General features: G+C 53.0%; 49 protein-coding genes and 2 pseudogenes (1 of these 51 running past the window's edge). 29 read left to right on the top strand and 22 right to left on the bottom strand.

All coding sequences use genetic code 11. The features are described 5' to 3' along the window. Positions 1-199: 199 nt before the first annotated feature. On the top strand, positions 200-1,276 hold the full coding sequence (locus tag BS639_RS07050; RefSeq protein ID WP_158086925.1) for an acyltransferase family protein: 1,077 nt from the start codon (positions 200-202) through the stop codon (positions 1,274-1,276). A 69-nt stretch (positions 1,277-1,345) separates the two neighbouring features. Here BS639_RS07050 and glpE read toward each other — a convergent pair whose 3' ends face one another. Next, the gene (gene glpE / locus BS639_RS07055) at positions 1,346-1,666 is read right to left on the bottom strand and encodes a thiosulfate sulfurtransferase GlpE (protein ID WP_055776019.1); all 321 of its coding nucleotides are present in this window, start codon (positions 1,664-1,666) and stop codon (positions 1,346-1,348) included. A gap of 351 nt (positions 1,667-2,017) precedes the next feature. On the opposite strand from glpE, the gene malP reads away from it, so the two are divergent. After that, the gene (gene malP / locus BS639_RS07060) at positions 2,018-4,426 is read left to right on the top strand and encodes a maltodextrin phosphorylase (RefSeq protein ID WP_084982672.1); all 2,409 of its coding nucleotides are present in this window, start codon (positions 2,018-2,020) and stop codon (positions 4,424-4,426) included. A 9-nt stretch (positions 4,427-4,435) separates the two neighbouring features. After that, the gene (malQ, locus tag BS639_RS07065; protein ID WP_084982673.1) at positions 4,436-6,535 is read left to right on the top strand and encodes a 4-alpha-glucanotransferase; all 2,100 of its coding nucleotides are present in this window, start codon (positions 4,436-4,438) and stop codon (positions 6,533-6,535) included. A gap of 37 nt (positions 6,536-6,572) precedes the next feature. Here malQ and nfuA read toward each other — a convergent pair whose 3' ends face one another. Both nfuA and gntX read right to left on the bottom strand, forming a co-directional pair. Beyond that, positions 6,573-7,148: a Fe-S biogenesis protein NfuA gene (gene nfuA, locus BS639_RS07070; RefSeq protein ID WP_055776027.1), complete on the bottom strand. Its 576-nt coding sequence runs from the start codon at positions 7,146-7,148 to the stop codon at positions 6,573-6,575. A gap of 59 nt (positions 7,149-7,207) precedes the next feature. Then, positions 7,208-7,891, bottom strand: coding sequence for a DNA utilization protein GntX (gene gntX / locus BS639_RS07075; RefSeq protein ID WP_084982675.1), 684 nt, complete (start codon positions 7,889-7,891; stop codon positions 7,208-7,210). Positions 7,892-7,949: 58 nt separating this feature from the next. On the opposite strand from gntX, the gene bioH reads away from it, so the two are divergent. From bioH to mdcH, 10 genes are all read left to right on the top strand, one after another. Then, on the top strand, positions 7,950-8,762 hold the full coding sequence (gene bioH, locus BS639_RS07080) for a pimeloyl-ACP methyl ester esterase BioH (RefSeq protein WP_084982676.1): 813 nt from the start codon (positions 7,950-7,952) through the stop codon (positions 8,760-8,762). Positions 8,763-9,007: 245 nt separating this feature from the next. After that, positions 9,008-9,277: a YdgH/BhsA/McbA-like domain containing protein gene (locus BS639_RS07085; RefSeq protein ID WP_055776037.1), complete on the top strand. Its 270-nt coding sequence runs from the start codon at positions 9,008-9,010 to the stop codon at positions 9,275-9,277. Between the two features lie 323 nt (positions 9,278-9,600). Further along, positions 9,601-11,262: a malonate decarboxylase subunit alpha gene (gene mdcA / locus BS639_RS07090; protein ID WP_055776039.1), complete on the top strand. Its 1,662-nt coding sequence runs from the start codon at positions 9,601-9,603 to the stop codon at positions 11,260-11,262. 2 nt (positions 11,263-11,264) lie between these two features. Beyond that, positions 11,265-12,143, top strand: a complete 879-nt coding sequence (locus tag BS639_RS07095; RefSeq protein WP_055776043.1) for a triphosphoribosyl-dephospho-CoA synthase — start codon at positions 11,265-11,267, stop codon at positions 12,141-12,143. Positions 12,144-12,158: 15 nt separating this feature from the next. After that, positions 12,159-12,461: a malonate decarboxylase acyl carrier protein gene (gene mdcC, locus BS639_RS07100; RefSeq protein WP_055776046.1), complete on the top strand. Its 303-nt coding sequence runs from the start codon at positions 12,159-12,161 to the stop codon at positions 12,459-12,461. After that, the gene (locus tag BS639_RS07105) at positions 12,451-13,299 is read left to right on the top strand and encodes a biotin-independent malonate decarboxylase subunit beta (protein ID WP_055776050.1); all 849 of its coding nucleotides are present in this window, start codon (positions 12,451-12,453) and stop codon (positions 13,297-13,299) included. Before mdcC ends, BS639_RS07105 begins: the two co-directional genes overlap by 11 nt. Then, the gene (gene mdcE, locus BS639_RS07110; RefSeq protein ID WP_055776054.1) at positions 13,299-14,111 is read left to right on the top strand and encodes a biotin-independent malonate decarboxylase subunit gamma; all 813 of its coding nucleotides are present in this window, start codon (positions 13,299-13,301) and stop codon (positions 14,109-14,111) included. The genes BS639_RS07105 and mdcE overlap by 1 nt, the downstream gene beginning before the upstream one ends. A gap of 151 nt (positions 14,112-14,262) precedes the next feature. Next, complete coding sequence (locus tag BS639_RS07115) at positions 14,263-15,225, top strand: AEC family transporter (RefSeq protein WP_084982677.1); 963 nt, start codon at positions 14,263-14,265, stop codon at positions 15,223-15,225. 30 nt (positions 15,226-15,255) lie between these two features. Further along, positions 15,256-15,897 carry a malonate decarboxylase holo-ACP synthase gene (locus BS639_RS07120; RefSeq protein WP_084982678.1) on the top strand — a complete coding sequence of 214 codons (642 nt, stop codon included), beginning with the start codon at positions 15,256-15,258 and terminating at the stop codon, positions 15,895-15,897. Next, positions 15,894-16,823 carry a malonate decarboxylase subunit epsilon gene (gene mdcH, locus BS639_RS07125; protein ID WP_084982679.1) on the top strand — a complete coding sequence of 310 codons (930 nt, stop codon included), beginning with the start codon at positions 15,894-15,896 and terminating at the stop codon, positions 16,821-16,823. Before BS639_RS07120 ends, mdcH begins: the two co-directional genes overlap by 4 nt. Before the next feature lie 25 nt (positions 16,824-16,848). Here the strand turns inward: mdcH and BS639_RS07130 are convergent, their stop codons facing one another. The 5 genes and pseudogenes from BS639_RS07130 to greB all read right to left on the bottom strand — a co-directional run bounded on the left by BS639_RS07130 (position 16,849) and on the right by greB (position 23,688). Continuing rightward, positions 16,849-17,775, bottom strand: a complete 927-nt coding sequence (locus tag BS639_RS07130; protein ID WP_084982680.1) for a LysR family transcriptional regulator — start codon at positions 17,773-17,775, stop codon at positions 16,849-16,851. Positions 17,776-17,979: 204 nt separating this feature from the next. Further along, positions 17,980-20,228: pseudogene (feoB, locus tag BS639_RS07135) on the bottom strand (Fe(2+) transporter permease subunit FeoB); the annotation flags it as partial. Continuing rightward, positions 20,225-20,452, bottom strand: coding sequence for a ferrous iron transporter A (gene feoA / locus BS639_RS07140; RefSeq protein WP_055776072.1), 228 nt, complete (start codon positions 20,450-20,452; stop codon positions 20,225-20,227). The pseudogene feoB and the gene feoA, both read right to left, overlap by 4 nt. A 294-nt stretch (positions 20,453-20,746) precedes the next feature. Beyond that, a complete protein-coding gene (locus BS639_RS07145) occupies positions 20,747-23,086 on the bottom strand; it encodes a Tex family protein (RefSeq protein WP_084982682.1) in 2,340 nt (779 codons plus the stop codon). Between the two features lie 122 nt (positions 23,087-23,208). After that, on the bottom strand, positions 23,209-23,688 hold the full coding sequence (gene greB, locus BS639_RS07150; protein ID WP_084982683.1) for a transcription elongation factor GreB: 480 nt from the start codon (positions 23,686-23,688) through the stop codon (positions 23,209-23,211). 328 nt (positions 23,689-24,016) lie between these two features. Between greB and ompR the strand changes: the two genes are divergently transcribed. After that, positions 24,017-24,736 (top strand): osmolarity response regulator transcription factor OmpR, encoded by a 720-nt coding sequence (gene ompR, locus BS639_RS07155; RefSeq protein ID WP_055776081.1) that lies wholly within the window; start codon positions 24,017-24,019, stop codon positions 24,734-24,736. Further along, positions 24,733-26,085, top strand: a complete 1,353-nt coding sequence (gene envZ / locus BS639_RS07160) for a two-component system sensor histidine kinase EnvZ (RefSeq protein WP_055776084.1) — start codon at positions 24,733-24,735, stop codon at positions 26,083-26,085. Before ompR ends, envZ begins: the two co-directional genes overlap by 4 nt. A 132-nt stretch (positions 26,086-26,217) precedes the next feature. On the opposite strand, the gene BS639_RS07165 is transcribed toward envZ, so the two are convergent. The 7 genes from BS639_RS07165 to BS639_RS07195 form a co-directional block, all read right to left on the bottom strand. Beyond that, the gene (locus BS639_RS07165) at positions 26,218-26,697 is read right to left on the bottom strand and encodes a PIN domain-containing protein (RefSeq protein WP_055776087.1); all 480 of its coding nucleotides are present in this window, start codon (positions 26,695-26,697) and stop codon (positions 26,218-26,220) included. Continuing rightward, positions 26,694-26,939 (bottom strand): FitA-like ribbon-helix-helix domain-containing protein, encoded by a 246-nt coding sequence (locus BS639_RS07170; protein ID WP_084982684.1) that lies wholly within the window; start codon positions 26,937-26,939, stop codon positions 26,694-26,696. The genes BS639_RS07165 and BS639_RS07170 overlap by 4 nt, the downstream gene beginning before the upstream one ends. After that, entirely contained in the window at positions 26,939-28,558 is a 1,620-nt protein-coding gene (gene pckA, locus BS639_RS07175; protein ID WP_084982685.1) for a phosphoenolpyruvate carboxykinase (ATP), read from the bottom strand. Before pckA ends, BS639_RS07170 begins: the two co-directional genes overlap by 1 nt. Positions 28,559-28,750: 192 nt before the next feature. Further along, positions 28,751-29,620, bottom strand: a complete 870-nt coding sequence (gene hslO / locus BS639_RS07180) for an Hsp33 family molecular chaperone HslO (protein WP_055776096.1) — start codon at positions 29,618-29,620, stop codon at positions 28,751-28,753. 53 nt (positions 29,621-29,673) lie between these two features. Further along, positions 29,674-30,087, bottom strand: a complete 414-nt coding sequence (hslR, locus tag BS639_RS07185; protein WP_084982686.1) for a ribosome-associated heat shock protein Hsp15 — start codon at positions 30,085-30,087, stop codon at positions 29,674-29,676. A gap of 46 nt (positions 30,088-30,133) precedes the next feature. Further along, a complete protein-coding gene (gene yrfG, locus BS639_RS07190) occupies positions 30,134-30,799 on the bottom strand; it encodes a GMP/IMP nucleotidase (RefSeq protein ID WP_055776100.1) in 666 nt (221 codons plus the stop codon). A gap of 50 nt (positions 30,800-30,849) precedes the next feature. Continuing rightward, positions 30,850-32,997: an intracellular growth attenuator family protein gene (locus BS639_RS07195; RefSeq protein ID WP_084982687.1), complete on the bottom strand. Its 2,148-nt coding sequence runs from the start codon at positions 32,995-32,997 to the stop codon at positions 30,850-30,852. A 403-nt stretch (positions 32,998-33,400) separates the two neighbouring features. Here BS639_RS07195 and nudE point away from each other — a divergent pair, with 403 nt between their 5' ends. After that, entirely contained in the window at positions 33,401-33,958 is a 558-nt protein-coding gene (gene nudE, locus BS639_RS07200) for an ADP compounds hydrolase NudE (protein ID WP_055776106.1), read from the top strand. 118 nt (positions 33,959-34,076) lie between these two features. Here the strand turns inward: nudE and mrcA are convergent, their stop codons facing one another. After that, positions 34,077-36,632 carry a peptidoglycan glycosyltransferase/peptidoglycan DD-transpeptidase MrcA gene (gene mrcA / locus BS639_RS07205; RefSeq protein WP_055776109.1) on the bottom strand — a complete coding sequence of 852 codons (2,556 nt, stop codon included), beginning with the start codon at positions 36,630-36,632 and terminating at the stop codon, positions 34,077-34,079. Between the two features lie 156 nt (positions 36,633-36,788). Between mrcA and pilM the strand changes: the two genes are divergently transcribed. The 11 genes from pilM to trpS all read left to right on the top strand — a co-directional run bounded on the left by pilM (position 36,789) and on the right by trpS (position 46,873). After that, positions 36,789-37,637, top strand: a complete 849-nt coding sequence (pilM, locus tag BS639_RS07210) for a pilus assembly protein PilM (RefSeq protein ID WP_084982688.1) — start codon at positions 36,789-36,791, stop codon at positions 37,635-37,637. Next, positions 37,634-38,179, top strand: coding sequence for a PilN domain-containing protein (locus tag BS639_RS07215; RefSeq protein WP_055776115.1), 546 nt, complete (start codon positions 37,634-37,636; stop codon positions 38,177-38,179). Before pilM ends, BS639_RS07215 begins: the two co-directional genes overlap by 4 nt. A 13-nt stretch (positions 38,180-38,192) precedes the next feature. Further along, positions 38,193-39,077, top strand: coding sequence for a hypothetical protein (locus BS639_RS07220; protein WP_139804057.1), 885 nt, complete (start codon positions 38,193-38,195; stop codon positions 39,075-39,077). Positions 39,078-39,107: 30 nt separating this feature from the next. Beyond that, positions 39,108-40,433, top strand: a complete 1,326-nt coding sequence (gene hofQ / locus BS639_RS07225; protein WP_233427629.1) for a DNA uptake porin HofQ — start codon at positions 39,108-39,110, stop codon at positions 40,431-40,433. Positions 40,434-40,796: 363 nt separating this feature from the next. Further along, the gene (gene aroK / locus BS639_RS07230; protein WP_055776120.1) at positions 40,797-41,318 is read left to right on the top strand and encodes a shikimate kinase AroK; all 522 of its coding nucleotides are present in this window, start codon (positions 40,797-40,799) and stop codon (positions 41,316-41,318) included. A gap of 56 nt (positions 41,319-41,374) precedes the next feature. Continuing rightward, positions 41,375-42,463: a 3-dehydroquinate synthase gene (aroB, locus tag BS639_RS07235; RefSeq protein ID WP_084982689.1), complete on the top strand. Its 1,089-nt coding sequence runs from the start codon at positions 41,375-41,377 to the stop codon at positions 42,461-42,463. Between the two features lie 26 nt (positions 42,464-42,489). Then, the gene (locus tag BS639_RS07240) at positions 42,490-43,566 is read left to right on the top strand and encodes an SPOR domain-containing protein (protein ID WP_084982690.1); all 1,077 of its coding nucleotides are present in this window, start codon (positions 42,490-42,492) and stop codon (positions 43,564-43,566) included. Positions 43,567-43,645: 79 nt separating this feature from the next. Further along, positions 43,646-44,458 (top strand): adenine-specific DNA-methyltransferase, encoded by an 813-nt coding sequence (gene dam / locus BS639_RS07245; protein ID WP_055776128.1) that lies wholly within the window; start codon positions 43,646-43,648, stop codon positions 44,456-44,458. A 26-nt stretch (positions 44,459-44,484) separates the two neighbouring features. Then, positions 44,485-45,174 carry a ribulose-phosphate 3-epimerase gene (gene rpe / locus BS639_RS07250; protein ID WP_084982691.1) on the top strand — a complete coding sequence of 230 codons (690 nt, stop codon included), beginning with the start codon at positions 44,485-44,487 and terminating at the stop codon, positions 45,172-45,174. Next, entirely contained in the window at positions 45,167-45,865 is a 699-nt protein-coding gene (locus BS639_RS07255; RefSeq protein WP_055776132.1) for a phosphoglycolate phosphatase, read from the top strand. Before rpe ends, BS639_RS07255 begins: the two co-directional genes overlap by 8 nt. 3 nt (positions 45,866-45,868) lie before the next feature. Then, entirely contained in the window at positions 45,869-46,873 is a 1,005-nt protein-coding gene (gene trpS / locus BS639_RS07260; protein WP_055776135.1) for a tryptophan--tRNA ligase, read from the top strand. Positions 46,874-47,026: 153 nt separating this feature from the next. On the opposite strand, the gene BS639_RS07265 is transcribed toward trpS, so the two are convergent. Next, positions 47,027-48,403, bottom strand: a complete 1,377-nt coding sequence (locus BS639_RS07265) for an MFS transporter (protein ID WP_084982692.1) — start codon at positions 48,401-48,403, stop codon at positions 47,027-47,029. 129 nt (positions 48,404-48,532) lie between these two features. Between BS639_RS07265 and BS639_RS07270 the strand changes: the two genes are divergently transcribed. Further along, positions 48,533-49,249: an ArsR/SmtB family transcription factor gene (locus BS639_RS07270; protein WP_084982693.1), complete on the top strand. Its 717-nt coding sequence runs from the start codon at positions 48,533-48,535 to the stop codon at positions 49,247-49,249. Positions 49,250-49,263: 14 nt separating this feature from the next. On the opposite strand, the gene BS639_RS07275 is transcribed toward BS639_RS07270, so the two are convergent. From BS639_RS07275 to nirB, 5 genes and pseudogenes are all read right to left on the bottom strand, one after another. Then, positions 49,264-50,982, bottom strand: a complete 1,719-nt coding sequence (locus tag BS639_RS07275) for a ShlB/FhaC/HecB family hemolysin secretion/activation protein (protein ID WP_055776141.1) — start codon at positions 50,980-50,982, stop codon at positions 49,264-49,266. A 111-nt stretch (positions 50,983-51,093) separates the two neighbouring features. Then, positions 51,094-52,185, bottom strand: a complete 1,092-nt coding sequence (locus BS639_RS07280; protein ID WP_233427633.1) for a collagen-like triple helix repeat-containing protein — start codon at positions 52,183-52,185, stop codon at positions 51,094-51,096. A 289-nt stretch (positions 52,186-52,474) separates the two neighbouring features. After that, positions 52,475-53,218 (bottom strand): annotated as a pseudogene (gene cobA / locus BS639_RS07285) (uroporphyrinogen-III C-methyltransferase); the annotation flags it as partial. A 114-nt stretch (positions 53,219-53,332) separates the two neighbouring features. Then, positions 53,333-53,683, bottom strand: a complete 351-nt coding sequence (gene nirD / locus BS639_RS07290; RefSeq protein ID WP_084982694.1) for a nitrite reductase small subunit NirD — start codon at positions 53,681-53,683, stop codon at positions 53,333-53,335. After that, positions 53,680-56,232, bottom strand: coding sequence for a nitrite reductase large subunit NirB (gene nirB / locus BS639_RS07295; protein ID WP_084982695.1), 2,553 nt, complete (start codon positions 56,230-56,232; stop codon positions 53,680-53,682). Before nirB ends, nirD begins: the two co-directional genes overlap by 4 nt. A gap of 217 nt (positions 56,233-56,449) precedes the next feature. On the opposite strand from nirB, the gene BS639_RS07300 reads away from it, so the two are divergent. Next, on the top strand, positions 56,450-57,671 hold the 5' portion of the coding sequence (locus tag BS639_RS07300; RefSeq protein ID WP_055776151.1) for a cytosine deaminase. It continues 62 nt past the right edge of the window; only the first 1,222 of its 1,284 coding nucleotides appear in the window; it begins with the start codon at positions 56,450-56,452; its stop codon lies off the right edge, out of view.

The raw sequence follows: 57,671 nt of genomic DNA on the forward strand, positions 1-57,671 counted from the left end.
ACATAATACCCATTAAGAACGAAGGTATTCCACAGTGGATATTTATAATCATTAATAAAAATTCTTTATGCTCAGTAACGTTTGAGCATGGCAAATAAAATGATGTTCTTTTAGTTTTGTGTAAAGTTTGCGTAAATTAATATTCTGCTATATGCTCTTAATTTTGAATTTAGTTCATACTAATCAATGAGTAATGATTATGCAACATGTTCGTGGACTCGACGGCGCGCGTGGTTTTGCCGTGCTTATCGTTATGTTCTTTCATCTCGAAATTCCGGGTTTCTCTCTAGGCTGGGCAGGGGTTCCGTTATTTTTTTGCCTGTCGGGATTTTTAATAACAGGTATTCTGCTTGAACAAAAAAAACGACCTTTTAAAGAGTATCTGGGCAGCTTTCTCTATAATAGGCTGCTGAGAATATTCCCTCTTTTCTATGCCTACTTATTAATCAACTACCTTTACCTCAAGGCCACCGGCCACTCCTCTGACGGCTACATGTGGTTCGTTCTTTATCTGCAAAATATATATATTGGCTTAACCGGCACGACGCCAGGGTTTGTTATCCAAACGTGGTCACTGGCCGCTGAAGAGCAGTTTTATTGGATATGGCCGCTGGCTATTTTCTTTTTGAAAGAAAAGACCATGGTGAAAGTGTTCATCGCCTTGATTATTTTTTCCGCCTGGGTGCGAAGCTTCATCTACCATGCTTCTGGCGACAATCCCTACATGTTCAATGCAACAGTACTAAGTTGCACTGATGCGCTAATTTTAGGGGCGTTATTCGCAAAAATTAAAGACCATAAGCATGCAGCATCTGCCGCCGTGGGCCTGTTAGTGACCGGCATTGCCGTCTCTGCGTATGCCATTGTGACTACGGGCCTTGACGCATTTTGGCTGCCGTCAGGCTGGGTGGGCAAATGTGGTTACCTTGCAACGTCTTTGGCGATGGTTTTCACTGCGCTGATTTTCTTTGTCTACAAGTGGGATAAAGAGGCGAAGGGGGATCTGTTGAACCGAATCTTGAGAAGCCGCTTTTTGGTCTATACGGGGAAAATCAGCTATGGCCTTTATATGTGGCATCTTGCCTGCTTCTACGCGATTACGCTGGTCTTCAAAAAGCTGGGAATGGGCAACCACAACCTGATGTATTACGCTATTGCGATGCTGGCGGCCTACGCTGTCTCCACGCTGTCCTTCTACTTATTTGAGATTCACTTTCTTAAGTTGAAGAAAAAGAGCAAAGCCCGAGCAGACGAAAGAAAAGAGTTAGTGTTTTAACGCAGGCTCACCCACCGTGCGGCTTGGCTTGGCTTGGCTTGGCTCGGTGAGTGAAGTTCTGCGACGTTCTCAGGCCTCTACGTCCTGCGGGAAGGTTTTTGACCAGGCTTCAAAACCGCCGTCTATGCTGTATACCGCGTCAAATCCCTGCGTTAACAAATACTGTGCTGCACTGCGGCTGCTGATGCCGTGATAGCACATTACTAGCACCGGCTGGGTGGTTTCAGTCTGCTGCATGAACGCGCTGATGCTTTCATTACTTAAGTGAAACGCACCGGGGGCATGAGCAGTGTTAAAGCTCTGAATGTCGCGGATATCAACCATTACCGCATCGCCTTCTTTCAGGCGGGTATGGGCCTGCTCAACGCTGATTGCTTCAAACTGTTCCATGCTGCTTTTTGCCTCGTAATGACCAAAACTATCGGTTAAAAATATTCAATTCTATTGTAACCAATTCTTTGCTGTTCAAGACCAGATGATGTGTAAGGTCTTTCTCTGAAAGTCCACCGCCTAAGCGAAAAATCACGAAAAACTCACTTTTTTAAGGAATGAAATTTCGTTAAGCCAAGGCGAAATCACGACTTTTAGCCGTTCAATCGGTGAGCAAACTTCTGATAATGGGTTTATACATATAGGTGTCGCACATCACATTTTTCGCTAAAAGTTTCTGACGCATCGCTCCCTGCACGTTGAGGACTGCGCACTTTTCCCGCTTTATCACCTAAGGATAGAGATTGCCCTATGCCAAAACCGACTTTTAAGCAGGACAGTTTTTTGGCGGCATTGACCCGCCAGTGGCAAGCATTCGGACTGACCTCCGCCGAGGATATGACTCAGCACCAGTGGTGGCACGCCGTCAGTGCCGCGGTGGCTGAGCAGCTGCCACCGCGTCCAGACAGCGGCAAAGGCCGTAGCAAGGTTAAACGCCACGTTAACTATATTTCGATGGAGTTTCTGGTGGGGCGCCTGACCGGAAATAATCTGATTAATTTAGGCTGGTACGACAAGGTTGCCAAAGCGCTGCTGCCGTTTGATATTAATTTGGCCAACCTGCTCGAAGAAGAGGTCGATCCTGCGTTGGGCAACGGCGGTTTGGGCAGGCTGGCGGCCTGTTATCTTGATGCTATGGCATCAGTGGGTCAGCCGGCGATAGGCTATGGTCTTAACTATCAGTATGGCCTGTTCCGTCAGAGTTTTGTCAACGGTAAACAGCACGAAGCCCCCGATGACTGGCACCGCAACGCCTATCCCTGGTTCAGGCACAACAGCGCGCTGGCCGTAGACGTCGGTGTTGGGGGAAAAATGGTAAAAGGCGAAGGCGGGAAATCTCACTGGAAACCGGATTTTATCCTGCGCGGTGAAGCGTGGGACCTGCCCGTCATCGGTTACAATAACGGCGTGTCGCAGCCGCTGCGGCTGTGGGAAGCCACCCACGTTCATCCTTTCGATCTTGAGAAGTTTAACGACGGCAAATTTTTGCAGGCCGAACAGCAAGGAATTGACGCGGCGAAGCTGACAAAAGTTCTCTATCCCAATGATAATCATGAGGAAGGTAAGCGCCTCAGGCTGATGCAGCAGTACTTCCAATGTGCCTGTTCGGTGGCGGATATTCTGCGTCGCCATCATTTCCTTGGGCGTAAAATTCGTGAATTGCCTGATTATGAAGTCATTCAGCTTAACGATACCCATCCCACCATTGGCATTCCCGAAATGCTGCGCGTGCTTATCGACGAACACCAGATGAGCTGGGACGATGCCTGGCACATTACCAGCCGTACCTTTGCCTATACCAACCACACGTTGATGCCCGAAGCGCTAGAAACCTGGGATGAAAAACTGGTGCGTAGCCTTCTACCGCGCCATTTTGCGATTATCAAACAGATTAATACCAACTTTAAGAAACTGGTCGACAAACATTGGCCGGGTGACGAAGCAGTGTGGGCCAAGCTTGCCGTGCATTACGACAAACGGGTCAGAATGGCTAACCTGTGCGTGGTGGCTGGTTTTGCAGTCAACGGCGTGGCAGCTCTGCACTCTGATTTAGTGGTAAAAGACCTGTTTCCCGAGTATCACGAGCTGTGGCCGGAAAAATTCCACAACGTTACCAACGGCATAACGCCACGGCGCTGGCTCAAGCAGTGTAATCCGGCTCTTTCTGCCCTAATTGACGATACGCTGAAGACTGAATGGGTCACTGATTTAGATGCTCTGAAAGGGCTAGAGGCAAGCGTTAAAGATAAAAAGTTCTGTAAGCGCTACCGCCAAATCAAGCACGACAATAAAGTGCGTCTTGCCGAATACGTTAAACAACGCATGGGAATTGTGCTCAATCCGGACGCCATTTTTGATGTGCAAATCAAACGTCTGCACGAATACAAGCGTCAACATCTGAACTTGCTGCACATCGTTTACCTTTATCAGCAGATTCGTGCCAATCCTAAACTCGACATCGTGCCTAGGGTTTTCCTTTTCGGCGCGAAAGCGGCTCCCGGTTACTATCTGGCTAAAAATATTATCTATGCGATCAATCAGGTAGCCGAGAAAATCAACAACGATCCGCTGGTGGCCGACAGGATCAAAGTCGTATTCATCCCAGATTACAACGTGTCGGTGGCCGAGATGATGATCCCGGCGGCGGATGTTTCGGAGCAGATTTCTACCGCTGGCAAAGAGGCTTCGGGCACCGGAAATATGAAGCTTGCGCTAAACGGTGCGCTGACCGTGGGGACGCTCGACGGCGCCAACGTTGAAATCGCCGAGCAAGTCGGTGACGAAAATATCTTTATCTTTGGCAACACCGTCGATGAAGTTAAAGCGCTGCTGAAAAAAGGGTATAAACCGAAGGCGCTGGTCAAAAAAGATAAGCATCTCAAGGCAGTGCTCGACGAATTGGCCAGCGGTTTTTACAGCGACGGCGATAAAAAAGCCTTTGATCAACTGCTCGACAGTCTGCTCGACGGCGGTGACCCCTATCTGGTTCTGGCCGATTTTGCACAATACTGTCAGGCGCAGGAAAAGGTCGACAAGCTCTATCGCGATCGTGACGAATGGACTCGACGCACGCTGCTTAATACCGCCCGAGTTGGCATGTTTAGCGCCGACCGTTCAATCCGTGATTATCAGCAGCGTATTTGGCAGGCTAAACGTTAAGGAGCAGCCATGCAGGGCGAGGAACTCGAACAGGCAGCAAAGCGGGCAGGTATTTTAGACAGTTTTATCAATATGGTAGACGAGGTGCAAACCGTCTCACCCCAGACCCAGCAGGCACTGCTTGAGGCGATGGGACGCGATGAGCAGGAGCCGGAAACGGGTCCGCTGCCGCCGGTGAAAGTGTTTATGGCCGGTGAGACGCTGCGCTTTATCCCACAGGGAGAGGGGCAATTTCATTGGCAACTGACGCTGGAAAACGGGGACACCTCCGCGGGTGAAGGCATTTTTGGAGAACCTCTGGAGCTGGGCCGTTGTGCCGTGCTCGGTTATCACCAGCTCACGCTTACCTGGCAGCAGCAGCAGCAGCAGCAGCAGCAGCAGTGGTCGTGTCGGACTATTGTTGCGCCGTCTCGCTGTTTTGAACCCGAAGTACTGATTAACGGCAAAAAACTCTGGGGTGCCTGCGTACAGCTTTATACCCTGCGTTCAGAAAATAACTGGGGAGTGGGGGATTTTGGCGATTTAAAGCAGATGATCGAGCAGTTGGGATCGCGCGGTGGCGCCTTCGTGGGTCTGAATCCTATCCACGCGCTCTATCCTGCAAATCCGTCAAGCGCCAGTCCTTATAGCCCTTCGTCGCGCCGTTGGCTAAACGTGACTTATATTAACGTTAACGCCGTTGAAGAGTTTACCGACAGCCCACAGGCGCAGAGCTGGTGGAAAAGCGCTGAAACTCGCGCCGCGCTGGATAAGGCCCGCAGCGTTGACTATGTCGATTATCCGGGTGTGATGGCGCTGAAAATCACTGGGCTTAAGCTCGCGTGGCGCGCGTTTCAAATCCTTGCGGAAGCGGGACAGCGAAAGCGAGATTTTCGCGCCTTTGTGCTGCTGGGCGGTGAAAGTCTGCGCCAACAGGCGGTGTTCGATGCGCTGCATACGCACCTTGGCGAGACGGAGCAAGGTTTGTGGGGATGGCCGGCATGGCCTGCGGCTTATCAGGATCCACAGAGTGATAAAGTGGCAGAATTCTGCGAGCGTTACCAAGATGAGGTGGCATTCTTTCTTTGGCTACAGTGGCTGGCACACTGCCAGTTTGCCGAGTGTTATCAGGCAAGTGTTGCACTTGAAATGCCCATCGGCCTGTACCGTGATTTAGCGGTAGGCGTGGCCGAGGGGGGCGCAGAGACCTGGTGCAATCGCTCGCTTTATTGTATGGGGGCGACCGTTGGTGCACCGCCGGACATTTTAGGTCCTCAGGGGCAGAATTGGGGATTACCGCCTCTCGACCCTAACGTGATGAAGGCGCGTGCCTATCAGCCCTTTATCGATTTACTGCGCAGTAATATGGCCGACTGCGGCGCGCTGCGTATCGACCACGTTATGGGCCTGCTGAGGCTGTGGTGGATACCCAAAGATCAACATGCGGGTCTTGGCGCCTACGTCAGTTATCCGCTAAACGACCTGCTTGCGGTGCTGGCGTTGGAGAGCCAACGGCATCAGTGCATGGTGATTGGTGAGGACTTGGGCACGGTGCCAAAAGAGATCGTTACCAGTCTGCGAGACAGCGGGATTTACTCTTATAAAGTGCTCTATTTCGAACACGATAAACAGTTGCTCTATCGCGCTCCGCAAGACTACGTGGCGCAGGCAATGGCCACCGTGACCACCCACGACCTGCCAACGCTGCGCGGTTATTGGCAGGGTGATGATTTAACGCTGGGCGAGAAACTGGGTATTTATCCCGATGCCGAAATATTGGCTCACTTGCGCAGGGAGCGAGCGTTGACTCGCCAGGCGCTGCTTGACGCCCTGCACCGCCATCACTGCGTGCCCAACAGCTTAAGCAAGCACGCTGAATCGATGGAAATGAGCGACACTCTCAACCTCGGGCTACAGCGTTATTTGGCCGACAGCGCCAGTGTTCTGCTCGGACTTCAGCCCGAGGACTGGCTGGATATGAGCACGCCGGTCAATGTGCCGGGCACCAATAGTGAATATCCCAACTGGCAGCGCAAGCTCACGACGCCGCTTGAGGCGATGTTTAGCAGTGAGAAAATAGACGGCTTACTGAAGGATTTGAACGAAAGAAGAAAGAGGGTTGATGCTTAAATATATCCCCCACGTTTACAGTGGGGGATGGACAAGATTAGTAGAACGAGTGCTCACCGCGCTGATGTTCAGTCAGGTCGCGGACGCCTTTCAGCTCAGGGAATGCCTGCAACAGCTCTTTCTCGATGCCGTCTTTCAGCGTAACGTCGATCATTGAACAACCGTTACAGCCGCCGCCAAACTGAAGAATCGCCAGGCCTTCGTCGGTAATTTCCATCAGCGAAACGCGGCCGCCGTGGCTGGCCAGCTGTGGATTAATCTGCGCTTGCAGCAAATACTCAACGCGCTCCATCAGCGGTGCATCGTCAGAGACCTTGCGCATTTTTGCGTTCGGCGCTTTCAGCGTAAGCTGTGAGCCGAGCTGATCGGTAACAAAGTCGATCTCTGCTTCATGTAAATACGGTGCGCTAAGCTCGTCGATGTATGCAGACAGCTTTTCAAATTTTAGTTCTGTATCCGTGGCTTCCACGGCGTCAGGTGGGCAGTAAGAAACACCACATTCAGCAGTTGGCGTACCTGGGTTAATCACAAATACGCGGATCTGGGTGCCTTCTTCCTGGTTCGCCAAAAGTTTGGCAAAGTGCTCTTGGGCAGCATCGGTAATAATGATCATAACATTGGCTCAATAGTTGACTACTCCAGTTGGTTATAATACGCCCTTTAACATACTGACTACAAGGTGCGGCAAATACACCAAATTTGTAATGAGGCAATATCCTTTTTATTCAGCAGTTTACTGACTTCGCTAATTGTGCTGCCGGTGGTGACCACGTCATCAATCAGTGCAACATGTTTACCTGCCAGTGAAGAATTGCAGGTAAAAGCCTGCCGCAAATTGAGCTTTCTTTTGGGTTCTGAAAGCCGCTGCTGAGCTACCGTAGCGCGGTGCCTTTCCAGCGCGTAAGGCTGATAGTCACAGCCTAGCCAGCGAGCGAGTGGACGGGCCAGTAGTTCGGACTGATTGTAACCGCGATGACGATAGCGACGCAGATGCAAAGGAATGCTGAGCAGCACCTCAGGCCGAGCCACGCTGCCTGTGCGCCAACGCGCTAGCCACTGTAACAACAGCAATCGCGCCAGAGGTTCGGCCAGCTCTGGCGTGGACGAAAATTTAAAGCGCAGCAGCAAGGTGCTGATGGGCAACTGATAAACGCTGGCAAAAATCAGTGATTGCCACAGCGGCGGCCTTAAAATACAGCGGCCGCAGGGCAATCGCGTATTACCGCTGGGTAATCCACAGCGCGGACAGCAACAGGGTAATTCTGGCAAATGCCTGATACAAAGGCTGCAAATTCCGTGTTTGGCGAGCTGTAGCGGTTGCTGGCAAAGCCAACACCGGCTGGCAATGGTGAGCATAATAGGTAGACTATTCCTTTATTAAATCTTCATGTTTTCCCTTTTAGGACACTACAGTATGAATCGCCTCTATTGGCAGACTTTAGGTGAAGGTTCACGCGATATTGTGCTGCTTCACGGATGGGGGCTGAACGCCGAAGTATGGCGTTACATTGCCGAGCGATGGGCGCCGCATTTTCGTCTGCACTTGGTCGACTTGCCGGGCTATGGCCGCAGTCAGGGTTTTGGGGCGCTTTCACTGTCTGAAATGACGGAGATTGTTTTAGCGCAGGCACCGGAAAAAGCGCTGTGGTTGGGCTGGTCGTTGGGTGGTTTAGTGGCCAGTCAGGCTGCGTTGGTTGCACCCATGCGCGTTGAGGCTTTGATAACCGTTTCCTCTTCTCCACGTTTCGCAGCAGGAGGTGAGCAGGAGGGTAAGCACACCTCTGAATCACCACACTGGCCGGGCATTCGCCATGAAGTTCTACAGGGTTTTCAGCATCAACTGAGTGAAGACTTTCAGCGCACGGTTGAGCGCTTTTTGGCGTTACAAACGTTAGGTAGCGAAAGCGCACGGCAGGACGCCAAATTGTTGAAATCGATGGTGCTGGATTTGCCGATGCCCCCGGTCGAAGTGCTTAACGGCGGGCTGGATATTCTTAACCATCAGGACTTACGGATGCCGATGAAGTCACTCAGGCTGCCCTTTTTACGCATCTATGGCGCGCTGGACGGTCTGGTGCCAAGAAAAATTGCCCCGCTGCTCGATACGTTATGGCCAGCATCGCATTCAGTGATTATCGAGAAGGCGTCCCATGCGCCTTTTATTTCCCATCCTGATGCCTTTAGCTCAGCGGTGCTCGACTTTCTTAATGCTGAAAATCTGCGCTAGCCGTCACATAATGAAGGTTAAATAACGTGTAACGACCTCTTTAATGGATAATTTTCAGGAGTGACTAATACTCAAGAAGGTAACGTCAGAAGCTTGATAAAGCTCTTTTAGGCAGGTTTATCGAGGGTTTGCGTCTCTGGGAGACATTGCGGTATTTGGGCAGGAAGTTCACTACCGACGCAGACAGTCTGAGTTAAGCAACTTGACTGCTTTTAAAATAAATCACTCAAAAAAGAGGTAATGTCATGAATTACAAGAAAATGGTTGTTGCAGCTGTGCTGTTGGGTACGTTCTCGGCGGGTGCAATGGCAGCCCAGGAAATCTCCCGCGAAGAAGCGAAGAAAATGGGTTACACCAGTTTGGGCACGGTCTCAATCGATAACGAGCAGACTGCGCCGATGGATGCTAAAAAGGCCATTAACAAGTTGGTCGAGGAAAAAGGCGGTAAATATTACGTTGTTATCGAAGCGAACAATGACAATAAAATCAGTGCGACCGCTGAAGCTTTTAAATAATTACCGCATTCAATAAGCAACGTAGGCGAGCATTTTCATGCTCGCCTTATTTTTTTTACTTTCGCCTGTTTTGCCGCAGTTGTTGAATAAATAACCGTCTGTTTTTTTAATTCCCCTATCCTCTAGTCAGGCACTTAGTAATTTCATCCCGATTTTTGTGCGACGTTTCTCCTTTTCTTATTTTCAACATACTGAAATATAACGATCTCTTTTAACTATTACTCTTAGGCTAACGATACGCCTTGGTCCTTGATTGATGAGGGGATCAGCTATTTCTAGACTGAGTACAGTCATTAAACAGGTTTAACCCAGAGGTTTTAGGCATGAAGCAACATTCACAGACGACAAAGGTCTGGGACTCGCGCCGCAGTGAGAAAAAACGGCGTATTGACAGTGTCCAGGCTGTGGCTCAAGGCAAGGTTTTACCTACAGACCAAATGACCGCGATTCTGGAAACCCTTATTTCCCCCGGTGACCGCGTAGTGATGGAGGGCAATAATCAGAAACAGGCCGATTTTCTCTCCCGTATGTTGGCGAAGGCCAATCCCGAGAAATTACACGATTTACATATGATTATGCCCAGCGTCAGTCGGGCAGAACATCTTGATCTGTTTGAGCGCGGAATTGCCCATAAACTGGACTTTGCCTTCTCTGGTCCGCAGAGCCTGCGCATCGCGCAGCTGTTGGAGGATGGGCTGATGGAAATCGGCGCCATTCATACCTACATCGAGCTTTATGCCCGTCTGTTTGTTGATTTAGTGCCCAATGTTGCTCTCATTGCTGGCTTTAAGGCTGACAGAAAAGGCAACCTTTATACCGGCCCGAGTACGGAAGACACCCCTGCGCTGGTAGAGGCCACGGCGTTTAAAAATGGGCTGGTCATTGCTCAGGTCAATGAGTTGGTTGACGATGAGAACGATCTGCCGCGTGTTGATATTCCTGGGTCGTGGATTGATTTTGTAGTGGTCGCCGACAAACCCTTCTTTATCGAACCGCTGTTTACTCGCGATCCTCGGCTAATAAAGCCGGTTCACGTCTTGATGGGCATGATGGCGATTAAAGGAATTTATGCCAAACATCAGGTGCAATCGCTAAACCACGGTATCGGCTTTAACACCGCCGCCATCGAACTGCTGCTGCCGACCTACGGTGAACAGTTGGGTTTGAAAGGCAAAATCTGTAAACACTGGGCGCTGAACCCGCATCCAACGCTGATCCCAGCCATCGAAAGCGGTTGGGTTGAGACGGTGCACTGCTTCGGCGGTGAGCTGGGTATGGAGGACTATATTGCCGCACGGCCAGACGTTTTCTTTACCGGCTCAGACGGATCGATGCGATCCAACCGCGCCTTTTGCCAGCTCGCCGGGCAGTATGCAGTCGATATGTTTATCGGGTCGACGCTTCAGGTCGACGGATTGGCTAACTCTTCAACGGTGACGAAAGGCCGGCTGGCGGGATTCGGCGGCGCGCCCAATATGGGCCACGATCCGCACGGCCGCCGCCACGCCACGCCAGCCTGGTTGGATATGATTGAAGAGCCGGATCCCATGCAGCGCGGACGCAAGCTGGTCGTGCAGATGGTGGAGACCTTTCAGTCCGGTGGTAAACCGACTTTTGTCGAAAAGCTCGAAGCGGTTGATGTCGGATTACAGTCGGGTATGCCGCTCGCGCCGGTCATGATCTACGGCGATGACGTTACACACGTTCTCACCGAAGAGGGCATTGCGTATCTGCACCGCGCCAAGTCTTTGGAAGAGCGGAGGGCGATGGTGGCCGCCGTGGCCGGTATTACCGACGTTGGTCTGGGTGTTGACGCCAAGCGCGTGGCAGAGCTGCGAAAACAGGAGCTGGTGGTGTTCCCGGAAGACATGGGCATCCGCCGCACGGATGCGACTCGCTCTCTGTTGGCGGCCAGCAGTGTCAGTGAGCTGGTGGACTGGTCCGGGGGGCTATACAACCCGCCGGCAAAATTTCGGAGTTGGTGACGATGGCACTGACATTAACCGACGCCGGGCCGGGCGATATTTTGGCGGCCACGCTGGCAGAAAGTGCCACGCAGGCGTTGCTTGATGAAGTGCGGCTTAGCCCAAAACCGGGGCTGGTCGATAGCCGCGGCTCCGGTTCCCATCGCGACCTCACGCTCGCGCTGATGGAGCATTCGGCTCACAGCCTGACTGCAACATTTAACGCGTTGGCTCAGCACTGTTGGCGACGATCGGCCGATATTGCCCTGCGTCAGGAAGTGGGACGACTGGGCCGCGAGGGTGAACGGGAAATGATGGCGGCAACCGGCGGCGTGAACACCCATCGGGGCGCGATTTGGGCCGTGGGATTATTGGTCAGCGCGGTAGCGATGCAGCCTTCCGACAATGGGGTCGAGCATATCGCCCGACGCGCCGCCGAGCTGGCTCGCTTGCCCGATGAATTCAGCCCGAAAACCTTCAGTAAAGGTGCGTGTGCGGTCCAGCGTTATCGGCTGCCGGGTGCAAAAGAGGAGGCGCAAAGTGGATTCCCCCACGTCACTGGTCTGGCACTTCCCGAACTTCAGCGCAGTCGTGAGGCGGGCGCGAGTGAAAGTCAGGCACAGCTTAATGCGCTACTTGCGGTGATGACATCACTGGCCGACACCTGTGTACTGTCGCGTGGCGGCATGCCCGCACTGTTGGCGATGCAGCGAGGCGCTGCGTCGGTACTGCATGCTGGTGGAGTGCAAACGGCGGCGGGGGTGAGACGGTTGATGCACCTTGAGCGCCAAATGCTGGCGGATAATGTTTCGCCAGGCGGTGCCGCAGATCTGCTGGCTGCCACCTTGTTCGTCGATCGTATCGGCGCAAAAACTCACCCTATTCACGGTTTAACATCATGATGATGAAGAGGTGTTATGGAACGTTTTGAATTTACCTATCCGGCACAAAAAAGTTTGCCGAGCCATGCTCAAGCGGGTGTGGTGGGATCTGGCGATCTCGAGGCGCTGTATGAGCCGGCGTCGGGCGATGCGCTGGTGGTTCGCGTTGCAACCTCGGTAGACGGCAGTCAGCCGCTGTGGCAGCGCTTTTTCGACCATTTGATTGGCGTGCGTGAACTCCCCGCGGGTCAGTTGGATATCAACGACTTCGGTGCGACACCCGGTGTAGCCAGGCTGCGCATCGAACAGGTTTTTGAGGAGGCATCCGATGTCCGTTGATCAAAGCTTTATAGAATTAAATGCCCGTCAGCGAGCGCGTGCGCTGCTCGATGACGGCACTTTTCGCGAGTTGCTTGACCCCTTCCAGCGCGTTGCTTCGCCGTGGCTTGAACGCCAAGGCATCGTGCCACAGGCCGACGACGGCATGGTGGTTGCACGCGGCACTATTGAAGGCCAATCGGCGGTGATTGTCGCCATCGAAGGGGCATTCCAGGGCGGCAGCATGGGCGAAGTCTCAGGCGCGAAAATGGCGTCGGCGCTGGAGTTGGCGGCACAGGACAACCGCAATGGTATTGCCACGCAGGCGGTTTTACTGCTCGAAACCGGCGGCGTGCGTCTGCAGGAGGCTAATCTCGGACTGGCGGCCATCGCCGATATTCACGCCGCGATTGTTGATTTGCGCCGCTATACGCCGGTGATTGGCATTGTCGCCGGTACGGTCGGCTGTTTTGGCGGGATGTCGATTGCCGCTGCCTTGTGCAGCCGGTTGATTGTGACTCGTGAAGCGCGGCTGGGATTAAACGGCCCGCAGGTTATTGAACAAGAGGCGGGGATCGCTGAATACGATTCGCGTGACAGGCCATTTATATGGAGTATGACCGGCGGTGACGTGCGCTATGCCAGCGGGTTTGTCGATGCACTGGTCGAGGATTCGCTGCAAGAGGTGAAAAACAGCATGCTGTCGTTTATCCGCGAGGGGGTACCTCCTCACCATCGCTCTGATAATTATGACTATTATTTGTCAAAATTATCAACCTTTGACACCTCTGTGCAGGCCAGCCGCGAGGTGACGACGGCACTGTTTAGTGATTCGGCCACAAACCAGGAGGACAAATAATGAGCGCATCTAAGCAGACTTTCAGCCGTGGCAACTATTGGTTTACTCAACTGGCGTCCGACGCGTGCGATGTCAGCGGACTCTGCGCCTCGGTTAAAGCCGCCGACGGTAAGCTCGGACAGCATGATGTTCGCTATATCGCAGTGATCCCGGATGCGGAAAATCGTTATCCCCGCGCGGCGGCGGGCGAAGTTGGACTGCTTGAGGGCTGGACGCTGGCCAAAGTCGTGAATCAGGTGATTGATGAAGACGCAGATAAAACCGTGAAACGCGCGATTGTGGCGATCATTGACGTTCCCAGTCAGGCCTATGGGCGACGCGAAGAGGCGTTTGGTATTCATCAGTCGTTGGCCGGCGCGGCGGGTGCTTACGCCAACGCGCGTCTTGCCGGGCATCCTATCGTCGGACTGATTGTCGGCAAAGCGATGTCAGGGGCATTTTTGGCTCACGGCTATCAGGCTAACAAGCTGATCGCCTTTAATAATCCTGGCGTAATGATCCATGCGATGGGCAAAGAGTCCGCAGCTCGAATTACGCTGCGTTCCGTTGAGGCACTGGAAAAACTGGCTGCTGAGGTTCCACCGATGGCTTATGACATTGAAAATTATGCCACGCTGGGGCTGTTGTCGCAGTTAATGGATATCAGTAACCCTGAAAATCCCACCGAGGCAGAGATTGCCAAGGTGAAATCAGTGGTTGATGAGTCAATCAGCGAAATCGTGCTACAGGGCGTTTATTTGTCGAATCGGCTGGGTGCCGATAATCGAGCCAGCTCTTCCAAGGTACGTGAGCTGATGCGCGAACAGTGGTAGTTCAGGCTTTCCCTCTTGTTTGACCGGTTCTGACCTGCAAACAGCATGAAGTCTCAGGCGCTTTATCCCGAGTATGACTGAAAGTATTAAGAAAACATCGCAGCCGGTGGATCGAGGAATTTACAATAATTCCAACCTCAGGTATCCCACTATGACTTATGTGATCTTGCACGCGCTCGCACCTATTTTTGTGATTATGGTCCTTGGCTATTTTGCCGGGAAAACGAAAATGGTTGAGAATCAGAATGTCTCGTTGTTAAACGTATTTGTGATGGATTTTGCGCTCCCGGCGGCGCTGTTTACCGCCACCGTGCAAACGCCGTGGCTAGGCATTGTCGGGCAAAGTCCGCTGATCCTGCTGCTGGTACTGACAATGTGGATAACCTACGCCGCACTGTATTTCCTTTGCACCAAAGTCTTTAAAAAGTCGCCACAGGATGCGGCGGTGCTGACGTTGACCGTGGCGTTGCCAAATTATGCGGCATTGGGACTGCCCATTCTTGGCAGCGTATTGGGGGAAAACGCCGGGACGTCGCTGTCGGTGGCGGTGTCGATTGCCTGCGGTTCAGTACTGATGACGCCGTTTTGTTTGCTGATTTTAGAGCGAGAGAAAGCGCGTGAAAGCGGAGAATCCCACGGTTCGGCGCTGACGATGTTGCCGATTCTGATGTGGCGCTCGATTAAAAAACCGATTGTCTGGGGACCGCTGCTCGGGGTTGTGCTGTCGGCTATCGGCATTAAAATGCCGGATATCGTGCTGGCCTCAATCAAGCCTTTGGGTCTGGCGGCCACGGCGTCGGCGCTGTTTCTTACCGGGGTTATTCTGTCGGCCCGTAAGCTGAGAATCAACGCGGCAGTGCTCATTGCCTGCCTGACGAAAAACGTGATCCAGCCATTTATTGCTTTGGGGCTGGTGATGGCCTTCGGTATCAGTGGTGAGGTGGCCATTACAGCTGTACTGATGATTGCGCTGTCTGCGGGGTTCTTTGGCATCGTATTCGGCAACCGTTTTGGGGTTCAGTCGCCCGACGCCGAGGCGTCGCTGTTGATTAGCTCGATATTGGCTATTCTGACCTTACCGCTGTTTATATCATTGACGGCTTCAATGCATTAACGGCTCTCTTTTTAGCTATAGGGAAAAATAATGGATTTTCCTCGTGCTCATGATTTGGTGTGGAGCAGACAACGCCCCGTGGCGGCAAAAGGGCAGGTCCTGCCCGCGTGGGTTAGCGCGGGGTGGCAAACGCATTTGCCGCTGGTGGTGCGCCGCGATTTGAGCGATGAGCAACGGCTGCCGGTTGGCGTACGTGGCATAAGTCGCAGCCAGCGGGCAGCAGCATGGATCTCTCCCGCCGACATCAGGCGCATCGTCACGCCAGAATCGTTGGTGGCGGACAGTAATATTCTGCTGCGTTCTGCTTTTGTGTCCCAACAGCCCCTTCAGGCACTGATTACCCTTATCGAGATGCGCCTGCCGTGGATTTGGGGGGTGACCGGCAGCTGCGGTTACGCGCTGGCAACGGATATTCCCGTGATGCATGCCGACAGCGACCTAGATTTACTGATCCGCTGCGACACGCCGCAGCCGCGGGAGGCATTCAGCGATTTCTATCACCAGCTGTCGCGCTTGCCGTGTCGGGCTGATGTGCAGGTCAACACGCCACAAGGCGGATTTTCTTTAAGCGAATGGCTGCGTGACACTCGTGTGATGTTAAAAACCGACGCCGGCCCCTTTAGGGTCGATAACCCGTGGCTCCCGCTCGCCGAGGAGCAAAAAAACAGATGAAAATACTGTTCACCTTTCCCGGACAGGGGCCGCAGTTTCCCAGCATGCTGCATCAGTTGCCGAAGACGCCTCTGACGCTCGGCTACCTCGAACGCGCCAGCACAGCGCTGGGGCAAGATATTCTCACGCTCGACGGCCCCGAAGCACTGCTGTCAACCCGTCAGGTGCAGCTTTGCCTGTTGGTCGGCGGTGTGATTTGGGCTGAACATCTTCGCGCCAGCGGCGTGCTCCCTGATTTTGTTAGTGGTCTGTCGATTGGTGCGTTTCCCGCCGCCGTAGTCTGTGGCGCGCTGGCGTTTGATGATGCGGTCAAATTGGTCGCGCTGCGCGGTGAACTGATGCAACAGGCTTATCCACAAGGGTTTGGCCTCTCGGCGATTGTGGGGTTGCGTCAGCAGCAGATTGAAAGATTGATAAGTCAGGTTAATTCGCCACAGATGCCGGTATTTTTAGCTAATATCAATGCTGAAGACCAACTGGTGATTGCGGGAAGCGACGAGGCAATGCAGAAGGTTCGCGCGCTAGCCGCTCTGCAGGGAGCGCATAAAAGTCATGCGTTGGCGGTGAGTGTGCCTTCACACTGTTCGCTGTTGGACATACCGGCGGCCAAGCTGGCCGAAGCAATAAGTGCCGTCACTTTCACGCGGCCAGACTGTGGCTATCTCAGCGGCAGCAGTGCGCGTGTCTACTGGCAACCTGAAAAAATCGCTGACGATCTGGCGTTTAATATGGCGCGGCGGGTTAACTGGTTTGATGCCATGGTGGCGGCATACCAGCGGGAAGTGCGGCTGGCGGTGGAGATGCCGCCGGGATCGGTGCTGACTGGACTCACCAAGCGGGTGATGACTGAGGGGGTCGCGCTATCCTTAAGCCAGTCGGCCGTCGAGGAGGTCAACACGCTGGCGCAAAGGCTTGAGCGCCGCTGATCTCCCTGAGTGTGCTTGGCAAAAGTTAACCGTTTTTCTGTGGATGACTGCGCGCGTACATGCGGCTTTCGGCGGCCAGCGCCAGCAGGTTAGGATCGCGTTCACGGCTGCGGGCAAACACTAGCGCAATAGTTTGGCGCATTTGATAAGGTTCCGCCAGCGGCAGCAGTTTAACGGTGTCGGCATACACGCCTTTCATCCGCCCTGGTATCAGCGTGCAGCCTACGCCGGCCTGTACCAGGCTGAGCATCGAGAAAATATCGTTCACCTGCGTCACAATATCCGGCTCGAATCCTGCAATCTGAAACGCCTCCTGAAAACCATGGTAGGTTGCAAATCCTTCGGCCAGTGAGACAAATTTTTGTTGTCTAAAATCGCGTAAATCGACCGTTCCTTCGGTGACTAACGCCGAGTCTGCCGGTACCGCCAGATAGATATCATCCTTGAACAGCGGCAGGTTCTCGTAAAGTTGCTCATCAATGAAAGAATCGCTGGTGGAAATTAAAATCGCATCAAGCTGCTGAGCGGCAAGTCGCGACAGCAGTGTTTCATTGGATCCCATGATCAGTTCCAGCTCGAGACTGGGACGGCGGATTTTAAGGCCCATAATCAGGCGTGGAATGGTTTCCAGCGTGAGGGAATAAAGCGTGCCGAGCCGAATACGTTTTTCACCAAACCCTGCGGTACGCTGCGCCGCCTGTATGCCTAACGCCATCTGCTCAATCACCTGAATAGCGTGTTGTTGCAGGGTGTCGGCGGCGGGCAGCGGCAGTAGATTACGCCCCCGATGAATAAATAACGGGCAGCGCAGCCCTTCTTCCAGCGAATGCAGCGCACGATGAACGCTGACACTGCTCAGTCCAAGCTGTTCAGCGGTGCGGGCAATGTTCAGTTTCTCCATAAATACCAGGAAAACCTCAAGCTTGCGGAAGGTGATTTCACTGTCGATCATTTTTGACTCCAGGCGGCTGATCAAGGCCAATCTTAACGAGTCGATCCTGCATACAACAGAGCAACCGCTGCTTTTACCCGCTTATCTTTCTGTTATTTAAGGCATGCCGCATTTCTTGCCTTCCGAACAGCCTTTGCATCCGCCCGACGGCACAGATTTCAGGGTAATAAATGCCATGTTTGATGCGCCTGTCACGACTTCATAGACTCGACTTCTTGAACAGCGCAGTCCAATCAGTATCAGTGCGTTAACCAGCAGCACGGCGGCAATAATCGTCAGGCTTTGTAGCGGATGGTTGCGCAACGTTGCAGCCTGATAAAACAGGGTGGCTAGCGAATAGGCGACGTTTAATCCCCAGAGTATGGAGAAGGTCATCCAGCTGCGGCTAGTTTCGCGGGCAATCGCTCCCATAACGGAGACGCAAGGCACGTAAAGCAGCACAAATATAAGATAACTGTAGGCTGAAATGGCGGTACCGAATTTGGCGCTCATTACACCCATAGCGCTGGCGGCCATCTCGCCGTCGCCTTTGCTGGCTTCGATAGGGTTGGACAGGGTGCTCAAACTCAGTGTATCGACCAGACTTTTCCACGTTTCGGCCACCGCACCGCGCAGCTGGGCTAACGGCCGGTAATGTTCGGCGTCAAACGGTTCGGCTTTTAGCTGCTCGGCGGTGTAGAGCGTATTCAGCGTGCCAACCACCACCTCTTTTGCCATCGCACCGGTAACCAGCCCGACGGTTGCCTGCCAGTTATCAGGATGTACGCCCATAGGGATAAGAACGGGCGTCAGGATTTTACTTACGCTCGCCAATGCAGAGTCATTGATACTGTCAACCGGATTGCCGCTGAATGAGAAACTGTTAAGGGCGCCGATAAATACGCAGGCAATAACAATCACGCGACCGGCCCGCAGAATAAAGCCTTTCAATCTTTGCCAAGTTTGCAGTAGCAGGCTTTTCAACCGGGGAATGTGGTAAACCGGCAGTTCCATAATAAAGGGCGACGCCTCGCCGCGCATGAGGGTGTGCTTCATCACCAAACCGGTCAACACGGCCACGATAATACCCAGCAGATAGAGTGAAAAGACTACGGATGCGCCCTGTTGCCCAAAAAAGGCGGCCGAGAAAACGGCAAAATGGCTAGCCTGGCGCCGCACGACATAAAGGGTGACATCATTACCGTGATCAGGCGTTCGCGCGGTGCGTCGAGCGTGCGTGCCCCCATAATTGACGGCACGTTGCAGCCAAAACCGACAATCAGCGGCACGAAAGACTTGCCTGGCAGGCCCAAAGACTGCATCAGGCGATCCATGACAAAGGCCGCTCGCGCCATATAACCCGAGTCTTCAAGAAATGAGAGAAACAGGTACATCATGCCGATTTGCGGGATCAGCGGCATTACCGTGGCTATCCCGCCGCCAACCCCTTGGGCAAGAAACAGTGTAAGCCAGATAGGGAAGTGCAGTGTGTAGCCAATCCACTGTAATCCTTGGACAAAAATAGTAGCAGAGCCAATTTCGAACAGCGGTTTCAGCGCGCCGCCGATGTTAATTGCCAGCACGAACATCAGGTACATCACCAGCAGAAAAATGGGCACGCCGAGAAAGCGATTGAGGATAATTTTATCCAGCTTTTGGGTCAGGCCGTGCGGCTGACTTAAATGAAGATTACTGACGCTGGCGCAAATAGTGTTGATTGACTGATAGCGCGCTTCAGCAATGGCCAGCGCCGGATCCTCTATACCGGACTCAGCGAGCCTGCGATGAATATTCGGCAGCAGTAAACGGGCCTCTCCAGCATGGGTTGCACTGTAAATGTCGCCTTCAAGCATTTGAACTGCCAGCCATTCACGGCGCTGGCGCGACAGTTTTTCCGGCATGGCTTCGGCTAAGTGCACCACGTCGTGCAATAACGCAGGGACGTAATTAATGCGTTGCAGTGGAACCGGCTCGGGGCGCGAATCAATGGCGTTTTTTAAATCGCCAATGCCGTCGGCGCGGGTCGACACCAGCGCTACCACCGGACAGCCGAGCTGTGCAGATAGCGCATTGATGTCGATGTCTATTTTTTGCGTGGCAGCGATGTCGAGCATGTTGAGTGCAACGATGCACGGAATGCCAAGCTCAAGCAGTTGCAGTGTCAGGTAAAGGTTTCGTTCGAGATTTGAAGCATCGATGACGTTGATGAACATCTCGGCCTCACCGCTCAAAATGTAGTGGCAGGCAATTTGTTCGTCGAGCGACGTTTGGCTTGAGATAGTGGTCAGCGAATAGGTGCCGGGTAAGTCAACCAGCTTGACGCGATGATGAGTCGTCTCGAATTCACCCTCTTTACGCTCAACGGTGACACCGGCCCAGTTTCCTACCCGCTGACGCGAGCCGGTCAGCTGATTGAACAACGTAGTTTTACCCGAGTTAGGATTGCCTATCAGGCCAACTGTCAGCGTTTTCATTGCGACATCTCCAGCAGAGTCAGTAACTGCAAATCCTTTTTTCTCACCACAAGGCTGGTGCGGCGCGTTTCGATTTGCAGCGGATCACCCAGAGGTGCAACGCGCAGCACGTTAAACTGGGAGCCTGGCAGCATGCCGAGTGAGAGAAGCTTTTGGCGATAGGCTGGGCTGATATCACGAGAAAATCCGACGATTTTATAGCTGCGCTGAGTTTGAAATTTCATGTTGAACCTCTTGAGGCTCGCGATGAGCCAGTAGCAGATATCTTGCAGATGATGCTATCTTATTGAATAGAAAGACTAATAATAATCATTACCAAAACAGGCTTCGATTTTAGAGAGGGTAGACTGATAGTTTCGGTGCGTGAGTATGCTAGTCCTGAGCGGAGAAGGGTTTATTGATGTGGCGCAGGTATCAGACGGGAATCAGGGAAAATTAAGGCCGAATAAGCACGAATAAGGAAAGGTAAGGAAGAATAAGGGAGAGCCTTGCGTTGCTGCTCCCCCTTCTGGTCTTCTTTAGCGTTTTTTACCTAACGCGGCGGCAAGGGCATCGCTCATTGCGCTATTGCCCGCGCTGCTGGCGTTACCGCGAGCAGCAGGTGCTGTGTTGCGCTTGGGGGTTTCACGGCCTTTAGCCGCACCAGGAGCCGCTGGCGCACTGCTGCGACGCGCAGGTCCTTCGCCCGGCTGTTCGTCAAGACGCATGGTCAGAGCGATGCGTTTACGCTGCAGGTCGACTTCCATCACCTTCACTTTGACAATATCGCCCGTTTTGACCACGGTGTGCGGGTCTTCAACAAACTTGTTAGCGAGTGAAGAAATATGTACCAGTCCGTCCTGATGCACGCCGATATCAACAAAGGCACCGAAGTTAGTGACGTTGGTCACGGTGCCTTCCAGCACCATGCCGAGCGTCAGGTCATTCATGGTTTCTACGCCCTCGGCAAAGGTCGCCGTCTTGAATTCGGGGCGCGGATCGTGACCTGGTTTTTCAAGCTCTTTGATAATATCGGTCACTGTCGGAACGCCGAAACGCTCGTCGGTAAACTCGCTGACTTTCAGCCCGCGCAGCACGTTGGAATCGCCCATCAGTTGCTTTAGCGCCAACTCGGTCGCGGCTAAAATACGTTGCACCACCGGATAGGTCTCCGGGTGAACGGTTGAGGCATCAAGCGGGTTATCACCATGGTTGATGCGCAGGAATCCCGCACACTGCTCAAAGGCTTTTGGCCCCAAACGGCTGACTTTCAACAGTTGCTCGCGGTTGCGGAACTGACCGTTTTCGTCGCGCCAATTAACAATATTCTGCGCCATCATGCGGGTCAGACCGGCTACACGGGTCAGCAGCGGCACTGAGGCGGTATTCAGGTCAACGCCCACGGCGTTTACGCAGTCTTCCACCACAGCGTCGAGCTTTTTAGCCAGCAGGCTTTGACTGACGTCATGCTGATACTGGCCCACGCCGATAGATTTAGGATCAATTTTCACCAGCTCGGCCAGCGGGTCCTGTAAACGGCGGGCAATCGACACCGCTCCACGAATGGACACGTCGAGGTCCGGGAACTCAAGCGCCGCCAGTTCGGAAGCCGAGTAAACCGAGGCGCCAGCTTCGCTGACAATGACCTTCTGCGCGGTGACTGCTGGGAACTGTTTTTGCAGTTCAATAAAGAAGCGTTCGGTTTCGCGTGACGCCGTTCCGTTGCCGATAGCCACCAGTTCAACATTGTGTTTAATGCACAGTGCCGCCACCTGCTGCGCCGCTTTTGCCGCCTGACCGGTGTGCGGATACACCGTGTCGATGCCGACCAGTTTGCCGGTGTTGTCCACGACGGCCACTTTTACGCCGGTACGCAGACCTGGGTCGAGGCCCATGGTGGCACGCATTCCGGCGGGGGCTGCCATCAACAGATCGTGCATGTTGCGGGCAAACACGTTAATGGCCTCGTCTTCAGCCCGTTCGCGCACCGTGCTCATCAACTCGGTTTCAAGGTGCATCAGCACTTTGATGCGCCAGGTCCAGTTAACCACCGCACGACGCCATGCGTCGGCAGGCGCGTTGTTAAGCTTCAGACCTAGGTGATCGATGATGATGAGCTCTGCGTAGCTTTCGCGCGGGGGCTCATCAGACTGCGGATCGGGATTAAGCGCCAATTGCAGCACGCCTTCGTTGCGTCCACGGAACATGGCGAGTGCACGGTGTGAAGGAACCTGCGAAATAGGTTCGTGGTGATCGAAATAGTCGCGGAACTTGGCCCCTTCCTGCTCTTTACCCTCGACCATTTTCGCGTTCAAATGGGCGTTTTTCCACAGGTATTCACGCACTTTAGCCAGCAGTGCGGCGTCTTCGGAAAAACGTTCCATCAGAATGTAGCGGGCACCGTCGAGCGCTGCTTTGGTGTCGTTTACGCCTTTATCTGCGTCAACGTAGGTGGCAGCGGCCTGTTCAGGCTCATTATTCGGGTCTTGCCACAAGAGGTCGGCCAACGGCTCCAGACCGGCTTCAATCGCAATCTGACCGCGGGTACGGCGCTTGGGTTTAAACGGCAGGTACAAGTCTTCTAGCTCGGTTTTGCTCAACGTGCCGTTAATGGCCTTGGCAAGGTCATCGCTGAGTTTGCCCTGTTCTTCAATTGATTTGAGGATAGTCTGTCGACGGTCTTCCAATTCACGCAGATAGCCAAGACGGCTGTCCAACTGACGCAGTTGGGTATCATCCAACCCGCCGGTGACTTCCTTACGATACCGTGCAATAAACGGCACGGTATTACCTTCATCCAGTAAACGGACGACCGAGGCAACCTGCTCCGGGCGTACCTGCAATTCTGTCGCGATAATGCGGCTCAGTTGATCATTCATAGTTGAGTATCAGTTTTTATCGTTAATGGGTGACGTGAAAACAGGGGACAGTTATACGTTTTGAACGCAAAAATTGCCAGCTATCCGGCCCCGTTGAGTGGCGTTTTGAGACACTTGGAAGGTTAGGGGGTTTGGTGATAGTCGATTTCGTTGACGTACCATACGGCGTCGCCCACCGGGGTGTTGACGACCGCACTGTCTCCGACCTCTTTTTTCAGCAGTGCGCGGGCCATCGGCGAATCGATAGAGATGTAATCTTTACGACCGAAAATTTCGTCATAGCCCACGATGCGAAAACGCTTAGTCTCACCGTCGTCATTTTCAATCTCCACCCAGGCACCAAAAAATACCTTGCCATCCTGCTGCGGTGAATAGTCGACGATGCGCAGTTGCTCCATGCATTTGGTGAGATATCTCACCCTGCGGTCAATTTCGCGCAGACGCTTTTTATTGTACTGATAATCGGCATTTTCGCTTCTGTCGCCTAGGCTGGCGGCCCAAGTGACTTTTTTTGTGACCTCAGGACGCTCTTCGCGCCAAAGAAAGTCGAGCTCCTGTTTCAATTTGAGGTAGCCTTCACGCGTTATCAGCTTGGTTTTCATCGGCTTCTTTTTTTATGAGTTAAGTTGGTGCATAAGGGCAGAATAACCCAGCCGAGAACTTCAGGGAAACCCCCGATTATGTGGATTTTGCAGGCTCGGAAAGACGCTCGCAGAAAAGTGTAAAAAGCATAAAGATATGAACAGCCCCTAAATGGGCGCACGTTTTGCTGCGAGATCGCGTGAATTAACTAAAAATTATTGATAAATTGGGCAAACCATAAGCATTGTTACAATTTCGACTAGAATATATACCATTAAAAGCTGTTGGTTCACCTCGGCTTTTTTAACAATAGAGACTTCGGGTATAAGCGCCTTTGGGAGTAAGAAAATGCAAGAGAATCACAAGATTCTGGTAGTTGATGACGACATGCGCCTGCGCGCCCTTTTAGAACGCTATTTGACCGAGCAAGGCTTCCAGGTTCGTAGCGTTGCCAACGCTGAACAAATGGATCGTTTACTGACCCGTGAATCCTTCCATCTAATGGTGCTTGACCTGATGCTGCCGGGCGAAGATGGCCTGTCTATCTGCCGCCGCCTGCGCAGTCAAAGTAACCCGATGCCGATCATTATGGTTACGGCGAAGGGTGAAGAAGTTGACCGTATCGTTGGCCTGGAAATCGGTGCCGATGACTACATTCCAAAACCGTTTAACCCGCGTGAGCTGCTGGCGCGTATCCGCGCTGTGCTGCGTCGTCAGGCTAATGAGCTACCGGGTGCGCCTTCGCAGGAAGAGGCGGTGATTTCGTTTGGTAAATTCAAACTGAATCTCGGTACGCGTGAAATGTTCCGTGAAGATGAGCCTATGCCTTTAACCAGCGGCGAGTTCGCGGTGTTGAAAGCGCTGGTTAGCCATCCTCGCGAGCCTCTTTCTCGTGACAAGTTGATGAACCTGGCGCGCGGTCGCGAATACAGCGCGATGGAACGTTCTATCGACGTACAAATTTCACGTCTTCGCCGCATGGTTGAAGAAGATCCGGCGCATCCGCGTTATATCCAGACCGTTTGGGGCCTGGGCTACGTCTTCGTTCCGGACGGCACTAAGGCATGAGAAAAATACGCTTTTCACCGCGTAGCTCATTTGCCCGTACTTTGCTGTTAATCGTCACCCTGCTGTTTGTCAGCCTGGTGACGACCTATCTAGTTGTGCTGAACTTCGCCATTCTGCCAAGTTTGCAGCAGTTCAATAAAGTGTTGGCTTACGAAGTTCGTATGCTGATGACCGACAAACTGCAGCTTGAGGATGGCACACTGCTGGAAGTGCCGCCGGCGTTTCGCCGGGAAATATACCGAGAGCTGGGCATCTCGCTGTATACCAACTCTGCTGCCGAAGAGAGTGGTTTACGCTGGGCGCAGCACTACGAGTTTCTGAGCCAACAAATGGCTCAGCAGCTTGGCGGTCCTACCGACGTTCGCGTTGAAGTGAATAAAAATACGCCGGTCGTATGGCTCAAAACCTGGTTGTCGCCTGACATCTGGGTGCGAGTGCCGTTGACCGAAATTCATCAGGGCGATTTCTCGCCGCTGTTCCGCTATACGCTGGCGATTATGCTACTGGCTATCGGCGGTGCCTGGCTATTTATCCGCATTCAGAACCGACCCTTGGTTGAACTGGAGCACGCCGCGCTGCAGGTGGGTAAGGGGATTATTCCTCCGCCTTTACGTGAATACGGAGCCTCCGAGGTGCGCTCGGTTACCCGTGCCTTTAATCAGATGGCCTCCGGCGTGAAGCAGCTTGCCGACGACAGAACTCTATTGATGGCGGGCGTCAGCCACGATTTGCGTACGCCGCTGACCCGAATTCGCCTCGCGACTGAAATGATGAGCGTTGAAGACGCTTATCTTGCCGAGTCGATTAATAAAGATATCGAAGAAAGTAACGCGATTATTGAGCAGTTTATTGATTATCTGCGCACCGGGCAGGAGATGCAGACTGAAATTTGCGATCTCAATTCTATTTTAGGCGAAGTAGTGGCGGCAGAAAGTGGCTACGAGCGTGAAATTGAGACTGACTTGGTAGAAGGGGAAGTATTGGTCAACGTTCATCCGCTGTCTATCAAACGCGCTGCGGTGAATATGGTGGTGAATGCTGCCCGCTACGGCAATGGCTGGATTAAAGTCAGCAGCGGTCACGAACTGAATCGTAGTTGGTTCCAGGTTGAGGACGACGGCCCAGGCATTGAGCCAGACCAGCTTGCCCACCTGTTCCAGCCATTTGTTCGCGGCGACAGCGCCCGCACCATTAGCGGCACTGGACTGGGTTTGGCGATTGTGCAGCGTATTATTGATGCGCACGCCGGACAGCTCGATCTCGGCAAGAGCCCGCGCGGCGGGTTGCGGTTTAGGGCGTATTTGCCACACGCGGTGAAAGCGCCGGTGGCGGTAACGGTTGAGTCTTGATGGCGATGTGTTTTTTAAATTGTCATTAGGGCTTTAGTTGCCGGAATTTTGTTCGAATTCGAGTTCAAGAGCATGCGCTGCGCCCACTGAGCGGCGGCCCAGATCGCCTTAAGGCCCGCATTCGCTCGGGCCTTAAGATTTCCGACTCATTATAAAATACTCGGCGGCTTCTTCGCGCCAGCGCGGGCTGCCTTGGTTTTCCCAAGGATCCAGCAGGGCAATGCCAGTCTGTTCAAAACGGAGAATTTCGGAGGTTGCCAGGCGGGCGTGATGCTGCTGGCAAAGGGCGGCGGTCTGTAGTTCTGTGGTGTTCAAAGGGTGCGCAAACGTTGAATTACGGCCATAAAGCTGTGCATAGATAAGCGCACTTTGGGCGTCAAATGCCATCAGTCGTCCTGCAAAGTCCTGATTTAACATCTCAAGCAACAGCGTGGAAACCTGCGCCTTCTTTTGCTCATCGGTCAGCGACTCCAGGCCGGCAAAGATTTCTGCGATTGAAATAGCGGTAAGGAACAGCTGCTGCGCGTCCTGCGCGTCCAGCCATTCCAGCAAATACTTGTGCGGTTTTGGCCGCAGTATTTCCACTAATACCGGTGTGTCGAGAACAATCATCCTTCGCTGTCTCTGTGACCCACCGGCTTACTCCGCTGAGGAACCGTCAACTCAACGCCACCGCTGTGAGAGAAGCGCTGCTGCAAGCGACTGCCTAAACCGTAGCTCGGCTGGCTGCCCTGTAATGCGTGGCGAAGAATGACCCGAGCCTCTTCTTCCATAGAGTGCCCGTTTTTGGCCGCCGAAAGTCGCAGCAAGTCTTTAACTTCGTCGTCGAGGTTACGGATCGTCAGCGTCGCCATTACAACTTAGGCCCGGCACTGACCAGTGCAGCACCCGCCGCGGTATCGGTATATTTACTGAAGTTCTCAACAAATAGCGTTGCCAGGTCCTGAGCCTTGTTCTGCCACTGTTCGGCACTCTCGTAGGTATTGCGCGGGTCTAGAATGTTGGCATCAACGCCCGGTAACGACTGCGGTACCGCCAGATTGAAGAGCGGCAGTTGAGTCGTCGGTTGATTATCAATGTCGCCATTAAGGATTGAATCGATAATCGCACGAGTGTTTTTCAGCGAAATCCTTTTACCCGTGCCGTTCCAGCCGGTGTTGACCAGATAAGCCTTCGCGCCCGAAGCTTTCATGCGTTTTTCTAGCACTTCTGCGTACTGTGTCGGGTGCAGCGTGAGGAAGGCTGCGCCAAAACAGGATGAGAAGGTTGGCGTTGGTTCGGTGACGCCGCGCTCGGTTCCCGCCAGTTTTGCGGTAAAGCCGGACAGGAAGTAGTACTGCGTCTGCTCGTCATTAAGGCATGATACCGGCGGCAACACACCGTAGGCATCGGCCGTCAGGAAGATAACCTTGGTGGCGTGGCCCGCTTTTGAAATCGGTTTGACAATATTATCGATGTGATAAATAGGGTACGTCACGCGGGTATTTTCGGTTCTAGAACCGTCGTTGAAATCGATAGTACCCTGAGCGTCCACGGTCACGTTTTCCAGCAACGCATCACGTTTGATGGCGGCAAAAATATCAGGCTCGGCTTCTTTGCTCAGATTGATGGTTTTTGCATAGCAGCCACCCTCATAGTTGAACACGCCTTCATCGTCCCAGCCGTGCTCGTCGTCGCCGATAAGCTTACGTTTAGGATCAGTCGACAGGGTGGTTTTACCCGTTCCGGAAAGGCCGAAGAATACGGCAACATCGCCTTTTTCGCCGACGTTAGCCGAGCAATGCATTGAAGCAATGCCTTTTAACGGCAGCAAATAGTTCATCACCGCAAACATGCCCTTCTTCATTTCGCCGCCGTACCAGGTGCCGCCAATCAGCTGTACGCCTTCGGTCAGGTTAAACGCGATGAAGTTTTCAGAGTTTAGGCCCTGTTCTTGCCAGTCCGGGTTGCTGCACTTGGCACCATTAAGTACCACGAAGTCCGGCTTGAAATCGACCAGCTCTTCATCGGTAGGACGAATGAACATGTTTTTGACGAAGTGTGCCTGCCAGGCAACCTCGGTCACGAAACGTACTTTCAGGCGTGAGTTTTCATTGGTACCGCAGAAGGTATCGACTACAAACAAACGTTTGCCTGAAAGCTGGCCGCCAACTAACTTTTTCAGCACCTGCCAGGTTTCCTGACTCAGCGGTTTATTGTCGTTTTTACCTTTGCCCTGATCGGCCCACCAAAGGGTATCGCGCGTGGTTTCATCACGGACAATGTATTTATCTTTCGGCGAGCGGCCAGTAAAAATGCCGGTGTCAACGTTGATAGCGCCAAGTTCGGTCAACTGACCGCGTTCAAATCCTTCAAGACCAGGAGCTAGCTCCTCCTGATACAGCACGTCATAACTCGGATTATAAATAACTTCACTCGCCTGCGAGATCCCATACTGGGCCAACTCGTCGGCTGAAAATGAGGTAGTAGACATATCCCTGCTCCTTTATGCACATCGTCTGTCTGTGCGATATTGTAGGGAGAACAATAGTCGTTTTACACGCCAGGAACCAAATAATTGAAGCTGGTGTGACATTTTTGGTAGATTTGAGAAGTAGAGCACGGGCGAGTGCAACAGGAGCAGCTAACTACCTGCTCCTTTGCTGGAGATTTGTGCGGAGATTAATCAGTGAATGCTGTCATTACTGCTGTTTGCACCCGCGCGAATTGCCACTAAATCCATCGCGTCGAAAACATAGTGGTTGCCGCAGTAATCGCAGTGCATATCAATCTTCTCGTCTTCTTCAAGCATTTCCAACACTTCTGCATCCGGAAGCGTCAGCAAAGCGTCAGCACAACGCTGGCGCGAGCAGGTACATTTGAAGCTCACGTCCTGCGGTTCGTACAGCGTAACCTCTTCCTGATGATAGAGACGATACAGCACCTCGTTGGCTGGCAGGCTGAACAGCTCTTCCGCCTTGATAGTGGTGGTCAACTGAGCAAGATGGCTGAACTCTTCAGCATCGGTTTCCTGAGCGGGGAGAACTTGCAGCAGCATGCCGCCTGCCGCCGCTTTACCTTCAGACTCGCCGGTGCGGATGAAAATACGCGTTGGCAGCTGTTCTGAGCGCATGAAGTAGTCCTCAAGACACTCGGCCAAGGTTTCGCCTTCAAGGCCAACCACACCCTGATAACGCTCGCCTTCACTCGGTGCAATGGTGATAACCATGTAGCCGTTGCCAATCATCTGTTTTAAGGTGCTGTCGGCGGCAATGTCGCCCTGCAGACGGGCCACACCGCGCATTTCCTGGAGATTGTTGCCGTTAATCACCGCCAGTTTAAGCGGGCCGTCTCCCTGGAGTTGTACAGTAATGTCGCCGTCAAACTTCAACGTTGCCGTCAGCAGGCTGGTCGCAACCAGCATCTCGCCCAGCAGGTTTTGCACCTCGGCCGGGTAATCATGACCCGCTACGATTTGCTGAAAGGTCTCACTCAGTGAAACCAGTTCGCCGCGCACGGCGTGGTGGGTGAATAAATAACGGTGTAACTGGTCCATAAAAATCTCTCTTCTCTTCGACCTGAACCTTTCGACGCTCACGGCCTCGGGTATTATTCAGGATCGCTATATTTAAATTTTATCAGGCTGCGCCGTTCTTTTTTATCCGGCCGCCGATCGGGATGTGGCATTGTCAGGGAGTTCATCTTGCGGGCCTGAGAAATTTTCTCTCGATTTGCCACGCTGGTTTCTGTTTCCTGATAAAGCATCTGAGCCTGTTCTGCACTGCGTCGCTGGTCGGTAACGGCCAGTATGACGACGATTTTCTCGTCATTTCCCTGACGCAGTTTTATCTCGGCGTTAAGCTCGACCAGCTTACTGGGTTTGCCACGCTGGCCGTTGTAATGAACCTTACCGCCTTCAATCATCTCGCGTGCCAGAGCGCGGGTTTTATAAAAACGCGCGGCCCAGAGCCATTTGTCGAGACGAACGGCATTGTCGTCCTGCTGTTGTGCTTTAGCCTTCATGATTCCTCCCGTGTCGGGCAGGGTACAATCGGTGATTTCGCGCCGGTTAGCCCAAAGGCAACAGGCTGCGGTAGTCACTGATTGACGGATGACCCTTAAATGACTTCGCCGAAGTGGTTGAGTCAGGGTTTTCTATCCCGAGACAGTAGCGGATCCCATAGGTTTTCGCCGCATCAAGAATAGGCTCACCGTCATCGACAAACAGCGTCCTTTCAGGAGCAAAACCCGTTTGCTGCTGAACGGCCGCCCAAAGACGCTGATCTTCTTTCGGATAACCAAATGTGTGGGTGGAAAGTAATAAATCAAGGTGTTGGTCTAAACCTGTGTGTTTAACTTTCACCGCCAGGCTATGTGGATGTGCATTGGTCAGCAAAATAGTTCGGCGTCCGCTTTGGCGTAACTGCTGCAAAAAAGGCGTAGTGTCTTCGCGCAGCTTGGCGTTACTGCCATTATCGGTGGTCATCTGATAGATATCCAGGTCCAGCTTTTTACTCCAATAGTCGAAACAGTACCAGTTCATGGTGTGCTGTACGGCAAGATATTCACGATGGATATATTGCCGGGCCTCATCCATCGGGATTTGCTGTTTCTCACTGAGTGCCAGCGGAACCTGCTCCAACCAAAAGCGACTGTCGAACGCCAAGTCCAGCAGGGTACCGTCCATATCCAGCAGTACGGTATCGATATTTTTCCAGTCGAGGTCGAGGCTCATAAAATTATACTCATTATTTTGCGGCTCGCCTGACGCAATATTTTACGCAATCAGCCGAGCGTGTGCGGCGTTGGGTTAATTAACGTCGGGTTAAAGCAGTTGCTGTAATAAGCCTGGATCCTTTCGAGACGGCGCTTGTCGTTGAGGCGGCGTTTTATCAGCAAAAAGGCGTTAACCAGCAGCGATGCGGTCACTACAATCAGCAGGATAGTCGTACCCAGGTAGCGCCACAGGGTCGAGATATCCGGCTCGCTGTGCAGGGAAACATGCCGCGTGCCGTTTGCATCGATGCTAATGTTGGTTATCACACCCTGTGCCGAGAAGGGGGTGTGCAGCAGCATCGACGAAAGGCTCTGCAACTGCTTCCACTGTTCGAGTGGATTATAAGCCAAAAGCGACACCGGCGGTTTAGCCTCACTAACTAACAACTTTCCTTCATCATTGCTTATCAGGAAGCCCCCCGGCGGCGGACTATTCAGTGCCGCAGCGGCGCGCAGAGTTTCGTGCGAATAAAATGCCGTGGTGGCGCTGTTAACCAGTTCGCTTAGCGATTCCGCGCTAACCGGTCGCAGAAGTACGTTCATGCCTTTGAGCTGCCCGGATTTTGCACGTTTTACCAGCGTGCCCCAGTTGTCGGCGTTGCCCAAATTGACCAGCGCATTCTTCAACCGCACGCAGTCTTCACTGTTGCTACACAGTGCTTCAGTTTTCAGTACGATATCCGAGAAGTCATCGACCAAAATCATGCCGGATTTTTCAATCGCTGTGGCCAACTGCGGGTTAATATTTTGCTCGTTCCCCGCACTGCCGGGATGAAGCTGATTGTGCACGGTCGCAATCAGGTCATCGGCGGCGTCAATCGTTGCGGACTCCGGCATTGGCAGTGGTGCAGCTTCGTTCCAGTAAACTGATGAGCAGTCAAATGGCATAAACGGCGAGCTGCTATTGGCGTTAAGGCGCGGCGGCACATAGCACATGCCCGCGCCCTGAACTTTAAGCGTATCGCCTACTCGCAGCGGCGTTTTCTCAAGTGCGGCAACGCTGTTAACCTGTGTACTTTGTGCGCCCTGCAGCCAGGCGAAGCTGAGCTTCAGCGGCAGGCTGAGGGGCACATAGGCCAGCATGGCGATTAAAATAATCATCGAGCTGCAAGTGATGACCAAATTTTTGCCCCAGCGCTGCAATGGAAAATTTTTCACCTCGTCATGCAGCGACAAATAGCGGCCCTGACGCACCACTTGGCTATTGAGATAAACGTCGATATTGGTCTTCTGACCTAATTCACTGCTGATAAAACCTTGCCAGTGGGCAGGGTAAACCAGGTCAACTACGCCGAGCGAGATATTGCTGATGTCGCCCTGTTTGGTCTCTCCGAACAGTCCCCAGCGTTTAGGCATGCCGCGCAGGCAGTGGATCTCTTTACGATGTCGACCCAGGGCTTCGGAAATAATTCGCCATCCTACCCAGGCGACCAGCAGCACGATAATGGCCATCATCCAAGGCAAAATAGCCGCCGGCCCTATCAGCGTAATGAACAGCAGCAGCATGGCTGTCGACAGCGCCACCGACTCTCGTACGCCGCTGGACTGCGTGAGCTGATGCTCTTCTTTGGTTTCATGACGCACGCTGAGCAGCTCGACGTTGTCGTTTTCTTCCGGACGAATCGAGGCATTTTGCGGTGCAGTGGTGATAACCGCCGAGGCCGCTGACGCACGGTCGTAAATATGGTCAACCAGCGTGTGGCCATTGAGTGAAATCACCAACGGAATAGTTTGCGTTTTGATTAATTCAACGTGATTTTCTTGGGCAATGTACTGCTCCCAGAACAAAGGCAGATGGATTTCGGTGGTTTCGAGGAAATAGCGCCACTTATTGGGGTCATCACTGGCAAGACCATAGCGGGTAATGGCGTGGGTTACGGCATAAACGCTTTCACTCTTGGCGCTTAAAGCCAGCTTGTCGCGTTGCAGGATCAAGTTGCTGCGGTGAGTCATGGGGGGGTGACTCAGCGGATCATTCTGACGGAAATACCTTTCCACCGCATCGCGCTCTTGCTGGGAAAGCTTGCGCTGATTGGGTTTTGAAAAATTCATACTGGGAGAGGCCAACCGGCGTCGCCGCATTATGAATCCCAGGCACAGGCCTGCGATGACAATAACTGCACACAATAAAATCAGCGTCTCGACCACTGTGCTCATCCTATCCCCGTTCTGACTCCTGCGTGTGAGTCATCTGTTTGAAAAATTTAAACAAAATAAAAAGAGGTGTTTAATTCAATATTATTCGAACGAATCTTTTTTCTGGAAAAAGTTTTTTTATTGTAATCAACCTACTGCGAGCATGAACAAAATAGAACATACCACCATAAATCATAACAATCTTATACCCCAGGTGGGTATCGGTATAATCCTATTTTTTCTGTTGCTTGAATTTGATATTGCCTGAAAACGCGAGTATGGCGGGGGAATACATTAAACGAGGGGTTTAAATCACTTATTGCGGTGCAGGCCGCCAATAACGCACAATGGCTAAATTAGACGCAAAAGCCGTTGGACAGAGTAAAGGTTTGCTGCGTAAGGGGATAATAAAATTGGGGACTATATGGATAAGCACCTGCAAAAACCTAAGATCCTGAAAGTAGAAACTGTAGCCCGCTCTCGTTTGTTTACTATCGAGACGGTTGATCTGACGTTCAGCAATGGCGTTGAGCGCGTGTATGAACGAATGCGTCCTTCAGATCGCGAAGCTGTGCTGATCGTGCCGATCATTGGCGACGATCTGCTGTTAATTCATGAATATGCGGTAGGCATCGAAAGCTATGAACTGGGGTTCCCAAAGGGGTTGATTGACCCAGGCGAAAGTGTGCTGGAGGCGGCCAATCGCGAGCTGATGGAGGAAGTGGGCTATGGTGCGCAGCATTTTGAAGTGTTGGCGAAGCTGACCATGGCGCCGTCCTATTTTTCCAGCCGCATGAACATCGTTATCGCTAAAAGTCTCTATCCCAAGAGTCTGGAAGGCGATGAGCCAGAGCCATTGCCTCAGACGCGTTGGCCGATTGCGCGCATGATGGAACTGCTTCAGCAGCCAGATTTCAACGAAGCCAGAAACGTCAGTGCCCTGTTTTTAGCGCGCGACTTTTTGAAGGGTCAGACTGTGTAACCCCGAAAACGAAGCGGACAACAGAATTGAAAAAGCCGGACTGAAATCACTCAGTCCGGCTTTTTTTATCGGTATACCCACGCGGCCGCGTTATCCTTCTAACGGCCGCGTGACGGCATTAGAACAGCTCTTTAGACTGGCCGTTGTCCATGATGGTGGTGCCGACGTCGTGGACCGCATGTTCGGTCGGCTGGGTGCCATCAATAAAGTATTCAGGACGGCTATTGCCAGAACCATCGGCCAGTTTTCCGCTGCGTTTGTCGATGTTCACGGTGACAATGCCAGGAGGCGGGCTGAGCATCTGCTCGGGAACGCCTTCCAGAATAGTCTTCATGTAGTCATCCCACGCTGGCTGAGCACTTTTCGCGCCGCCTTCATAACCAGATAGCTGGTCGTCTATTTCACCCGATGCTGTGGTGCGGCCTAAATCGCGACGATGATCGTCAAAACCGATATAAACCGAGGTCACCACGCCAGGACCGTAACCCGAGAACCAAGCGTCTTTCGAGCTGTTGGTGGTACCCGTTTTACCGCCGATGTCGTGACGCTTAAGGTCGCGTCCTGCACGCCACGCGGTGCCCATCCAGCCTGGTTCGCCAAAGATGTTGCTGTTTAGCGCATCGTGGATCAGGAACGAAAGCTGAGTGCTAATCACGTGCGGCGCGTACTCTTGCGCACTGTCGCTCTGCACTTGGGCTGGCGTTACCTGCTCAAGCACCGGTTGGGGAACGGTCGCATTTTTAGACTCGTCAGAGACGGCGACGTTTTCGACGTTATCGTCAGACAGCACGGCAGTTTTTTGCGAGTTGCCGTAAATCACCGGAATATCGCAGGTTTCACAGGCGATACGCGGTTTGGCTTCAAACACGGTGTTGCCTGATTGATCAACAATTTTTGCGATGAAATAAGGGTCTACCAGATAACCGCCGTTGGTCAGCGCGGCATAGCCACGCACCATCTGCATCGGTGTAAATGAAGCCGAGCCTAACGCCAGTGATTCTGAATGCACGATGTTTGCAGGTGGGAAGCCGAAGCGTTCCAAATAATCCGCCGCATAATCTACGCCCATTGCGCGCATGGCGCGCACCATCACTACGTTTTTAGACTGACCCAGACCCTGACGTAAACGAATCGGGCCGTCGTAGGAAGCAGGGGAGTTCTTAGGACGCCATTCGGTGCCTGCACCGGCATCCCAACGGGTGATTGGCACGTCGTTGAGTATTGTCGCCAGCGTCAGCCCTTTGTCCAGAGCTGCGGTATACAGGAAGGGTTTGATATTCGAACCGACCTGACGCAGTGCCTGAGTAGCGCGGTTAAATTTGCTCTGATTGAAGTCAAAACCGCCGACCAGTGCTTCAACGGCACCGGTCACGTTGTTGAGTGAAACAATGGCCGAGTTGACGTCAGGAACCTGTCCCAGCCACCAGTCGTTGCCCACTTTGCGCACCCAGATTTGTTGACCTGCCTGAACCACATCGGCCACTTTTTTAGGGTTGGGTCCCTGGCTGGTGTCGGAACGGAAGGCGCGAGCCCACGACATTCCGCTGAACGGCAGGGTGATGCTGTCGCCGTTAGCCATCGTCGCTGTTGCCTGAGCGCCGTCAATCTGTGTGACGACAGCCGGGAACAACGGGCCGTAAACAGGGAGCATTTTCAGTGAGTTAACAATTTTTTTCTGGTCCCAAGGCGTTTCACCGACTTTCCATAGCTGGTTCGACGGGCCACGGTAGCCGTGACGCATATCGTAGGCCATCACGTTGTTACGCAGCGCGTCCTGTGCGGCCAGCTGGGTTTTACGCGTAATGGTGGTGTAAACCTTGTAGCCGTCGTTGTAGGCGTTATCGCCGTAACGTTTAACCATCTCCTGACGCACCATCTCGGTAAGGTAAGGCGCTGAGAAGGCAATTTCTGGCGGATGATAGTTTGAAACCAGCGGCGCCTGACGAGCCTCATCGTACTGCGCCTGAGTGATGTATTTCTCATCAAGCATACGCGACAGCACCACGTTGCGGCGTGACAGCGCGCGGTCGTGAGAATAAAGCGGGTTAAAGGTCGAAGGCGCCTTCGGCAAACCGGCGATCACCGCCATTTCGCTAAGGCTCAGCTGGTCGACATTTTTACCGAAATAGACCTGTGCGGCGGCACCGACGCCATAGGCGCGATAACCCAGATAAATCTTGTTGAGATAAAGCTCAAGGATCTCATCTTTGGTCATCATCTGTTCGATGCGGATAGCCAAAAAGGCTTCTTTGATTTTTCGCGTCAGCGTGCGTTCTGGGCTGAGGAAGAAGTTTCTGGCCAGCTGCTGAGTGATGGTACTTGCACCCTGAGTGGCACGGCCTGAAAGCAGGGCAACCGAAGCCGCACGGAAAATACCGACCGGATCGATACCGTGATGCTCATAAAAGCGGCTGTCTTCTGTCGCAATAAATGCGTGCACCATCTCCGGTGGGATCTGGTTCAGCTTTAAAGGAATACGACGCTTTTCACCGTATTGGGCGACTAATTCGCCGTCGGCGCTGTAAACCTGCATAGGCGTTTGCAAGCGAACGTCTTTTAACGTCGCGACGTCCGGCAGCTGCGGTTCGATATATTTGTAAAGCCCATATACCGAGGCGGCTCCCAACACAATGCAACACACTACAAGGATCAATAAATACTTTACGAACTTCACCTGATATTTCCCATTTAATGACATTTGGGCAGTTTATAAACAGCCGCGCGCGCAGTACGGTAGTCGAAGGCAGAGTATAAAAGCAAGCCTGCCACATAGATATACCCATCCAGAGTGGAGTGGGTTAACCCTTTAACAACACGGAGGTTGAATAAAATGCGACACTTTGCATGGCAAGTGGGCCTGGATATTCAAAACGGTTACGCCAGAGCTATCGCCGTTCAGCGACGGCGTAACGGCTGGCAGCTGCGCCATTGGTGGCAGCAGCCATTGCCGCAGGAGGTCATGCGGCAGGGAATATTACATGAGACTGAGCAATTAATCGCCATATTATCACGCTGGCGAATCTGTTTACCCGTAACCATTTCCTTACGGATATGTCTCCCCGCACAGCGAATTATTCAGGTTCGCCTTCCCGCCCCAGATAATAGACTACGGGAGCCACACCGTAGTGCTTTCATTCGCACCAGTGCGGCGAAACAGCTGCCGCTGGCGGTGGAGTCGCTGGTAATGGATTATCGGGCAGACTTCTGCGACAGCCAGCAGCTGATTGTTACCGCTGCCCGTCAGGAGGAGCTGACCCACTGGCAGCACTGTTTGGCACAGGCCGGACTTTTTCCTCAGATCATTGAGTTAACGCCCTGCGCGTTGCAGTCTGGTGCCTGTGCTGCAGGAATTCCTGCCGATTCTTTATTAGTGCATCGTCTGAGTAAAGAGTGGCTTTGGGCCTCTCCCCACGGGCTACCTTTTCAGTTTGGCCTGCTGGATGACGACGAAGTGCCGAATCCGGACGACTTACCCGAAGCGCTCGCCAAACAGTATCGGGCGGGTAAACTTTGCGACGGCAACGTCTATTACAGCAGCATTTTCGACGACCCTCCACCCAAAGGCGCGTTAGCTTGGTCACCTTTTGTCGCCTTTGCACAAATGTCACCTCCGCTGCCGTTGCAAACCTCCGCTTTTGCCCTCGCCGCCGGTTTGGCCGTTCGTCCGGCCGACCAATGACGCTGCGTGTCAACCTGCTGGCATGGCGCGAGAGGCGGCTTGATAAACGTTATCGTTTTTGGCTCACCGTCATTCTTACTGCTGTGGCAGCAGAAATATTGCTGTTGCTGCTGTTGGGCGGCCGAGCCCAGTGGCAGATTCGCCAGCATGAAATCGATATCGGCAGATTAAGCGACTATCGTCTCGCGCTGAAAACTCGGCTAGAACAGATCAATGTGTTGAAAGCCGACTATCAGCAGGCTGCATCGTTGAACAGGCAAAGCGAGCAGCGATTTGAGCACAGCGTGCAGTATGTGCAGTTGCTGCAGCATTTAGCCAAGGCAGTGCCCACGGGCGCCTGGATAAAGCAGATGAGTCAAAGCGCGGCCGTGCTCAAGCTGGAGGGGAAAAGCCAGGACTACAACCAGATACTGACGCTCAGTAAAGCATTACAACTCGCCGCGGTCTTGCCCAAGGTCCAACTGCGCGAGGTGAAGCAGCTGGCTGACGAAAATCTCTATTTTTCACTCGATGCTGCACTGCACGTCGCAGAAAAGCCATAGGGGACGGATCATCATGCGAACGGAATTTCGCCAACACCTAATGCAACTTTTGCAGCGTCCGGATTGGCACATTGCGCTGGGCGTAGCAACGGCGCTGCTTCTTTTTATATCTGCGGGCTACCAGTTTGCGCTGACCGGCCTGCTGCAGTTGGCCGATGCACGACAGGAACAGGTTCAACAGCAACGGCAGATGATCGCAGTGCAGCAGCGCACGTTATTACGCCTACCCTCACGCGCTGCACTGCAAGCTGAACGGCTTAAAATCGTTCAAATCGACTCGGCAACGCAGCCGCTGCCGCAGCGTATTCTTGCGCCACTCAACGCGGCGGGTGGCAGGCTGCTGCATTGGCTACCGGCAACACAAGAGGCCTCATCGGTGAAGGAGCTGCGCCAGCGCGGAACTTTTATCCTGCAAATGCGCTATGCCGAACTGCTGCAATTCTTGCAGCAGTTACTCGGCCACACCCTCACACCCGTGGTGATTGAACAGTTGCGCATGACACAAAGTGTGACGAGTAAACCGCAGGGCGCTTCGCCGTTGCTTGACGTGACGCTACTGCTGGCGGACTACCGCGGGCAGATAGCGCAGGCGTGGGCGGCCACGATTTTTTCTACTGCCTCCGGCCGGGACCCTTTCTCTCGCCAACAGCTCAGCGCCTGCCAGCAGGAGAACCGCTGGCAGGATTTGGCGCAGCTCAAAGGGACTTTGGGGGAGTCAAACAATTACACCGGATGGTTAATGCTTTCTGCGGGAACATGGTTTAAAGCCGTGCCGGGACAAACATTGGCGGACGGAAAATGGCGTATTGACGCGGTGACCCGCAAACAGGTGCTTATCAGCCTCGACGACCCGCAATGTGGGTTGCAGCGGCACACATTTACTCTGGCGGAGTCTTGAAGCGCTCAATCCGTCATGCAAGGTAATTCTATGAACATCAATGAAAAGAATAACAATATTGGGCAAGCATTATGGCTTGTCAGCCTGATGCTGGCAGGAACGGGCATTGCCTATGCTCGCGCCGTAGAGCTGCCCAAGTCAGTGAAGGTTGCGGATAAAAAGCCTCAGTTGCCCATAAATCTTGAATTTTTCGATGCACCGATAAACGTGATCTTGCAGGCGCTGGCCGACCATCAACAGGTGAATTTAATTATTGGGCAGGGTGTTGAGGGCAGGTTGAGCCTACGATTAAAGGCGATTCCCTGGCAGCAGGCGATGGACGTGGTGATGCGTATGGGCAAGCTGACCAGCCAGCGACAGGGTAACGTGTTGATGATCTTTCCCGAAGCGGAACTGCATCAGCAGCGGCAAAAAAAAGTAGAGTTGGCGGAACGCCAAAAGATGGCGCGTCCCCTGGTAAGCACAACGTTGGCGCTAAAGCACGCCGACGTTACGGCAGTGGCCGCGCAGTTAAATGCTCAAAAGGGCACGCTTCTCTCACTGCGGGCGGTCGTCAGCGCCGATGTGCGCACCAATCAACTGTTGATCCGTGATGCGCTGACGGAGCTGAAGAATGCGCGGGCTTGGGTCGAAGCGATGGACTTGCCTATTCAGCAGGTACAGCTCGCGGCGCACATTGTGACGATGAACAGCGACAGTCTGCGCGAGCTGGGCGTGCGTTGGGGGATAAATCGTCCGTCAGAGGCGGTGAAATCGTCGCTGGTGGGGGACGTGAGCATTGGGCAGGCGGTAGAAAACCCGATTCTCAGCGCCGGTTTTACGCTGGCACGCATCGGGGAAAGGTTGCTGACGCTTGAACTGAGCGCTTTGGAGCAGCTGGACCAGGTTGAAATCATCGCCAGCCCGCGCCTGATGACCGCTAACATGCAAACCGCGAGCATCAAGCAGGGCACTGAAATACCGTATCAGGTATCGAGCGGGGCCAGCGGCAGTACGTCTATCGAATTCAAGGAGGCGGTGCTGGGCATGGAGGTCACGCCCAAGATTTTACCCAATGGCGCTATCACTCTGGCGCTGCAAATTAGCCAGAACATGCCAGGGCGTAAAATAAAGCAGGCTGAGGGGGAGGCGCTGTCGATTGATAAGCAGGAAATTAAAACACAAGTCACGGTGAAAGACGGTGAGACATTGGTATTGGGCGGTATTTTTCAGCAACAGGGTATAAACACAGAGAATAAAGTGCCAGGTTTAGGCAATATTCCCTTGATAGGTGGACTGTTTAAACAACAATCTATGCATGACCAACGTCGCGAATTAGTGATTTTTATCACCCCAACGTTAATCAACAGCCAATAAGCAGCAAAAGTTTGGGTATACTGTCTGACTGAAACCACACAATAACGTTGAGCTTATGCAACTTTTTGTGTCTTGAAAGGCTTCTGAGTTTGACGCTGCGGCAGATTTAGCTTACAAGGGTTACCGAATTGAGCACCGAGATTTTTTTAATGCCAGCGCGCCGATAAAAACGTATGGTTTCCCTCCTGCGGAGCGCTAAGTAGTTACATGTAGTTTATTCGGTTGCCAAACTACCAGGAGTGTTGAGATAATTTTTATCTGATCTCGCACTATCGCTCATGAGGTTTCAGTTTAGGTCCCGCCGCTGATTTGATTGGCGGGGCGGGTTATCATCAACGAATTGTCTTAGTAATACCGAAAAACATGGCAGAGAAACGCAATATCTTTCTGGTTGGGCCTATGGGTGCCGGCAAAAGCACTATTGGTCGACAGTTAGCTCAACAACTCAATATGGAGTTTTTTGACTCCGATCACGAAATTGAGCGACGTACCGGAGCTGATGTGGGCTGGGTATTTGATTTGGAAGGTGAGGAAGGATTCCGCGACCGCGAAGAGAAAGTGATCAACGAGCTCACCGAAAAACAAGGCATCGTTCTGGCAACTGGTGGCGGATCCGTGAAATCACGTGAAACGCGTAACCGCTTGTCAGCCCGCGGCGTCGTCGTATATTTAGAAACTACAATTGAAAAACAGCTGGCACGTACTCAACGTGACAAGAAACGTCCTTTGTTGCAGGTGAGTTCTCCGCCACGTGAAGTGCTTGAAGCACTTGCGGCAGAGCGCAACCCGCTGTACGAAGAGATAGCGGACGTAACAATCCGTACTGACGACCAAAGCGCCAAAGTTGTTGCTAATCAAATCATTAACATGATTGAAAGCAATTAATTCTGGTATTCCACCACAGCCTGAGGGTGTAAGTTAAGAAGGTCATTGAGCACGACATGGAGAGGATTACTGTAACGTTAGGGGAACGTAGTTATCCCATTACGATTGCCGCCGGATTGTTTAACGATCCGGCTTCTTTTATGCCTGTAAAGGCGGGTGATCAAGTCATGCTGGTTACAAACCAGACATTGGCACCTCTCTATCTGAACAAAGTTCGTTCAGTGCTGGAGCAGGCAGGCGTTCGTGTTGATCAGGTGATTCTGCCTGATGGCGAACAGTACAAATCCCTGTCTGTTCTTAATGAAGTTTTTTCGGCGCTGCTGGAAAAACCTCATGGTCGTGATACCACACTCATCGCGCTTGGCGGCGGTGTTGTGGGTGATTTGACCGGCTTTGCTGCGGCCAGCTATCAACGTGGTGTGCGCTTTATACAAGTGCCTACTACGCTGCTTTCTCAGGTTGATTCTTCCGTTGGGGGCAAAACTGCCGTCAACCATCCGCTAGGCAAGAACATGATTGGGGCATTTTATCAACCTGCCTCGGTCGTGGTCGATGTCGACTGCCTGCGTACTCTGCCAGCGCGTGAACTTTCATCTGGTCTGGCAGAGGTTATCAAATACGGCATTATTCTAGATGCCGATTTCTTCGTTTGGCTCGAGAACAACATTGATGCACTGTTAGCGCTGGATATCACCGCGCTTTCTTACTGCATTCGTCGTTGCTGCGAGCTAAAAGCCGAGGTTGTGGCCGCCGATGAGCATGAACACGGCATGCGTGCCTTGCTCAATTTGGGCCACACCTACGGTCATGCTATTGAAGCTGCAATGGGCTATGGCAACTGGCTGCACGGTGAAGCCATTGCGGCCGGCATGGTTATGGCCTGTTATACCGCGCATCGTCTTGGTCAGTTCAGCCTGCAGGACATCGAGCGCGTCAAGTCTTTGCTGGTGCGGGCAGGCTTGCCTGTTAGCGGCCCGCAGGAGATGACTGCCGAGTCTTATCTGCCGCACATGATGCGCGATAAAAAAGTATTGGCCGGTGAGTTGCGCCTGGTTCTGCCAACGGCAGTGGGGCAATCTGAAGTGCGCAAAGGCGTACCTCATGACATGGTGTTGGCCTCGATTGAAGATTGCCGGGTGCCTTGAAATTCAGACGGGTTGGAGGATTTTAGATGGACGATTTAACACCGGAAGACGATCTTAAGCCAGATACCAGCGACCGCCGCCCACAGCGCTCGCGTAAACCGTCTTCGCCTGCACCAAAGCTTGCGGTATCCCGTCAGTATTTAATGATTGGTATTGGCATTATTGTGCTGCTGCTGTTGATTCTGGGGATCGGCTCTGCGCTGAAATCTCCGGCACAAAATAACGCTGCTGCACCTTCTAACGGACCGAAAGATATTAATCTTTCTGGTTCGAGCAGTGATGCGTCAACTGCGGGCGGTACGACCGCCGCGCCGGTCCAGGCTTCTAATGCTCAGGCCTCTGCGTCTGGCGGCCAGACTGATGCCAATGCATCATCGCAGCCGAAAAGCATCGGTCTTCCTCCTATTTCTTCTACCCCGACGCAGGCTCAGCCTCAGGCCGATAATGGTCAGAAAGAGCGCGTAGACCTGCCAGGTGATATTAACGATGCGCTTTCTCAGCAGCAGGGGCAGGTTAACGCCGCCGCTCAGGACGGCATCAATGCGGGTAATCAGTCTCTAACCTCGTTACCGACGGCACCGGCTACTATCAACAGCAGCCTTAAAGGCCGCGCACAGGCTACCGTGACGCCGCGTCCTGCACACCGCGCGACGGAAAAAACCACCGCCGTTGAACACCGCAGCGAACGTCGTATCGAACATGCTACGCCAGCCAAAAAACCGGTAACCAAGGCCGCAGAGCCTGTGCGTAAGCCTGAAGTAAAAAGAGAAGCAGAGCATCATGCTGCTGCTCCCGCAAGAACGAGCGTCGAGTCGGGTAGCGCTACCGCGCTTAAGTCTGCACCAGGTAGTCATTTTACCCTGCAGCTTAGCGGTGCGTCGCAGGCCAACTCTTTGAATACTTTTGCTCGTCAGCAGGGTCTTAAAAACTACACCGTCTATCAGACCGCACGCGATGGCAAACCCTGGTTTGTATTAGTCAGCGGTAACTATGCGTCTTCTGCCGAAGCAAAACGCGCGATAGCCAGTTTACCTGCCGACGTTCAAGCGAAAAAACCGTGGGTTAAACCTGTACATCAAGTACAGCAAGACCTTAAAAAATGAATCTGATCTGTACGCGATGTGCTGTCTAAAACAGGGTACAATCCGCGGCTGTGAATTGTATAAGTAGCTAACTGACGGCATGAAGAAGAACCGCGCTTTTTTAAAATGGGCTGGTGGTAAATATCCGCTGGTTGATGACATCAAACGTTATCTGCCAGCGGGAGATTGCTTGATTGAGCCTTTTGTTGGTGCGGGATCTGTGTTTCTTAACACTGATTATGAAGCCTATATTCTGGCCGACATTAACAACGATTTGATTGCGTTGTACAACATCGTAAAATTGCGTCATGTAGAGTTCATTCGTGACGCAAGAGAGCTTTTTACTCCAGAGTTTAATCAGTCCGAACGGTACTATCAGCTCAGGGCAGAGTTCAATGCCAGCACTGACAGTTACCGTCGTTCGCTGCTTTTTTTATACCTTAATCGCCATTGTTACAATGGACTTTGTCGCTACAACCTCAGTGGATCGTTTAATGTGCCTTTTGGGCGCTATAAAAAACCTTATTTTCCTGAGGACGAATTGCATTGGTTCTCTGAAAAAGCACAGAATGCACAGTTTGTGTGTGAACATTACCAGCAAACTCTGTTGAAAGCTGAAAAGGGTTCTGTGGTGTATTGCGACCCGCCGTATGTGCCGCTTTCGGCTACGGCGAACTTTACCGCTTACCACACCAACAGCTTTAGCATGACTGACCAGAAAAACCTCGCCCGAATGGCCGAGCAACTTTCCTTGGAGCAGCGTGTGCCGGTATTAATATCGAACCACGATACTGAATTGACCCGTGACTGGTATGCCTCTGCGGTGCTGCACGTCGTGACCGCAAGACGCACAATCAGCAGTAATATATTGCAGCGCAGCAAGGTAACCGAGCTTTTGGCTTTGTATAGCTAACTAAACGTAAAGCGTAGGAGATGCGGATGAAAAATTTTTTGATTGCTCCATCCATTCTTGCGGCTGACTTTGCCCGCTTGGGTGAAGACACCGTCAAGGCATTGGAAGCAGGCGGCGACGTGGTGCATTTCGATGTTATGGATAATCACTATGTACCGAATCTGACTATCGGTCCAAACGTCTGCCAGTCTTTGCATAAGTATCTGCAAGAAAAAGGGATTAATAAACCGATTGACGTTCACCTGATGGTGATGCCGGTTGACAGTCTGATCCCACAGTTTGCCGAAGCCGGTGCGACCTACATTACTTTCCATCCTGAAGCCACGCTGCATGTTGACCGTACTTTGCAACTCATCAAATCGCACGGCTGCAAGGCAGGGCTGGTGTTTACGCCAACCACCCCGCTGAGCTATCTCGATTATGTGATGGACAAGCTCGACGTGATTCTGCTGATGTCGATTAACCCGGGCTTTGGCGGACAAACCTTTATTCCCGCCACGCTCGATAAACTGCGTCAGGTACGCCAGCGCATTGACGAAAGCGGCTACGACATTCGCCTCGAAATCGACGGCGGTGTAAAAATCGACAATATCGGTGAAATTGCCGCCGCCGGTGCCGACATGTTTGTTGCTGGTTCGGCTATCTTTAGCCAGCCTGACTACCGCGCGGTGATCGACAGCATGCGCAGTGAGCTCGCTAAGGTTTCCCATGAGTGAGACACTTTCTCCGCTGGGCGTGGCTTTTGACCTCGACGGTACGCTGGTAGACAGCGCGCCGGGCCTGGCCGAGGCGGTAGACCGCGCACTGGAAGACGTTGGACTGCCGAAAGCGGGCGTAGAGCGAGTGAGTACTTGGATTGGTAACGGTGCCGACGTCATGGTCGAGCGCGCTGTGCGCTGGGCCGAAGGTGATCTCAGTCCCGCATTCTGCCTGAGCGTACGAGACAAATTTGACCATTACTATGCCGAGACGGCCGCCGCTGGCAGCACACTCTATCCGCAGGTTAAAGAAACGCTGCACGCGCTCGCCGCAGCAGGTATTCCGCTGGGTCTGATAACCAACAAGCCAACGCCTTTTGTTGCGCCGCTGCTGGTGTCGTTGGGTCTTGACGGTCTATTTTCCCAGGTGCTAGGCGGTGACGACGTGGTGCAGAAAAAACCCCATCCCGCTCCGCTGTACCTGATGTTGGCCAATTTGGGCCTGCGTGCCAGTGAGCTGGTGTTTGTGGGCGATTCACGCAATGACATTCAAGCGGCGCAGGCTGCGGGTTGTCAGTGTGTCGGCATGACCTACGGTTATAATTACGGTGAAGCCATCGGGTTGAGTAAACCCGACCGAGTTCTTGAACGCTTTGCCGACCTTCTGCCCACCTTCGGGCTACCCTCTTTAAAGGATCAGGAAGCTTAAAAAATGAGTAAACCCATCGTCTTTAGTGGCGCACAACCTTCTGGTGAATTGAGCATTGGTAACTACATGGGTGCTCTGCGTCAATGGGTTAAAATGCAAGATGACTTTGACTGCATTTACTGCATCGTTGACCTGCACGCAATTACTGCACGTCAAGATCCTACTCAATTACGCAAAGCCACGCTCGATACCTTGGCGCTGTATCTCGCCTGCGGTATTGATCCCAATAAGAGCACTATTTTTGTTCAGTCGCACGTGGCTGAGCACTCCCAGCTGGGTTGGGCGCTGAACTGCTACACCTATTTCGGTGAGCTCAGCCGCATGACGCAGTTTAAAGACAAGTCAGCGCGCTACGCTGAAAACATCAACGCCGGTCTGTTTGACTATCCGGTGCTGATGGCGGCCGACATTCTGCTCTATCAGACCAATCAGGTGCCGGTGGGTGAAGACCAGAAGCAGCATCTGGAGCTGAGTCGCGATATCGCGGGTCGTTTTAACGCGCTTTACGGCGACACCTTTGCTGTTCCCGAGCCGTTTATTCCGAAGTCTGGTGCCCGCGTGATGTCATTGCAGGACCCGACCAAGAAGATGTCCAAGTCAGACGACAACCGCAACAACGTGATTGGCCTGCTTGAAGACACCAAGTCTGTGACCAAAAAAATCAAACGCGCCATGACGGACTCGGAAGAGCCGCCGGTCATTCGTTACGATCAGGCTGCCAAGCCGGGTGTTTCCAATTTGCTGGACATTCTCTCTGGAGTGAACGGCAAGAGCATTGCCGAGCTGGAAGCGGAGTTTGAAGGTCAGATGTATGGTCACTTGAAAGGTGCTGTGGCAGACGCTGTTTCCGAGATGCTGACCGGTCTGCAGGAGCGTTTCCACCAGTACCGCGCCGATGAAGCCTTCTTGCAGCAGGTAATGCGTGAAGGGGCTGAAAAGGCGCGTTCGCGTGCTCAGGTAACGTTGAAGAAGGTGTATGAAGCCATCGGTTTCGTCCCTGCACCGTAAATCCTTCGTTATTGGATACGCGGCTGCGTTGGCTGTGCTTGGTTACTCGAATCACTGACCTGTGTCAGCTCATCGGATGTCCAAGCTTGCCGCCTTGCTGCAAAGTCCATCACTTCGGATTTCATTGTGGAATTGCTACATTAAACCACGTCTTTAGGGCGTGGTTTTTTTATGGCTGGAGCAGGGTAATAATATCGCGGTCCACAAGACGCCTGCCAGCATCGACAGGGCGATGGCGGCGCAGAGGGCAAGGTGCAGGCCGGTGGTAAAGGATTGAATCGACATCATTAAGCTACCAAAAATGGCGACCCCCAGCGCTGACCCTGTTTGCCGGCTGGCGTTGAGCACGCCTGCTGCAATGCCTGCCCTGTCTTTTTCGATACTGCCCATCAGTGAGGCCGTAGCGACCGGCGTTATCACTCCTGCTGCCAGTCCCAATGCCGGAAAACACAGCGCAATACGCCAGTAAGGTGCGTTTTCCCCCATGAACAGCAGTCCTGCAAAGCCGGCGGCATATAAACCGCAGCATCCGGCAATCAGCCAAAGCGGGCCGATGAGTCGGTTAATTTTCCCTGCGCTAAAACTGCCTAATGTCACCAGCAGGGTGAGAGGGAGAAAGGCGAGTCCGGTATCCAGCGGTGTCCATCCACGAACCTGCTGAAAATAAAGACTCAACAGGAAAAAGAGCCCATAGAAAACCAACCCCGAAATGAGCGATACCAGCGACGAGGCGGAAAACTCGGCTAGGCGAAACAAGCTCATCGGCAGCATCGGCTGTTTGCAGCGACGCTCGACCCTGACGAAAAGTCCGCAGGCGACTAACGCCACGGCCATACCCAGCTGTATGAGACTGTCGTGCCAGCCGCGTGGTGCCACTTCAATCAGGACGGCAATCGACGTCGCCAGCGAGATAATCGCGAGCAGCTGCCCGCTCAAATCTATCGGTTTTCGGTGAGTGGGGGAAGCGGGTGCGGGGATGCGCACCGCCAGCAGTGCGCCAAGCAAAGCAATCGGCACATTGAGCAGAAAAACACTGCGCCAGCCAAAAAAGTGGATCAACACGCCACCCAACAGTGGACCCGCCGCCATGGCAATACCCCCACAACCCGCCCAGACCCCGATGGCTTTGGCTCGGGCATGCGTGTTAGAAAACGCATTGTTAATCAACGCCAACGAGGAAGGCACCAGCAGTGACGCGCCCACACCCTGCAATATTCTGCCGAAAATAAGAGCGGGAAGGGTGGAGGACAGTCCGCATCCTGCCGAGGCGAGGGCAAAAAGCACTAAGCCGATGAGGTAGATATTTTTTGCGCCAAATTTATCGCCCAGCGACCCGCCACCGAGCAGCAGGCTGGCAAAGGTTAAGGTATAGGCGTTCACTACCCACTGTAGACCCGACACCGTGGTTTGCAGAGTAGAGGCTAAAGGGGCGAGGGCAACGTTAACGATTGAGGTGTCGAGTATCACGATAACGTAACTGAGGCAGGTGGCGGCAACTAACCCTTTTTGGGCGGTGATGGCATTGTCCATTGGCGAAGGTTGAGGTCCATAGTGTGAGATGGATTGACTATAGCCCGCCGCCGCCGAATAATGGTTCGAGGCGTGTCGAAGTGTTGTATTTCCTATTATCGTAACTTATCCCACTGAAAGATGGACACAATGAACCAATTCCGCATCTCCGTTGTTGCTCATCTGATTGCTGAGCCGGTTCGTTCAGTGATGTTGATAGCCCTGTCCGGCGGTGAGTCTCTTTCCTCCAGCGCATTGGCCGACGCGGCAGGCATTACGGCGCAAACGGCGAGTTTTCACCTTGGCAAACTGCGCGAGGGCGGCTTAGTGACCGTTGAGGCAGTGGGTCGCCATCGCTATTACCAGCTTGCCGGACCGCATGTTTCACATCTTCTTGAAAGTTTGGCGTCGGTCGGTCCGGTTGGATCACAATGGCTGACTACGCCCAATCGCTCCGCCAAAGATCTGCGGTTTGCCCGCTGTTGTTACGATCATCTGGCGGGTCAGATTGGCGTTGCTATGACTCAGGGAATGCTAAATCGTGGACTGCTTGCACAAGCGGATGGGAGCTATATCCTGACTGATGTGGGTTATGAGTGGCTAGAGCAACGAGGCATTGAAATCAGCCCTGCGACCGCAGATCAGGCCGATATCCTGCGCGAATGTCTCGACTGGACTGAACGGCAGTATCATCTTGCCGGTTCTCTGGGAGCGCGCCTACTGACGGCGTTTTTAGCCTGGAAATGGCTGGTTCGTCTACCCGACACGCGATCGTTGAAAGTGACGGCGACCGGTTGGGCCGCCTTTGAGGAGCATTTTGGCATTCGCTATCAGCAAGGCACGTTTTTATTTATGCCACTGCCCTGAGTCGTGATTTTTCATTAGCTGTCATTGTTGAAGTTGTAAGTGAAGGTGGCATTAAAACGCCAGGCGCGGTTGTTGCTGTCGAGTGGCACATCGGCGATGGGGCGAGCGGCCTCAACGGAAATTGAATAGTGTTTATTATCTGCCAAGGTTATCCCTAGCGCATAAGACGCCAAGTTTTGTTTGCGTATCCCCGGCTGGTTAAAGCCAGTGTGCGCGGTGTCCATCACAACATAGGGCTGTAAGGTTTTGAGCCACACTCCTTGTTCAAGATCATGGATATAACGCATCTCGACCTGCCCGCCAAATCCGTAATCACCCGTCGCCTCGCCGTCCTGATAGCCTCGGCCATAGTGCATGGCACCGAAGCTGGCGCGCTCAGGTTCCGGCAGATTATTGTCCGACCAGTCACCCTCCCACGACGTGCTCAGGCGCCATTTTTTGTCGAACAGGTAGGCGCTTTCACCGTTGAAGCGCCAGCGAGTAAAGGTCAAATCGGTGTTTGGCGTGGTGCGGCTCGCCCCAAGGCTGTCGATCCCTTGGCGGACATTGAACCGCGCATTCCAGTAAAACTGACTGTATTCACGGTAACCGTTCAGCGACAGCTCCACGGCCGGGTAGCGGACGTATTGATTGATACCCTCAAGAGGGATGTCCTGCCCGTTTGCCGCGGCTTTTAAGTCGTAGTTGTATTTTTTGTACAGATAGTCCGCGCCGCCGCTCAAGGTCCACTGCGTTTTACGCGTTAACTCCAAGGGGTAGCTCAGGGTAAAACCGCCGTTATATTGGGTCTGTTTAGCCTTATAATCGACGTTAATATTATTGGGTAAGGTTTGCAGCGTATTGAAGTCTTTATCATTTTGTTGAAAATAGCTGCCCTTCAGCTGCATCAATAAACCGTCATCCCCCAAGTACTGTTGATAGTTCAGACCGGCGTATTTTTTCTCGGTTGACCCACTTAGGGGCAGCAAGGTAGCTACGCCCAGCTGCTCACCGTATTGGCTTAGGCCACTCAGCGTGGCATTAATCACGCCGTCGGTTTCGCCTTTGCGCGAATCCACCGAGGTAATGACATTCCAGTTACGCGTCCTTTTGGCCTCAACATCCATCACGGTGGCGCCGTAAATATTGTCAGGATTCTTGGCACTGGCGGTCACTTTGGTGTCGGGCGTGCGCGCCATCAGCAGGCTATAGCGCTCAAAAGTGTCCCCGGTTAACGGCTTCTCTGTCATGATTTTTTGCGACAGTTTACTGAGCCAAATACCCACCTGCGTGTTATCACTGTGAACCTGAGTGCTCGACACGTAGCCTTCAACCAATCCCACCTTGAGAACGCCGTCCTGAAAGTTGTCTGAAGGCAGATAGGCATAAGACAGCACGTAGCCGTCGTGATGATAGCGCTGAGTCAGGCTGTCGGCGGCAGCCAGCAGTTCGCTCAGGGCCACTTTCTTACCGACGAATTTTAGAAAAGGCTGCGTTAACTCTCCTAAGGAATAGCGCGTGCCGCCAATAAACTGCAGATGTTTCACTTCCACCAAGGTGCTTGGCGTAAATGCAGGCGAGAGTTTGGGTGTAGAAAGGCTGATTTTTGGCGACGGTTTGGGCATGCTGGGTTCTGAAACGGGTGTGGCGAGTTTAGCCGGGTTGTTGGGGTCGATGAGAGTAGGGAACATTTCGGCCGAGGTGTAGCCGATAGCCGATCCCATTAAAACAACTATGCAGGTTTTTATTCTCATGGAAATTCCTTTATCGCATAGGTATAAGCTGCAACAACATGACAACGACAGGTTTATTAACCAAGGCACGCGCTGCGCAGGGCAGATCGTGCCTATCCCGTTGATTAAGATTTATTTTTGAGTGTTTAAGGTGGCTAGCGTATTGGGCAGCGTAGTGACGGTGGTAACCACTTTGCCTAATAGCCCCCCGTTGGCGCTATTGCTTGAAGAGACCACACCGCCGGTCTGTGTCACCGCATTACCGACGTTGGTGACGGTTGACCCCACGCCCGCTATCGCTGGTGCGTTAGTTGATACCTGCGTACCTGTCGCGGCCACGGTGTTACCTACGTTCCCCAACAGTGAGCTGACCGGGGCGCCTAACCCTGTTGCCGAACCGACAGTTTGGGTAGTGGTTTGAACGGATGAAAGAACTGGCGTCACAATGCCGGTTGCGCCGGTAGTAATTTGCGAGGTGGAGCCGGTGGTTAAGTTATTGGCCAATCCCGTACCGGTCGCGGTGACGACGGTGCCGACTTTGTTGACCAGTCCACCGGTGGGTGTGGTGACACCGGCAAGAGGCGTTGTTGCGCCGTTGCTGGCAAGTGAAGTTCCAAGCCCGGAGACGCCGGTGCCGAGGCTAGCCACGGCAGTGGGAACACCGGCGGCGGTGACACCAATGGCATTAGGATTTGAACCGAATTGCCCGACGCCGTTTGTTACGCCGCTGCCAATATTTGAAACGGCGACACCAGTGCTGTTGAGCACGGTAGCCACGCCTTGACCGGCAATCGGGATATTGCTGATAGGCGTTTGGGTGGCGATACTGCTGACCTGATTACCCACCCCGCTGACCGCACCGCCGGTACTGCCTAGAATACTGCCGGTAACCAGCGTGGTTGAGGTGCCTGTGCCGGTTCCACCCGTTCCCGTCCCGGTTCCACCGCTACCGGAACCGGTACCCGTTCCTGTTCCAGTACCGCCATTGCCAGCCGTTGTGCCGGTGCCACCGGTCGTGGTTGTGCCGTCACCGCTCGAGGTGGTGCCGGAGCCGGTTGATGCTGTTCCCGAGCCATCAGTCCCGGTTGTCGCAGAACCGGAAGTCCCGGTTTTTGCGGTGGTATGTGAGCCGCCTCCTCCTCCACTACATGCGGCAAGCGCGAGTGAGAAAAGAACAGCCGTAGCAATTTTACTCATCTGACTCATATTATTTTCAGAGCGCATAATGCAATCCTCCGCATAAATTACGTCCGGATTGACGCATTTCAAATATTAGTTCGATGTGTGTAAAATTACACTTTGGGTAGTGTTTTATGCTTTTTTTAGGAGAAATAAATGGTTAGATGAACTTATGTTCCAAAAAGGATTTGTAGAAAGGATCATATTTCGTGCAGGTTAATTTTTATGCATTTTAATTCCACTTAAATGTAAAGATAGCTATTTAAACACTAGCTAATAACTTTTATTAAGGGGTTGTGCGCATAACGTTATAAAGAGTTTACCGCGTTCACCGCTATCCGTTGTCTGGAAACCAATTAAGTTTACTTCTCAATTGCACCACGCTACCGATGATAATCAGGCTCGGGCTGATAACCTGCGTAGCTAATGCGCTGAGCTGCCACAGCTCCCCGGTGAAAACGCGCTGGGATGCAGTGGTGCCATTTTCAATCAATGCCACCGGCGTGTTCACCGCTAAACCGTGTTGGGTAAGCTGGTGCTGAATTTCTCCTGCCTGCGAGAGTCCCATATAAAACACCAGCGTTTGTTTTTCCTGCGCCAGACAAGGCCAGTCAAGAACGCCGTCCTGTTTGGCGTGGCCGGTTATCAGCCTGACACTCTGTGCATGGTCGCGATGGGTGAGGGGGATGCCGCTGTAGGCCGAGCAGCCTGATGCCGCCGTAATGCCGGGCACCACGGAAAAACGGATACCTGCAACCGCCAGTGCTTCAAGCTCTTCGCCACCGCGGCCAAAGATGAACGGGTCGCCGCCTTTGAGACGCACCACGCGTTTACCGCGCTGCGCCTGTTCAACCAAAATTTGATTGATCTGCTGCTGTGGAACGCAGTGATTGCCCGACGCCTTACCGACAAAAATTCGCTCTGCGTCATGCCGAACGAGGTTTAATACCTCATCGGACACTAGCCGGTCATAGACCACCACATCGGCGAGCTGTATCTGCTGCAGGGCCTTGAGCGTTAACAAACCGGCATCGCCCGGACCTGCGCCCACGAGCGCCACTTCCCCCTCGGCTTGCAGGCTGTCACGGTCTTTGGGCGGACAAGATAACGGCAAATAATCCATGATTTACTCACTTCAACGGTAAAAAAACCGATAAACCCTTAACCACGGCTGTGTGTTTATCGTCTAGTCTCATCGCGGCAAGAGGGACAAACAGCGACTGTCGATCTGCACGTTCCCGTCTTCAACTCTGACGGAATAGCGGACAATGCTGCGCGTTTCGTCTTCCATGCATTGGCCATCAATAAGCCGAAAATGTTGTTTTTTCAACGGACTGGCGACCCACAGCTCCCCCTGATGTTCGCCGATAATACCGCGCGACAGCACGCTGGCCTGCGCAAAGGGGTCAATATTGCTCAGCGCATATACCCCCTGCTGGCTGTGCGGTCGGAACAGCGCTATCTGGTGTTGGCCAACCTGTGCGCATATGCCGCAGCCTGGCGTAATATCATCTATAGAGCAAAGTGTTACCCATGATTTCATACGGTTTTCTCCTCGGCGGCAAGCTGCGTCACCGGAATGCGTTCCTGCGGACTCGCTGGGCGATGCTGTGCGCGTTCGGCCACAAACTGCACCAGCGGATCTCGCTGATTGCTATTGATAAAATGACGGAATCGCGTTTGCGCCGACGGGTCTTCCAGCGTTTGCTGCCATTCGCAGCGGCTGAGTCCGCGCAGCTGGGAAAGGTCGGCTTCCAACATGCCACTGAGTCCCAGATTATCGTCAATAATGACGCCCCGCAGATAATCAATGCCGCCTTCTAGGTTTTCGAGCCACACTGAGGTGCGCTGGAGTTTGTCGGCAGTGCGGATATAGAACATCATAAAGCGGTCGAGATAGCGCAGCAGCGTGTCGTTATCCAAATCGGCGGCAAGCAGGTCGGCATGGCGTGGTTTCATGCCGCCGTTGCCACAAACGTAGAGGTTCCAGCCCTTTTCGGTGGCAATAATGCCCACGTCTTTTCCCTGCGCCTCCGAGCATTCACGGGTACAGCCGGAAACGCCGAATTTCATTTTGTGCGGCGTACGAATGCCTTTGTAGCGATTCTCAAGCGAAATGCCAAACCCTAGACTGTCGCCAACGCCGAAGCGACACCATGTGCTGCCCACGCAGGTTTTCGCCATGCGCAGCGCTTTGGCATAGGCCTGTCCGGTCTCAAATCCGGCGGCAATTAACCGTCGCCAAATAGCAGGAAGATCGTCTTTTTGTGCCCCAAACATGCCAATCCTCTGCGAACCGGTAATTTTAGTGTACAGACTAAACTGCTCGGCGATGTCGCCAATTGCCCGCAGACCCTGTGGAGTAATTTCGCCGCCCGGTGAGCGGGGGATGACCGAGTAGGTGCCGTCTTTTTGCATATTGGCGAGGAAGAGGTCGTTGGTGTCTTGCAGTGGCGCATTCTGCGGGCTAAGCACGTAGTCGCTCCAGCATGAGGCCAGCAGCGATCCAACGGTGGGTTTACAGACTTCACAGCCGTAGCCTTGACCGTATTTTTGCAGCAGCTGTTCAAAACTCTGGATTTTATCTACCTGAATCAGATGGTAAAGTTCCTGACGCGAGTAGGAAAAGTGTTCGCAGAGGTGGTGATTAACCTCTACGCCCTGTTTTGCTAACTCGGCATTGAGGACTTGGGTGACCAGCGGAATGCAGCCACCGCAGCCCGTGCCTGCGCGTGTTTCTGACTTGATTGAGGCTACCGTGTGGCAACCTGCCTGTACGGCGGAAACAATATCGCCCTTGGTGACGTCAAAACACGAGCAGATTTGCGCGCTTGCCGGCAGGGCATCGGTGCCTAGGGTTGTGCCCGCGCTACCGCCTTGGGCGGGCAGGATCAGGCTTTCAGGGTGTTCGGGGAGTGGGATCTTATTAAGCATCAATTGCAGCAGATTGCCGTAGTCACCCGTGTCGCCGACCAGCACCGCACCGAGCAGAGTTTTATTATCTCCACTTACGATCAGCCGTTTATACAGCGAAGCGCTTTCGTCGAGATAAACATAACTGAGAGCACCGGGTGTGCGGCCCTGGGCATCGCCAATACCCGCGACGTCAACGCCCATTAACTTCAGCTTGGCGCTCATGTCTGCACCGGTAAATGCGTTGTCGCGGCCAAGAAGATGGTCGACGGCAACCTGCGCCATTTTATACCCCGGCGCGACCAGGCCGAACGCACGCTGGTTCCAGGCGGCACATTCACCGATGGCGTAGATATCCGCATCGCTGGTCTGGCATTGGTCGTTTATCGCAATACCGCCGCGCGGCGCGAGCAGTAAATCCGACTGCCGAGCCAGCGCATCCTGCGGGCGAATACCGGTCGAAAAGACGATAAAGTCAACGTCAAGGCAACTGCCGTCGGCAAACTGCATGGTTTTGCGCGCCGTCTCTCCTCCGTCAATAATTTCCTGGGTGTTTTTACCGGTGTGTACCCGCACGCCCATGCTTTCAATTTTCTGTCGCAGCTGATTGCCGCCCATTACGTCGAGCTGTTCGCACATCAATCCCGGTGCAAACTCCACCACGTGGGTCTCAACGCCGAGGTTTTTTAATGCCCCAGCGGCTTCGAGTCCCAACAGTCCACCGCCGACCACCGCGCCGCGCTTGCTGACTTTGGCACAGGCTTCAATGGCATGCAGGTCTTCAAGGGTGCGATAAACAAAGCAGTCCGCGCCATCTGCGCCTTTAATCGGCGGGATCCAGGGATAGGAGCCGGTAGCAATAATCAGTTTGTCGTAGGTAACGCGGCGTCCGCCGTCGGCGTGGATGACTTTATTCACCCTGTCGAGCGCAATGGCCCGTTCGCCAATTAGCACATTCACCTGATTGTCGGCGTAAAAACTTTCACTCACTAATGACAGTTCTTCGGCCTTATGATGCAGAAAATAGGAGGAAAGATGTACGCGGTCGTAGGCCACGCGAGGTTCTTCACAGAAAACGGTGATTTCAAAGGTGTTCGGCGCAGCTTTATCCAGAAGATCTTCTATAAAGCGATGACCCACCATGCCGTTGCCAATAATCGCGAGCCTGACTTTGCGCATATTTGCCTCAAATTTGATGTTTATGCGCCTAACATAGGCCCTTGCCGCTGCAAGGTTTTGATGCAAATCAACCGCGATATTAATCTACCTCCTAGGTAGTATTCGGATTGTTTGTTGAAATTACATACGATTAATTGATGGAGTTCTTTCGTATGTGGCGGTATCGGCTATTGTTTTAAGTAAGATAAAAAAATAACACGCAGCCAGAGAGGTAACGGTGACGCAAAACAGCCTGCGGGCCATTAAGAACGTACGCCTGCCCGATTGTCAGGGGCTATGGCAGATTGATATTGAACAGGGAAAGATCCGTCAGATAATCAGTCAGCCGCAGGTTGACGTGGTAGGTGACGACGTTCTCGATGCACAGGGAGGCATGGCGCTGCCGCCTTTTATTGAGCCGCATATTCATCTCGACACCACGCAAACCGCCGGTGAACCGTCGTGGAACATCTCCGGTACACTGTTTGAAGGTATTGAACGTTGGGCCGAGCGCAAGGCGCTGCTGACCCATGAAGACGTGAAGCAGCGCGCGTGGATCACCCTGAAATGGCAAATCGCCAACGGCATTCAGCACGTGCGTACCCACGTTGATGTTTCCGACCCGACGTTAACGGCGCTAAAGGCCATGCTTGAGGTGAAGCAGGAAGTTGCGCCGTGGATAGACTTGCAAATCGTCGCCTTCCCGCAGGAGGGGATTATGTCTTATCCCAATGGCGAAGCCCTGCTGGAAGAGGCGCTCAGGCTTGGGGCTGACGTTGTGGGCGCGATCCCGCACTTTGAATTTACCCGCGAATACGGCGTAGAATCGCTGCATAAAACCTTTGCCCTGGCGCAGAAATACCACCGTATGGTTGACGTGCACTGTGATGAAATCGATGACGAGCAGTCACGTTTTGTCGAAACGGTTGCGGCTTTGGCCCACCGCGAAAACATGGGCGCGCGGGTTACCGCCAGCCACACTACGGCGATGCACTCTTACAACGGTGCTTATACCTCAAGACTTTTCAGGCTGTTAAAACTTTCAGGCATCAATTTTGTCGCGAATCCGCTGGTGAATATTCATCTACAGGGCCGGTTCGACACCTATCCCAAGCGCCGCGGCATTACGCGCGTGAAGGAGATGCTTGAGGCCGGAATTAACGTCTGTTTTGGCCATGATGACGTCTTTGACCCATGGTATCCGATGGGCACCGCCAATATGCTGCAAGTGCTACAAATGGGGCTGCACGTTTGCCAGCTAATGGGATACGAACAAATTAACGACGGGCTGAAACTGATCACGACCTACAGCGCTAAAACTCTTAATCTGCAGAATTATGGGATTACTCAAGGCCACGCCGCCAATCTGATTATTCTCCCAGCAGAGAATGGCTTTGATGCGATTCGACGTCAGGTACCGGTGCGCTATTCTATTCGTCAGGGAAAGGTGATTGCGCAGA

It is taken from the genome of Rouxiella silvae (assembly GCF_002093625.1).
GTDB classification, from domain to species: Bacteria; Pseudomonadota; Gammaproteobacteria; order Enterobacterales; family Enterobacteriaceae; genus Rouxiella; species Rouxiella silvae.

Excerpts from the sequence above, each read along its gene's own strand:
- BS639_RS07050 (WP_158086925.1), top strand. The coding sequence starts at position 200 with ATGCAACATGTTCGTGGACTCGACGGCGCGCGTGGTTTTGCCGTGCTT.
- glpE (WP_055776019.1), bottom strand. The coding sequence starts at position 1,666 with ATGGAACAGTTTGAAGCAATCAGCGTTGAGCAGGCCCATACCCGCCTG.
- malP (WP_084982672.1), top strand. The coding sequence starts at position 2,018 with ATGCCAAAACCGACTTTTAAGCAGGACAGTTTTTTGGCGGCATTGACC.
- malQ (WP_084982673.1), top strand. The coding sequence starts at position 4,436 with ATGCAGGGCGAGGAACTCGAACAGGCAGCAAAGCGGGCAGGTATTTTA.
- nfuA (WP_055776027.1), bottom strand. The coding sequence starts at position 7,148 with ATGATCATTATTACCGATGCTGCCCAAGAGCACTTTGCCAAACTTTTG.
- gntX (WP_084982675.1), bottom strand. The coding sequence starts at position 7,891 with ATGCTCACCATTGCCAGCCGGTGTTGGCTTTGCCAGCAACCGCTACAG.
- bioH (WP_084982676.1), top strand. The coding sequence starts at position 7,950 with ATGAATCGCCTCTATTGGCAGACTTTAGGTGAAGGTTCACGCGATATT.
- BS639_RS07085 (WP_055776037.1), top strand. The coding sequence starts at position 9,008 with ATGAATTACAAGAAAATGGTTGTTGCAGCTGTGCTGTTGGGTACGTTC.
- mdcA (WP_055776039.1), top strand. The coding sequence starts at position 9,601 with ATGAAGCAACATTCACAGACGACAAAGGTCTGGGACTCGCGCCGCAGT.
- BS639_RS07095 (WP_055776043.1), top strand. The coding sequence starts at position 11,265 with ATGGCACTGACATTAACCGACGCCGGGCCGGGCGATATTTTGGCGGCC.
- mdcC (WP_055776046.1), top strand. The coding sequence starts at position 12,159 with ATGGAACGTTTTGAATTTACCTATCCGGCACAAAAAAGTTTGCCGAGC.
- BS639_RS07105 (WP_055776050.1), top strand. The coding sequence starts at position 12,451 with ATGTCCGTTGATCAAAGCTTTATAGAATTAAATGCCCGTCAGCGAGCG.
- mdcE (WP_055776054.1), top strand. The coding sequence starts at position 13,299 with ATGAGCGCATCTAAGCAGACTTTCAGCCGTGGCAACTATTGGTTTACT.
- BS639_RS07115 (WP_084982677.1), top strand. The coding sequence starts at position 14,263 with ATGACTTATGTGATCTTGCACGCGCTCGCACCTATTTTTGTGATTATG.
- BS639_RS07120 (WP_084982678.1), top strand. The coding sequence starts at position 15,256 with ATGGATTTTCCTCGTGCTCATGATTTGGTGTGGAGCAGACAACGCCCC.
- mdcH (WP_084982679.1), top strand. The coding sequence starts at position 15,894 with ATGAAAATACTGTTCACCTTTCCCGGACAGGGGCCGCAGTTTCCCAGC.
- BS639_RS07130 (WP_084982680.1), bottom strand. The coding sequence starts at position 17,775 with ATGATCGACAGTGAAATCACCTTCCGCAAGCTTGAGGTTTTCCTGGTA.
- feoA (WP_055776072.1), bottom strand. The coding sequence starts at position 20,452 with ATGAAATTTCAAACTCAGCGCAGCTATAAAATCGTCGGATTTTCTCGT.
- BS639_RS07145 (WP_084982682.1), bottom strand. The coding sequence starts at position 23,086 with ATGAATGATCAACTGAGCCGCATTATCGCGACAGAATTGCAGGTACGC.
- greB (WP_084982683.1), bottom strand. The coding sequence starts at position 23,688 with ATGAAAACCAAGCTGATAACGCGTGAAGGCTACCTCAAATTGAAACAG.
- ompR (WP_055776081.1), top strand. The coding sequence starts at position 24,017 with ATGCAAGAGAATCACAAGATTCTGGTAGTTGATGACGACATGCGCCTG.
- envZ (WP_055776084.1), top strand. The coding sequence starts at position 24,733 with ATGAGAAAAATACGCTTTTCACCGCGTAGCTCATTTGCCCGTACTTTG.
- BS639_RS07165 (WP_055776087.1), bottom strand. The coding sequence starts at position 26,697 with ATGATTGTTCTCGACACACCGGTATTAGTGGAAATACTGCGGCCAAAA.
- BS639_RS07170 (WP_084982684.1), bottom strand. The coding sequence starts at position 26,939 with ATGGCGACGCTGACGATCCGTAACCTCGACGACGAAGTTAAAGACTTG.
- pckA (WP_084982685.1), bottom strand. The coding sequence starts at position 28,558 with ATGTCTACTACCTCATTTTCAGCCGACGAGTTGGCCCAGTATGGGATC.
- hslO (WP_055776096.1), bottom strand. The coding sequence starts at position 29,620 with ATGGACCAGTTACACCGTTATTTATTCACCCACCACGCCGTGCGCGGC.
- hslR (WP_084982686.1), bottom strand. The coding sequence starts at position 30,087 with ATGAAGGCTAAAGCACAACAGCAGGACGACAATGCCGTTCGTCTCGAC.
- yrfG (WP_055776100.1), bottom strand. The coding sequence starts at position 30,799 with ATGAGCCTCGACCTCGACTGGAAAAATATCGATACCGTACTGCTGGAT.
- BS639_RS07195 (WP_084982687.1), bottom strand. The coding sequence starts at position 32,997 with ATGAGCACAGTGGTCGAGACGCTGATTTTATTGTGTGCAGTTATTGTC.
- nudE (WP_055776106.1), top strand. The coding sequence starts at position 33,401 with ATGGATAAGCACCTGCAAAAACCTAAGATCCTGAAAGTAGAAACTGTA.
- pilM (WP_084982688.1), top strand. The coding sequence starts at position 36,789 with ATGCGACACTTTGCATGGCAAGTGGGCCTGGATATTCAAAACGGTTAC.
- BS639_RS07215 (WP_055776115.1), top strand. The coding sequence starts at position 37,634 with ATGACGCTGCGTGTCAACCTGCTGGCATGGCGCGAGAGGCGGCTTGAT.
- BS639_RS07220 (WP_139804057.1), top strand. The coding sequence starts at position 38,193 with ATGCGAACGGAATTTCGCCAACACCTAATGCAACTTTTGCAGCGTCCG.
- hofQ (WP_233427629.1), top strand. The coding sequence starts at position 39,108 with ATGAACATCAATGAAAAGAATAACAATATTGGGCAAGCATTATGGCTT.
- aroK (WP_055776120.1), top strand. The coding sequence starts at position 40,797 with ATGGCAGAGAAACGCAATATCTTTCTGGTTGGGCCTATGGGTGCCGGC.
- aroB (WP_084982689.1), top strand. The coding sequence starts at position 41,375 with ATGGAGAGGATTACTGTAACGTTAGGGGAACGTAGTTATCCCATTACG.
- BS639_RS07240 (WP_084982690.1), top strand. The coding sequence starts at position 42,490 with ATGGACGATTTAACACCGGAAGACGATCTTAAGCCAGATACCAGCGAC.
- dam (WP_055776128.1), top strand. The coding sequence starts at position 43,646 with ATGAAGAAGAACCGCGCTTTTTTAAAATGGGCTGGTGGTAAATATCCG.
- rpe (WP_084982691.1), top strand. The coding sequence starts at position 44,485 with ATGAAAAATTTTTTGATTGCTCCATCCATTCTTGCGGCTGACTTTGCC.
- BS639_RS07255 (WP_055776132.1), top strand. The coding sequence starts at position 45,167 with ATGAGTGAGACACTTTCTCCGCTGGGCGTGGCTTTTGACCTCGACGGT.
- trpS (WP_055776135.1), top strand. The coding sequence starts at position 45,869 with ATGAGTAAACCCATCGTCTTTAGTGGCGCACAACCTTCTGGTGAATTG.
- BS639_RS07265 (WP_084982692.1), bottom strand. The coding sequence starts at position 48,403 with ATGGACAATGCCATCACCGCCCAAAAAGGGTTAGTTGCCGCCACCTGC.
- BS639_RS07270 (WP_084982693.1), top strand. The coding sequence starts at position 48,533 with ATGAACCAATTCCGCATCTCCGTTGTTGCTCATCTGATTGCTGAGCCG.
- BS639_RS07275 (WP_055776141.1), bottom strand. The coding sequence starts at position 50,982 with ATGAGAATAAAAACCTGCATAGTTGTTTTAATGGGATCGGCTATCGGC.
- BS639_RS07280 (WP_233427633.1), bottom strand. The coding sequence starts at position 52,185 with ATGCGCTCTGAAAATAATATGAGTCAGATGAGTAAAATTGCTACGGCT.
- nirD (WP_084982694.1), bottom strand. The coding sequence starts at position 53,683 with ATGAAATCATGGGTAACACTTTGCTCTATAGATGATATTACGCCAGGC.
- nirB (WP_084982695.1), bottom strand. The coding sequence starts at position 56,232 with ATGCGCAAAGTCAGGCTCGCGATTATTGGCAACGGCATGGTGGGTCAT.